This is a genomic window from Paraburkholderia podalyriae, assembly GCF_014397785.1.
Taxonomy (GTDB): domain Bacteria; phylum Pseudomonadota; class Gammaproteobacteria; order Burkholderiales; family Burkholderiaceae; genus Paraburkholderia; species Paraburkholderia podalyriae.
This window is the reverse complement of the sequence record NZ_VZQQ01000015.1, coordinates 1-56,705: the sequence shown is the minus strand read 5'-3', so window position 1 is coordinate 56,705 and position 56,705 is coordinate 1. Positions and strand designations below refer to the sequence as shown.

Genomic DNA, 56,705 nt, shown 5'->3' with positions numbered 1-56,705 from the left:
TCGTTCTGCGCGGTCGCGATCAGCGTGGCCGGCAAGCCGGCGAGCCGCGACGATTCGAGCGGCGCCGCGTACGGATGCATGCGCTGCGACGCTTGCGGCAGATACGCGCGATAACACGCGGCGCACTCGCGCGCGGTGATGTCCGAACCGAGCCGCCGCTCGTCGCCGAGCCGCGTCAGGCTCGGATCGAGCATCGGGCCGAACAGCGCCTGCGCGCTGATCTGCACGTCGCCACGATCCCGCGCGATGAACGCGAGACAATTGGCGAGTTGGCCGCCCGCGTCGTGGCCCGCCACGCCGATCTTTCTGCTATTCCCACCAAACGCGCGCGCCCGCGTTTGCACCCACAGCGCCGCGCGATGCGCGTCTTCCGGCGCGGCTGGAAACGGAAACCGCGGCGCGAGCGAATAGCCGACCGACACCACGAGCGCCGGTAAGTGTTCCGCGAAATATCGCGCGGCGAAGTCCGCGCACTCGATCGAACCCTTCGTAAAACCGCCGCCATGAAAATAAAGCAGCACCGGCAATGCGGTTTTTTTCGTCAGCCGATACAGGCGCAACGTAATGGGCTGAGCGTGCCCATCGATACCCACGTCGGTGACTTCAAGCGTTGCGTCATTGGCCTCAGCGCCTGTGTCTTCGGCGGCAACGCCGGTGGAAAAAGGCGGGTGCGGCGATTTAAATGCATCCATGTCGAGCCGCGCAAATGCGCATAGAACTTCAATGGTGCGAATTGTGGCTTCGGCAGACTCGCAAATAAATGCCTATAATCCGGCAACACAATTCGGTGCCTTTGAACAATCCCGTTGCGATTGTTTTCGCGGACTCCATTCCCGCCTGCGCACCTGCCCCTTCTGGAGGTTTGCAATGGACCGGCTTCAGGCCATGCAAGTGTTCACGCGTGTCGTCGACACCAACAGCTTTACCCGCGCAGCGGAAACGCTCGATCTGCCGCGTGCATCGGTTACTACGATCATTCAGAACCTCGAAGCGTTTCTCGGCACGCGGCTGATGCACCGGACCACCCGGCGTCTGTCGCTAACGCCCGATGGCGCCGCGTACTACGAGCGCTGCGTGCGCATCCTCGCGGACGTCGAAGAGACCGAGGCGAGTTTCCAGAGCGGCAACAAGAAGCCGCACGGCAAGCTACGCATCGACATGCCGGGTTCGATTGGCCGCCTGCTCGTGATTCCGTCGCTGTGCGAATTCCACACGCGCTATCCGGACATCGATCTGCAACTGGGCCTGACCGACCGGCCCGTCGATCTGTTGCAGGAGGGCGTCGATTGCGTGGTGCGGGTCGGCGCGCTGCAGGATTCGTCGCTGGTCGCGCGCCGCATCGGTCTGTTCGAGGGCGTGACCTGCGCGTCGCCCGACTACATCAAGCGTGCGGGCGTGCCCGCTTCGCTCGAAGATCTCGACAATCACAAAGCCGTCAACTACTTCTCGAGCCGCACGGGACGCACGCTCGATTGGGCGTTCCTGGTGAACGGCGACGAAGTGGAAGTGAAGATGAAGAGCATCGTGTCGGTCAACGACGCGGATGCCTACGTGACCTGCGGACTCGAAGGCTTCGGCCTGATTCAGCCGGCGCTCTTCATGGTGCTGCCGCATCTGCGCTCGGGTCAGCTCGTCGAAGTACTTCCGGAATGGAAACCCTTGCCGATGCCGATTTCGGCAGTCTATCCGCACAGTCGTCATCTGTCGCCAAAAGTCCGTGTTTTCGTAGACTGGATCGCGGAGCTGTTTGATCGTTGCCCATTGCTGAGCGGACGCGGCAGTCTCGACGCCACCTGCACCAAGCGCACGTTCGAGCAGCGCGAGTCCGCGCCGGCACTCGACACGCCGGTGATGACCGAATGGCTCGCATGAAGTCCGGTAAGTGAAACAGTGAATTCCAGCCGCGGCGCCAATGCCGCGGCAACTGTGCAATCGCACCTCTGCTGCAGCCCTTCCCGCGATTGTTCCTGAATCGCGACAATTCATTTCGCAAAACCGCGATTTATCCGCACTACGTCGACGTCTACATTTCATCCTGTCGCAGCGCCACCGCGCTGCCAATGAATCGACAGGAGTGAATCATGAAGCGCAATCTGTTGGCTGGCCTCGTTCTTTCACTGCTCGTCAGTGCCCCGGCATTGGCGCAAGGCGGCGGCGGTATCGGCCGCGCGGGAACGTATGACACGCAACCGGCGCCGACTGCAAGCGCGAAGACACGCGCCGAGGTCAAGGCGGAACTGGTCGCCGCGTATCGCGACGGCTCGCTACCCTCACTGAACCGCACCTCGTATCCGGACAAAGGCCTGATCGGCCAGACGCAAGCCGCGCGCATCGCGTTGCAGGAAGGGACGAACGGCGAAGTGACACGGGTTGCGAACGGCCGGTAACGAGTTGAGAGAAGGAGCACATCATGACACCATCGGAACTCGATCACTGGAGTACGGACACGCCCGTGTGGACACCGTATCGTCCGGTGCAGCATTGAGCGTTAGCAGTCGTTCACGGCATTCGCCGTCATGCGCCCGCGAAGTGGCTTCGCGGGCGCATTGTCATTGGAGCGATCGAAAGCGGGTGCGGCCCGTGACGACGCGCTTGGCGTCGTTTCCCTATAATCGAAAATCTTTTCCTCGCAGCGGGTTTGTGCGCTTCACTACCGGAGCACGACGATGGACTATGTGAAACTCGGCCGTACCGGCCTCGATGTATCGCGTCTTTGTCTTGGCTGTATGAGTTATGGCGTGCCGTCGCGCGGCACGCACCCGTGGTCGCTCGACGACGAAGCCGCACGGCCTTTCATCAAGCAGGCACTCGATCACGGCATCAACTTCTTCGACACCGCCAACGTCTATTCGGACGGCACCAGCGAGGAAATCGTCGGCCGTGCGCTGAAGGACTTTGCGAAGCGCGACGAGATCGTGCTCGCCACCAAGGTGAATAGCCGCATGCATGCGGGGCCGAACGGCGCAGGTCTGTCGCGCAAGGCGATCATGGCGGAGATCGATCATAGCCTGCGACGTCTCGGCACCGACTATGTCGACCTGTATCAGATCCACCGCTGGGACTACGGCACGCCGATCGAGGAAACGATGGAAGCGCTGCACGATGTCGTGAAAGCCGGCAAGGCGCGCTATCTCGGCGCGTCGTCGATGTACGCATGGCAGTTTGCCAAGGCGCTGCAAGTGGCCGAGCGCAATGGCTGGACGCGCTTCGTGACGATGCAGAACTACGTGAATCTGCTGTACCGCGAAGAAGAGCGCGAAATGCTGCCGCTGTGCGAAAGCGAGGGCATCGGCGTAATTCCGTGGAGTCCGCTTGCACGCGGACGTTTGACGCGCGACTGGGACACCGAGAGCGCGCGCTCGGAAACCGACGAATTCGGCCGCACGCTGTACGCGCACACGCAGGAAGCGGATCGGCGCGTCGTCGAGCGGGTCAGCGACATCGCGAAGGAGCGCGGCGTGCCGCGCGCGCAGGTCGCGCTGGCATGGGTGCTGCAGAAGAAGCCGATTACCGCGCCGATTGTCGGCGCTACCAAACTGCATCATCTCGACGACGCGGTCGCGGCGCTTTCCTTAAAGCTCAGTGATGAAGAAATTCACCGGCTCGAAGAACTGTATGTGCCGCATGCGGTGACGGGGTTCAAATAGGCAAATGACAGGCTTGTCGCGGAGCGCCAACAAGCTCCTTCGCAAACGAGATATCGTGGACGTGACCTTCCGTCACGATCAGTGATAACGGCCTGCGGACTGCATCCACTGCCAGATGCAGCCCGGTAAGCAGGCTAACACTTCAGCGAATGTGAACGAAGCCTAGCAATCGCCTGCCACACGCAGATACGAGCGCTGCCTCACCTGCACGACATGAATCAACACCGCGCTCACTGTCACGGCACCGCCCGCGACGACTTGAAGGGCGGGTCTTTCGTTGAATGCAATCCAGATCCATAGCGGCGCGAGTGCCGTTTCGAGGAGCAAGAACAGCTCCGTATTGGCTGGTGGAATGAAGCGCGCGCTGAGCGTGAGCAAGCCGAGCGATAACGGCATGACGAATGCGCCCTCGAACAACATCCAGATTGCGCGCTCGGAAATCAGCAAAACCGGAATTTTGCTTGCGAGCGCAGGCTGACTGACGATCACCAGCAACGATGCGACAAGCGCGCCAAGCGAAGGTAGACCAACACTACCGCCTTCCACACGAGATGAACACAGGAATGCTAGTGCCATTGACACCGCAGTGGCAAGAGCAAAGCAATTTGCAGCGAATGCGCCGCCTCTTGGCCCGACGTCGATCACCAACGCGACCCCGCTCATGGCAAGTGTCGCGGTGGCCAACATCGCACGATCGATAGGTTCCGAAAAGAAGGCGCGACCAAGAAGCGCGGAAAGGAACGGCGTCGATGAGATGATCACGAGTACGGACGCGACTTCCCCGTGCGCAATCGCATTGACGAATGTCGTTGACGCAATCGCAAAGAAGAAGGTCGGCCATACATTCTGGCGTGTCACCCACGGTTTGCCGATCCAAGGCCGCCAACGCGGCACCAGGTAGTAGATCATCACGAAGGCGGTCCACATCAGGAGGCCGCGCATGACAACGATCTCCCACGCGTCTTCGAGGTGCATGAGCCTGATGAGGAGCGCGTCGGTGCTAAGCAGCACGCCACCAGCGATTCCGAGGCTGGTTCCATATAGTTTGCTTGACTTCATTGTCGGGTGAGTCGAACGAGAGTGGCATGGATGTCGGCGGTAAACTCGACAGGATCGTCGTCAATGGTTCCGCGCGCCCATTTTGCGATCCTGAGTACATCGAATTCCGCGAAGTAAGTCGCCCCTGCTTCGTGCAGTGCGGCTTTGCTCAGACGCGAAAAGGCCCGATGGCGAAAACACGCGAACGGCAGCGGAAAGTCGAGGTCGGAAACACAGACAATTGAAACATCGACAAGCCTCGCTTGCACATTTCCAGGCGTCGCCTTATTGAACGAGCATGCGCCTGAGCGTTCCAGATTGTTCAGAGCTTCGATCAAGGGGGCTTGCGAAGCCGTGGCCCCCTCGAGTTCGTCCAGCAAGTCATGTTCCGGTATCATCGCGAGATCGCGGCGGACGGCGATCAAGGCGAGACCGACCGTGAGCCCCGCATGCTTGTGCAAGGGGGCGACAAACACATTGGCGGTTTCAAGCAAAACTGCGTGCAGGTTGGTCGCAAAGCTATGCGAGGCATCTACGATCTCCAGCGGCGACCCTGACCGATCCAATCGGGACACTGTGCCAACGTACGGTACTACGTGCGTTGTGATCCAGGCGTCGCACGCGTTATGCTTCCAGGATATCGGCTCGCGGAACAACTGTGCTATAGGCGCGTAGTGCGAGCCAGCTCGCAGACCGACTCGTCTCCCAGTCAACTCGATCCATTGCTTGAGTGCCAGTAGGCCGTAGCGGACGGAAGGCACAAGGTGTACGGAGAACGCCTGCAAGTGATAGATTTCCGCCAGGTGGACGCGCAATTCGTCTCGAAGCTGCTTTGTGTGACGGAACACATTTACGGTCGGATCAGGATGAAGAATTGGTGCGATTGAGGCGCTGTCCATATCTGAGTCCAGGAAGCGGGTGCTTTGCTTGTGGCAGTGCGTCTTTGACAGAGAGTCAGACGATCAGCCTTTTACTTGTCAGTAGAGGAATGATCGAATCGCGGAAGATAGAGCCAATCTTTAAATCCTGCCTTGCATTGTCGCTGCGATACCACATCAACTCATCGATTTCCATTCCGGCTCGCGGTTCCCCTTCGATCTCAACCAGATATACGTTCATTTCGATCGGCAAGTCTTCAAATGTCGAAGTGCCGCTGAATTGGCCGAGATAGCTTTGCTTGCTGACTTCGATATTGAGCTCTTCGCGAATTTCACGACAAAGGCAGTCCAAACAGGATTCGCCGGACAGTGGTTTTCCGCCAGGAGAGATGAAGGTATCCGTTCCCTGCTTTCGAGTCAGGAGCAGCGACTTCTCGCGAATGATAGCCGCGGCGCATTTGACGATTTTGGCGCTATTCATATTGGGCTTTCGAACGATAGGATAGCTTTGCCGACAATTGGCTACGCCGCCTTGATGCAGTCATTGCCGGCGAGCGACATGTTATGCCACTTGCTCAAGAAGTTCCGGCTGGAAAGACCGCAGTTCACCGCCTGACAAAAAGTCAACGATGTTCAGAGCCAGCGGCAACTTCTCCTGAAGATAGGCAAGAATGACTTCGTCCGACGGCGTAGTGAAGCTATCGCCGAAGATGCTGATGCCCTCAAGTGATTTGGTTGATATTCCCAGCTGCAGTAGCTTGTACTTTACGTCGTCCGCTGACTGGGCGAACTTATAAATCGGTGATCGGTATACGATGCCGAACTTCTTCATCATGTCGACGAAAAATTCCTTCGCAACGAGGCGCTGCTCAGGAAATTCGTTTTGATAGTTGGTGATCCCGTCATTGATGATCTCAACGCCGTTTCGGCGGCAAAAATCCGCAATATGGGCGTGAATAGCCAGCTTTTCACCGAGCAGAACAAGATTCTTTTGGTATTTGATAATGTCTGACTCGATGTTCTCGATGGCAATGGCGCGAAACGCTCCGCTGATGTCTTCCACAGTGTGATCAACCACCAGATCCCCAAAGCGACGCCGCAGTTCATCGACGCGGTGGGCAAGTATGCCGCGATGCAGTGAGCAGCCACTATTCGCGGAGTAGAGTCGCACGGGGATACCCTGCAACATCAGGTGACAAGCTGCGAGAGTGCTATCCCGTCCGCCTGTAAACATAACCAGTTGTGTTGAAAACGTATTACGCATCGCGTTCCTTCCTTTTAAAGTGCGGTGAGACGTTGATACGATTGCCCTCAGACTGTCGCGTGACCGGTCCGGACGAGACTGAGTGGTGTGATTGACGTATCCGGAATCGGGACACGTAGTTTCAAGTAATTGACGACGCTGTCCACATCGTCAAAAATCCTGATTTCATCGAGTTCCCCTGCGCTGATCAGGCCAGCCGATTCCAGATTTGTTCTCATCCAATCGATAAGTCCTCCCCAGAATTGCGAACCGACCAACACGACTGGCACGGGCTTAAGTTTCCTTGTTTGCTTTAGTGTCAAAATTTCAAATAGCTCATCGAGTGTGCCCATCCCACCCGGCATCGCAATAAATGCGCGAGAATGCTTGCAGAAGGCGATTTTTCGAGTGAAGAAATTTTCGAATACAAGGGAGATATCTTGAAACTGAAAATCGGCCGACTCGAAAGGAAGCACGACATTGAATCCGATAGTGCATGTTTTTCCCGTACGCGCACCTTCGTTGGCAGCCCGCATAATGCCGGGGCCTCCACCTGAAATTACGGTATAGCCCTCACTCGACAATCCGGAAGCAATTTGATGAGTGAGTCTGAATATTTCGTGGCCAGGTTTGATGCGCGCGCTGCCGAATATGCTTACCGCGGTGCCGACGCGATCCGAAAGCTGTTCGATACTCTCAAGCTCTCGCAAGATGATTGCATGCATGGACTTGCTTATTTGTGAGAAAGATAGGACTTCGTAACGACTCAGATCGACAGTCTATCGACTGGCAACTGGACGGAGTAGCGAAATAGTTGCACAATCGGTGTGAATTTATTTCTACCCTTAATCATGCGCATCTTGCCTCCTCTCAGGGCCCTTCAAAGCTTCGAAGCCGTAGCCAATTACGAGAGCTTCACTCAAGCGGCAAGTGATTTATGCATAACGCATAGTGCGATCAGTCATCAGATCCGTGCGCTCGAAACCTGGTTTGGAAAGGATATTTTCGTTCGCCATAGCGGTGGAGTTCGACTGACCAAAGACGGCGAGCGACTGAAGAGTGCATGCTCGGCCGCACTTGCGCTGCTCGAAGACGAATGCGTTGGTATTCGTGATCAGAGGCCAGAGCGCAAGCTCACGGTTGGCTGTTCCGTCAGCTTTCTCGCTCACTGGCTTCTTCCCAGAATTGAGGAGTTCTCAAGACGCGTGCCGGAGGTCATAGTGAATTTTCAGGCGCGAGGCGATGTTGCAGCATTGCTGAGGCGGGAAGTCGATGCCTTGATAGTCACCGATCGATTTCCGTCGTCGGCCATCACGGCGACCTGCCTGACGACCGATATGATAGGGCCGGTCTGCGCGCCCAACTGGCCGAACGTGCCCAGGTCGCCGCGCGACATCGGCGGGATGCGCCTGCTGCACGCAAGGTCACGCATGAATGCATGGAGCGAGTGGAGCCGAACTGTCGGAGTGGGGGTCGATTCGTGTTGCGCTCAGGTATTAGACAGCTTGTCACTGACCATCGAAGCGGCAAGAAGCGGGGTGGGACTCGCGATCGCTCCGGAGTTATTGGTCCGGCGCGATCTCGCCGATGGCCGGCTCATTGCACCCGTGGGGTTTGTGAGTGTGGAGCGGTCTACCTATCTTTACGTGCGCGCGTCCCACTCGCAGGAAGACGATATTGCGAGCTTTCGCAGTTGGTTACTCGAAGAATGCCGTAAGGATCTTCCGCCTGGAGTTTAGAGCAGGGACGCAACGGCTAACAAAGTCGAAACCCGGTATGCGCTTCGGCTCGAAGACCCGCTGAGGTGCGTGACCTTCACCCCCGCTCTTCTCGCATGTCGTTTCACCTCCTCCCGCCTGCTTTTACCCGCCACACTCACGGTCCCAGTTCATGCGCGCGCTGCTGTTCGCCTTGCGTCGGAAATAGCTTGACCCGCAACGCCTGAAGCTGCGCGTCGCGCTGCGCGGCGTCGAGACTCGCATCGTGAGTAATCTTTTGAGCGTCGTTCTGATAGCTCGAATACCGCTCGGCCCAATGCTGTCCTTCGTGGCTCCGTTCGCTGAAACTCGTCACCGCTTTTTGCAATAGCCCAAGCAGGTATTGGATGTGCAGTTCTTCGTCGCGGCTGTTTTGCCAATGTGGAACCGGATAACGCGGTTGCTGCGCGGACGCGGCTACCCCTTCCTGATCAGCCGCGCGTTGCCGCCATTCGTCGATTGCCTGCGTCAATTGCGAATCGTCGTTCTGATACCAGACCTGCTCGACCTGGCCGCCTAGCATCCGTTGCCGCAACTGGTCACGCTGCTGACGCCACGTCGAGATCCGGTTAATGTCGACGTTCGATGCATTCAGGCTCTGCGCATTCAGGTTCTGTGCGGCGAGCATTTCGTCGTGCGCTTTCATATAGGCCACGTAATGCTCGACTATCTGCACCGCTTCCTCCGAAGCCGGAGAACGGAGCCGGGTTCTCAGATACAGCTTCAGTTGATCCGCGCGGTCGTCGTCCGCCTGTTCGAGAAGAAAGAAGTCGATCAGCTCGCGCAACGTGTCGTTGATGATCAGATGATGACTGTCCGTCATCGCCAGTCCATTGGCGAGGCTCGAATCGCCGGGCCAGATGCGCAACGAGTCGTCGGTGTCGGCCGCGGGTCCGTGCACCGGGGCTGCCGCGGCCGCGTTGCTTTCGCTATCCGCGACGACGCTCGTCGCAGCCTGCGCTGCTGGCGCCGTGTGCCGCAAGTACAGCACGCCGGTCGACAGGCCCAGCGCCGCCGCGCAGATCACGCAAAGAGGTCCCAGCCATTTTCCCGGCATGCTGATCCTTGACGACGATCGCTTGATAGAACGATACGGAAAGGCCGATGATGATGCGCCTCTCCGCACCGCTAGCCGCTACACTGCGCCGCCGTCAGAACGAGCAGCTCGGTATGCTGCCGCTCAGCGTGAAATTCGACGTGGTGACGCCAGTGCCGGACGGCGTGATGTTGGAGTTATACAGACCAACGCTCGCGTACTGGTCGCCGCTTTGCGCGGTCGCATCGAGGCTGACATTGGCCAGATAAGCTCGCACCGGATAGCTCGAACTGCGCCCATCGATCTTCGTATCGGCACCGGACACAGACGCCGTCGAGTACGCACCATTAACGATGATGTTCGACAACGTCGGGCTGCCGCTGCCACTGCAACTGCTGTAGTTCGTATCCATCACGATCAGATGCTTCGCGTTAGTGATGCAGGTATTGACGTAGCTGACCTGCTGCACCGTCAGCGAACATGGATCGGCCTTCACGTTGATCGCGTTCGCGTCGGTCGAGGCCGTGCCGTTCAGATCGTTGCCGTACACATAGTTGTTCTCGAACAGGATGTTCGACACCGTGTTCTTCGCGATGCTGCCGACCGACAAACCATGCGTGCCATGCAGCCTGGTATTCGAAACGGTGACATTCGAGATGTTGCCCGAGTTCGTCTTGACCGCAACGCCATCGTCGCCGGCTTCGATATCCGAGTTGGTCACCGTCGCATTGGTCAGGCTGTCGATGTCGATACCGTCGGCGTTCTTACGCGTGGCCGGCGTGCGAATCGACACGTTCCATGCGGTGAAGCCGCTGCCGCCTTCGACGTAGAGGTTCGGATGAGCCGCCTGAGACAGCGTCACGTTATAGACGATGAAGTTCGTGATATTACTCGCCTGCACGAGCCGCGGTGTGCCGCTGATGATATCGCCACGGCCGTCGACGGTGCCCGGTCCCATCAGCGATGCATTCGTGCCCGAGAACGACAGCAGGTTCGCATTGCTCGAGTAGCTATCGTTGCCATACAACGTGACGCCCAAGTTGACCACGATGCCGGCGCCGCTGATCGTCAGACTGTCGGTATAGAACGCGTTGTTCGATCCGGAAGAGGCCAGCACAACGCTGCCGCCCGTGCCCGCGCAGCTGTTCAACGCCGCTTGCAGGCGGCTCGTGTCGTCGGCGGTCGGCGGCGCTGCGCGTTGCGAACTCGTGAACTGCGCGGTAAGCGTGGTGCAAACGGTGGGATAACCTGGCTGCGTCACCGTTCGGCTATCGCCGGTCGCCAACGTTTGCGCGTGAGCGGTAAAAGCAAACAGACAGGAACACGTAACGACAACGGAAGAAAAGGCGCGACTGATTTTTTTCATCGAAATCTCCGATGTGACGCACGATTTTTATGGGAGCTTGAGCGGGAATTTGGGTAAGTGGCCTGACTAATGTTAAGTCGTATGACCAATGCCCCGACGAATACTAGGTTCCGGGTTCGGGCCTGTCAAGCAAGGAGATGTCGATCAGGGCGACGTGAACGCGTGCCCGTTATGAATGGAAGACGTCTTTAATTGCGCGGCACATCCGGTTCGAAAAATACCCAGCGCACCTGAGGAAACGTGGCCTGCAGATCGGCCTCGATGACATTGATCGCATCGACCATCGCGCGGCCGCTCGCGTAGTCGATCATTTCCGCCTGCACCGCCACCACCACGTGGCGCCCCCACTGCAGCGTGATCATGTTGATGATGCCGCGAATCTCGGGACGCGCGCGCAGATGCGCGTCGATGGCGCTACGCACTTCCGGGCTCGCGGATTCGCCGACGATCATCGACTTCACTTCACGCGCGATTAGCCACGCGATCGTCATCAGCAGAAGACCGACCCCCACCGAGCCGAGCGCGTCATACACGGGGTCGCCGGTCACCATCGTCGATAGCACCGCTACGAAGGCGATAGCGAGACCGAATAGCGCCGCGACATCTTCACCGGCCACGACCAGCAGATCGGATTCGCGCGTCTCGCGAAACCAGCGCCATAGATTTTTATCCGGATGCGTCTTGCGAATCTCCTTGACCGCACCCCACAACGATAGCGATTCGAGCACCACCGACACGCCGAGCACCGCCAACGCGACGAACGCATACTGCAACGGCTCGCGCGCAATCAATCGATGCACGCCCTCATACACCGAAAACGCACCGCCGACGAAAAACAGCAGCAACGCAACAAGCAGCGAATAGAAGTTGATTTCGCGGCCACTGCCCATCGGGTGCAAAGGGCTCACCGGCTTGCGCGCTTCGCGCAGTCCGAAAAGCAGCAGCAGTTGATTGCCGCAGTCGGCGGTGGAGTGAATCGCCTCGGCGAACATCGAGCCGGAGCCGGTGAATGCCGCCGCGGCGAACTTGCAGACGGCGATGCCGAGGTTGGCGGCGAGTGCGTAGAAAATGGCTTTCGGTGATTCTTCTTTCATCGTCGCGCCGCCAATTTCCAGATCGTCTTTTACCGCATTCACGCGGCTCACGCCCTCTCGAGCGCCGCCATCTCCCGCACGACGACCAGCAGCACGGAAAGGCTCGCGCCGCCCGTCGCACGCAGATCGGTCAGCAAACGCGTATAGCGCTCGAGTTGCGCTGCGCGTTTCTCGCGCCAGGTTTGCACGAGCGAATCGGGCGTCGATGCATCGGTCGCGCCGGTCAATGCGCTCGTGGTCAGCGCGCGCTTGAGCCGGGCGAGTTCGGCGAGCGCCGATGCCCGCGCGAGCATGTCCCAATGCGTCGGCGCCGGCAATGAGGCCGCGCGCTCGCTGATCCAGCCGTAGTTCAGCAGCGTGCCGAGAGCGAAGTAGACGCCCGCGACCTGTTCGAGATTGCGCCCGCACGTCGACGCGACTTCGGCGATATCGAGTAGCGCGGCGGACACCTCGCCGCTCGCGATCCGCACTGCGAGATCGCTATCGACACCCGCATCGACGAACACTCTTTGCCGCTCCGACAACGCTTCGAGATCCGCGCCTGGCAACAGAGCCGGCCATTGCGGCGCGAGACGCTGCGCGGCATCGCGACAGCGCGCGAGCAGGCCGGTCACGTCGTCGCCGGCCGCGCCCGTTTGCAGATGCCGCAGGAACCACAGCGCCGAACGTTCGACGAGCCGTGCGACCTCCGCGAACATGCGCGCCTGCATGTCGTCGGCGACGCGGTTGTCGAGCGCGTCGATGCTGCGCCAGATCTGATCGAGATCAAACACGTCGCGCGCCATGATGCACGCGCGCACGATGTCGCCTGGCCGTGCATCGGTCTCCTCCATCAGCCGATGCACGAACTCGCAGCCGACGCGATTCACGAGCGCGTTGGTCAGATGCGTCGCGAGGATTTCGCGGCGTAGCGGATGGCGCTGCATCGGTTCGCGGAAACGCTGCCGCAGAGGTTTCGGAAAGTACTCGATCAACATGTCGCTGACGAGCGGGTCTTCCGGCATCGGCGATTCGAGCAGCGCGTCATAGAGCCACATCTTGCTGTACGCGAGCAGTACCGCGCGCTCCGGTGTCGTCAGGCCCTGCTTCGCGGCGGCGCGCTCGGCGAGGTCTTCGTCGGTGGGCAGAAATTCGATCACGCGATTGAGCCGCCCGGCCTTCTCCAGATAGCGCATCAGGCGTGCTTCGGCATCGAGCAGCTCCACGCCAAAACGGCCGGCGATCGACAAAGCCTGCGTCTGATAGTAGTTATCCGTCAGCACGAGCAGACCGACTTCATCGGTCATCTCGGCTAGCAACGCATTGCGCTGCTTCTCCGTCATCTCGCCGTCGGTGACGACGAGGCCCAGCAAAATCTTGATGTTGACCTCGTGATCCGAGCAATCGACACCGGCCGAATTATCGATCGCATCGGTATTGATGCGGCCGCCGCGCTGCGCGAACTCGATGCGCCCGAGTTGCGTCAAGCCGAGATTGCCGCCCTCGGCCACGACCTTGCAACGCAGATCCGCGCCGTTCACGCGGATCGCGTCGTTCGCGCGATCGCCCGCCTGCTGATTCGTTTCGCGGCTCGCCTTCACGTAGGTGCCGATGCCGCCGTTATAAAGCAGATCGACGGGTGCCTGCAAAATCACGCGCATCAGCTCGGCCGGCGAGAGCGCCGCGGCGCTGATGCCGAGCACCGCTTGCACCGCCGTCGACAGCGGAATCGTCTTCGCGCTGCGCGGGAACACGCCGCCGCCCGCCGAGATCAGCGACGGATCGTAATCGGCCCAGCTCGAGCGGTCGAGCATGAAGAGGCGCGCGCGCTCCGCCATGCTCGCGGCGGGATCGGGATTCGGATCGAGAAAGATATGCCGGTGATCGAACGCGGCGAGCAGCTTGATATGCGGCGACAACAGCATGCCGTTGCCGAACACGTCGCCCGACATGTCGCCGACACCGACCACCGTGAAGTCCTCGCTCTGCGTATCGACGCCCATTTCGCGGAAGTGCCGCTTGACCGACTCCCACGCGCCGCGCGCGGTGATGCCCATCTTCTTGTGGTCGTAGCCGACCGAGCCGCCCGACGCGAACGCGTCGTCGAGCCAGAAGCCGTATTCCTGCGAGATCGCGTTCGCGTAGTCGGAGAAGGTGGCCGTGCCCTTGTCGGCGGCCACGACCAGATACGGGTCGTCGGGATCTTGTCGCACCACGTCAGGTGGTGGCACGACGTCGGTGCCCGCAAGATTGTCGGTCACGTCGAGCAGTCCGCGCAGGAACGTCTGATAGCATGCGACGCCCTCGCGCATCCACGCATCGCGCTCGCTCTGCGGCGGCGGATTCTTGACGACGAAGCCGCCCTTCGAGCCGACGGGCACGATCACGACGTTCTTCACCATCTGCGCCTTCATCAGGCCGAGCACTTCCGTGCGGAAATCCTCGCGCCGATCCGACCAGCGCAAGCCGCCGCGCGCGACGCGCCCGCCACGCAGATGCACGCCCTCGACGCGTGGCGAGTAGACCCAGATCTCGAACATCGGTTTCGGCTCGGGCAAGCCGGGCACCTGGGCGGGATCGAACTTGAACGACAGGTAGGGTTTCGGCTGCCCCGTGGCGTCATAGCGGTAGTAATTGGTCCGCTTGGTCGCCTTGATCACGCCGAGGAACTGCCGCAGGATGCGGTCTTCGTCGAGATTCGGCACCTGGTCGAGCGCGCTGTCGATCGACTGGAGACAACTGTTCACGCGGGCCTCGCGCACGTCGCCGAGCGCCGGATCGAAGCGCGTAATGAACAGCGCGACGAGCATGCGCGCAATCGCCGGGTTGCCGGTCACCGCGCGTTCGATATACGCGTCGCTGAAGGTCGAACCGACCTGCCGCAAGTACTTCGCGTACGCACGCAGAATCGTCACCTCGCGCGCATTCAACTGTGCGCGCAGCACGAGGCGGTTGAAGTCGTCGCTTTCTATCGTGCCGGTCCACACCTGCTCGAACGCCTGTTCGAACAGATCTTTCACCCGCTCGATGTCGAACTCGGTATCGTCCGCGAGTTCGAGGCCGAAGTCGTGGATCCACGCGGGCGTCGCGCCCGGCGCTTCGATCAGATAGGGCCGCTCTTCGTCGACACGCACGCCGAGATGTTCGAGCATCGGCAAGCTGCGCGACAGCGCGATCGGCAAGCCCGCGCGATACACCTTGAAGCGGAACGCGCGCAGTCCCGATTCGATCGGCCGGTAAAGGTTCATCGCGAGCCGCTCGGTGCCCTGTACGCGCTCGATCAGTTCGATATCGCGCACCGCCGTGCGCGCCGGATAGTCGTCGCGATAGCCGGCCGGAAACGAATCGCTGTAATGCTGCAACAAACGGTTGCCTTGCTCTTCACCGTACGCGTCGAGCAACGCGTCGGCCAGATCGTCCTGCCAGCGTCGCGCGACCTGCACGAGGCGCGCTTCGAGCTCGCGCGTGTCGACATTCGGCATGCCGCCCGCTTTGGCATGGACGACGAAATGAATCCGCGCGAGCGTCGACTCCGACAGCAGCGGCGTGAATTCGACGTTCTCGCCGTTGAACGCATCGGCGAGCAGGTTCGCGATGCGTTGCCGCAGATCGGTGTTGTACTTGTCGCGCGACACGAATACGAGGCACGACACGAAGCGATCGAAACGATCGCGCCGCACGAACAGCCGAGTGCGTTGATGCTCCTGCAAGCGCAGCACGCCGAGCGTGGTGTCGTAGAGCTGGTCCTCGTCGGCCTGGAACAATTCGTCGCGCGGATAGGTTTCGAGCACCGTCACAAGCGATTTCGCCAGATGACCTTTTGGCAGGAATGCGGCGCGTCTCACGATATTCGCGCATTTACGCCGTACGATCGGAATCTCCGCGGCCGAGACGAAATAAGCAGTCGACGTATACAGGCCGATGAAGCGCCGTTCGCCCGTCACCTTGCCATCCGCCCCGGTCAGCTTGATACCGACATAGTCGAGATAGCCGGGCCGGTGCACGGTGGCACGCGAATTGGCCTTGGTCAGAAAGATCGGCGACGACCCGGAGACGATCTCCGCGGCCGCCGGCGGCAGCGTGGTGACTTCCGGCGCGCCGACGGGCCGCAGCGCATCGCGCAGAATACCGAGACCGGAGCCCGCGATCGCCCGCAAGCCGTAGCCGCCGTCCTGCTGCACCAGTTCGTAATCACGCTGGCCGAGGAACGTGAAATGATCGGCGACCATCCATTCGACGAACGCGCGGGCTTCGACGCCCTCGGGACCGGTATCGCGCACCTTCAGGTCCTGAATCGTCTGCTTCGCGCGTTCAACGATCTTCGGCCAGTCTTCGACCGCCGCGCGCACGTCGCCGAGCATGCGCGCGATGTCGTCGCGCAAGGCGTCGAGTTTTGCGGCATCGCCACAACGATCGACCTCGAAATGGATGCACGAGGTTAGATGCGAGCGCGTATCGCCGGCATCTTCCGCGCCCTGGCTGACGCGCGCGATGCTGCCGTCCGGCGCGCGCCAGATGCGAAACACCGGATGCACGACCGAATGCAGTGCGAGCCGATGCCGGTTGACCGTCATCGAGACCGAATCGACGAGGAACGGCATGTCGTCGTTGACGATCTCGATCACCGTGTGATCGGAATGCCAGCCGTGCTGTTCGAGGATCGGGTTATAGACCCGCAGCCGCTGTTCGCCCGGCACGAAGCGCTGCGCGGTCTGCCAGTGAGCGAGCGCCGCGCCGTACAGATCGGCGATCGAGCGGCTTTGCAGATCGCCCGCGTCGACGAAATCGTAGTAGTGACGCAGGAAGGGTTCGACGATATTGAAGGTCGGCTCGGGCAACCGCCCCCGCGCAAATTCGACGACATCGTTCAGCAGGTGCGTGACGGCTTCTTCGTTCTTTGCTTGCATGATCGACTCCCCTGGCTGGCGGCAATGGTGAGTATCGCGTGATTCGCAGGCAACGTCTGACTTGGAATTATGCGCCTGCTGTGCGCGATACGGCCGATTCGCGCAGTCAGGTAATACCCGCCTGACAGGTCGTCGAGTCGTTGCGGCGCGGCGATGCCGTGCGCGGCTCAATGCGCGGGCTTTGCGGGCGCCCGTGCTGGCGCGGGCGCGAGCACCGGCGCACCTCCATCTTCGGCGCGCCGCGTGAGCCACGCGCGAATCTGCGCAGCGGTCCACGCCGGATCGTCGTGCGGAAGATCGTGACCCGCCCAAGGATGCTCGCGATGCGGCGCACCCCACGCCGCCGCGAGCCTGGCCGAACAGACCGGGTTGACGAGCCCGTCGGCCCGCGAAGACAGAATCAGCAGCGCGCAGCGCGGCGCGGCAGCTATCGCGCTAAAGCGCGCGGCCGCCCACAATTGCCGCAGCGCATTCGCGCGGCTCACCGGCGCGCTGCGGCGGATCGCGGTCCACGCCGCGAGATCCGCGCCCAAAGTGTCAACGTTATTGCATGTGAGGCGATGGATACCGCTCTCTGCATCGGCCGCATCGCCCCAATGGGCGGCCACGTCGAACAGGCCAGGCCACGACGATGGACGCAGCCGTTCGTGCATTCGGCTGAATGGCCGCATGCTCGTATTGATCAACACGAGCCGTTCGATTTCGCCGGGATGACGCTGTGCCCAGTCGGTCGCGACCATGCCGCCGAGCGACATCGCGAGCACGTTGTACGGGCCCGGCACGCCGGTTTCGAGCGCCGCCTGCCGCACGAATGCAACCATGCCCGCGACGCTCGCGGGCGCGCGCCGCCGCGCGTATTCACCGTTGCCAGGCAGATCGAGCAGCAGCAAACGCACGCCGGTCGTGCTGGTTGCGGTTGAGGTCGAGGTTGACGTCGCATCGCGCAAGCTATCGCCCGGGATCGGCCCCAAGGTTTCGCGCAGCGCAGCCGGTAAGCGCCCCCAATGACGCGTTTCGCGCGTGAGTCCGCGCAACAGGATCCACGTGCTCATACGCTATCCGACCTGTACCAGTGATCGAGCGCGCTTTGCAGCAACTGCTCGCGACGGTTGCCTTGCGGCAGCCAGCGCTGCGCCGAAAACGCCGCGCGCGCGAGGAAGTCGAACAGGTTTGCATGGCGCCGCAGCACGCGCGCGGTGCGATGCTCCATGACTGGATTGAACATGCCCTGGCGCGAAAACAACTGGCGCGGGTTCTTCTTGATCCACAGCCACGAGCCGAGTTCGAGCGTCATCGGCAGGAAGATGTTCGGCACCGGCGTGCGGTCGTACGCGCAGTCCCACAGATCGCCGTGCAGCAGATACTGGTGGCTCTGCGGCTCGAACGTGTAGCCGTGATGCGGATGCGCGTGCTCGAACATGCTCTTCAACACGTACATTTCAGGCAGATGCGGCATGTGCCGGCGGGTTCGCGCGTACGGAAACCAGATGCTGTCGCTCCAGCCGTAGCCGGAATGGCAATCGAGCGCGATGCTCAGCGGCCGTGCGGCGAGTTGCGTTTCGACCACCTGCAGTAGCGCGGCCGCCTCCGGTTCCATCGGCTCGCCCGCGCGGCCGCGATACCAGGGCAGCCACGCGCCGACGCGCTGGCCGCCCGCCAGCAGCGGCACGCGTGCGTCGGCGTTCTGCGGCGCGTTGCGCATCAGATCGACGCCGTGCGGATTGGCGCGCGTCGATGCCCACATGCCGCCGGGATTGACAATGGGGCAGAAATATATCCTGATGGATTGCAATTGCCGCACCAGCAATTCGTCCCATTCGAGCCGCGCGAGCAGCGCGCGCATATAGTCGAGCACGAGTTGCGAGCCGATTCGCTCGAGCCCGTGAATGCCGCCGATAAAACCAATAGCGGGCGCGAGCGAATCGGATGAACCGATGCTCGCGGTGTAGACGGAAAAGCGCCGGCCGCGCACCTCGGTCTCGCAGATAGCGCGGATTTCGAAGCTCGCGCTGCCCTGGTCAAGTATCGACTTGAGATCTTCGTATTCTTCGAAGCTGTCGGGTAGGAAGCTTATAGCCGGCATGGAACGTCAATCGGAACGTTGGAGGGGGACGGAGTCCGGAACCGCGGCGCGCCGCACCGCCCCTAATATATCCGTCTGCTGTGACAGTTGCGCGGGTGCAGCGTTAGGTGATGCACATAGGGCGCGCCACAGCCATGCGCGAGTGCGCGAAAAAGCGCGGTAGTCGTGACGTAGAAAGTGCTAAGACCGTTACCGGTGCCCTGACCATTGATCACGGCCAACCGGAACAGGACGGGTGAATGACAAAGATTGCGGCTTTTCACCAGTCGGGCGCGGCGGACAGGCCGCCATTGCCGCCGCTGCACGATGTTGAATTGAGCTGGATGGGGCTTAGTGGCTTTGTGCTCACCGGCTGGCATCGAGTTCATCGGCGATGTCGCCTGTGCCCAGTCGTGGTGGTGCGGGCCACGTGCGTGACCTGCCTTTGGATGGCCCCGCCGCAGCGGGGCACTATTTATTGCCCGGTTGCCTTCCGTTTAATATTCCGCACTCTTCAGATCACTTATCCGTTCCTTCGTTATACGCGCCATACAATCCCAAAACGTCATATAACGCATCGACGCTTCGCCTAACGAATAGGTCTCAGCATAACATTGATTGTCACGATATTCGACCCACGCGCTCTGTCCTTTCTCAAAGTAAGGCAATGCGACAGGGTTGTTATCAGCCCTCAAATCAACATCGTCTTTCCTGAACTCGGCTTCCAGCGATTTAACCGTAGAATTCAATTGCGCGGAAATCCGTTCGAAATTCCTTTGGCTGCACGCAGCTATATCGGCAGTTGACGCGTGCTCACCCGTCCTGCAAAGGCGGTCAATCTCTTCGCGCGATTTACCAGTAAAATAAACAGATGACGGCGTTGCTTTTTTGTAGTCAAACTGCACCGAGTATATTGTCTTACCTAGCGCAACGGGATCAAGAAAAGGCAATGCCGAAATCATGACCAGTGGTACAGCAAGTTTTCTAATGGGATGCATCATATACACCTTCAAAAAATATTCTGGCTTCCGTCCTCCGGCGGTGGCGCAAGCTTGGTCCACAGCGAAAACTTTTGATGTAATCCGGGATATTTTCGTAATCTCCTTGATTTACGCGGCGCGTCAATTCATCCGCAGCATGACCTGCTCCGGCATTGAAAGAAATGCTCACCAAAGCGTCATATTCATATTCAAACAACGGCACATGCACCTTGGAATTTATGGCTCGTTCCGTTCGCTTCAAATCCTTCTTCAGAAACTCTCTGGCACGTTGAACCGATATTGTCTGCCCAAGGCGCAAATTATCTTCCGGCAGGACGAGATGGCCGCAACCTACCGTAGGATTTCCACGATCATCGGGATAGACCAACAGAATAAATCCCTCCGAAACGGGCGCGTCTATATGCGAGTGATCAGAATGAAAAATTCGTGTTACGCCATTCAATCTGCCGCTTTCCCATACGGCCATGAAGGTTGAAATCTGGCTTGACGCAACCCAAGGCTTACAAAGCCTACTCGATTGGACAACTACGCATGAATTGGGGGTCGTGTTTGTTACTGCCGATCCGAGTGCATCAGGCATTGCGCCTCCTCTCTGTGACCAAGATAAATATGTATGGATTGAGCGCCGTTTGTTTTGTAGCGTTGAGTGCGCCCCGAACCATCCGTTACGCCGTGGACGAGCGAACCGGACGGCAGACGAACCGTGTAATACGTATTGCACATAACGCGGCCGTCACCATCTTTGAGTGTGTATTGCTCGTCGTGAGTGCGATGCTTCGACGTTAGCGCCGGCGTTGCCTTGCGTCCGCGACAATCGCACGCCCATGCGTAACCCAGGGCTTCGGCCATGGCGTAACCGTTTGAATACGACTTCAGCCTATCGAACGGAAACCATTCGCCGGTTTCGGCGTTCAGCGCCATTGCGGACGGCATTGGTGGGAAATTTGAGTAGACTGAATAAGTGATACGGCAAAGCAGGCATTCTTCCTTACCCCCGGTTTCATCCTGTTTCGGTTGTCCCATTTTGGCCTCTGCTGATTTTCCAGAAAACAACCGACGAATTAACCATCTAAAACGCGACACGGTCAAGGACTTTAATTCGAGATAAAACCGTTTTGACAGATATTCACAATTGCTCTGCCTATCTCATTTTCAGGTGCATTTTTCCAATATCACCGTCCAAAAAAACGGCATTGAGCCGCGTTTGCCGACTGGGATCGACGCCGGTCAGTGCTTCGTTGAGGGAGCGTTCATGGGCCGTCAGTTTGTCGTTCGCGCCTTGCGCAGCGTCAGCGAGAAGCGCTGCCGCGTCCGTCCGTGTCAGCCGGCGGTTGGGAAGCACCTTGGCGTCAAGCGCAAACCCGGTGAACAGTTCCTGATCGCTGCGAGTGGTCGCGTCGTACGTTTGCACGCTAATCCTGTCATGCGTATGTCACTGTCCGTTCGCATCACTGACTTCGCGGTGACTCCCCAATGACTTTCTTTTGCCAAGTCGCAAATAAAGATGTAGTCGTCTAGACGTTGCGATGCCTTCACTCAACCGTCACAGTCACTTCCTAGAATGAGCCCACACCTGCCGGCAGTGACCGGATGCAAGAGGGAATACAGATGGAAGCGATCCGTGAAGCTATTCGAATCGAACGTTTGAGCAAGACGTTCGGTAACGGCCGCAAAGCGCTCGACGAAATCGATCTGCGCGTCGCGCCCGGTGAAATGGTCGCGCTGATCGGCGCGTCGGGCTCGGGAAAATCGACGTTGCTGCGGCATATCGCGGGCTTTATCGCGTCGGACGCGCAGCCGTCGCGAATCGAGATTCTCGGCCGGCCGATCCAGCAGAACGGCCGCATCGTGCGCGAGGTGCGCAGCATTCGCCGCGACATCGGCTTCGTGTTCCAGCAGTTCAATCTGGTGAACCGGCTGTCGGTCGAAACCAACGTGCTGATCGGCGCGCTCGCGCGCCTGCCGTGGTGGCGGCGTCTGAGCGGCCGGTTCCCGCACGCGGAACGCGCGCTGTCGCTGGCCGCGCTGCACGAGGTCGGTATCGGTGAACATGCGCGCGAGCGCGCCGCGAACCTGTCGGGCGGTCAGCAGCAACGCGCCGCGCTCGCACGGGCGCTCGTGCAGCGTGCGCAAATCGTGCTCGCCGACGAGCCGATCGCCTCGCTCGATCCCGAATCGTCGCGCCGCGTGATGGGCATGCTTCAGGCGCTGAACGTCGAGCACCGGATCACGGTGCTGGTGTCGCTGCACCAGGTCGACATCGCGATGCAGTACTGCCCGCGCACCGTCGCGCTACGTCGCGGCAAGGTGGTCTACGACGGCCCCTCCAATGCACTGACGTCGGCGCTGCTGAAAAAACTCTACGGCGACGATGCGCGCGAACTGCTCGACGACGCGACGCACGACGCCGACGAAACACCCGACGCGCCTGACGTCGCCGCTCTCGCCGCCGCGCCGGCGCGCACGGACCCAGGCCCCGCCGCCGCGCGCTACGCGTACGCGCTCAACGCCGCGCCGTCGAACTAAACCCGCCCGCGCTGTCGCGCGCTCCTGATTTCTTCCGTCCACCCAACCGGATCTCAACCGATGAAACTCTTGCGCTCCCTGATCACGCTCGCGGCCGGCGCTGCCGCTTTCGCCTGTGTCGCCGCGGCCCATGCCGAGGACATCAACCTCGGCATCATCTCGACCGATTCGTCGGCGGTGCTCAAGCAACGCTGGGAACCGCTGATCGACGACATGAAGAAACAGACCGGCCTGAACGTGAAGGCTTTCTTCGCGACCGATTACGCCGGCATCATCGAAGGCATGCGCTTCAACAAGGTGCAGGTCGGCTATTTCGGCAACGCGTCGGCGATCGAAGCCGTCGACCGTTCGGATGGCGAAGTGTTTGCGAAAGCGCAGCACGCGAACGGCGATAGCGGCTACTACTCGTTGCTGATCACCAATGTGAACAGCCGCTTCAAGACGCTCGACGACGTGTTCAGGAACACGAAGGACGTCACGCTCGGCTTTGGCGATCCGAACTCGACGTCGGGCACGCTGGTGCCGGGCTACTATCTGTTCGCGAAGCACAACGCGCCGGTCAATACGTCGTTCAAGAGCGTGCTGCCGTCGAGCCACGAAGCGAATCTGCTCGCGGTCGTCAACAACAAGATCGACATCGCAACCAACAACAGCATGATGATGCAAACGCTGAAGCGCGAGCACCCGGACAAGTTTGCGCAGGTGCGCGTGCTGTGGACCTCGCCGCTGATTCCGTCGGACCCGCTCGTCTGGCGCAAGGATCTGCCGCAAGCGACGAAGGACAAGCTGCGCAAGTTCTTCCTGAACTACGCGAAGACCGATCCGCACGAAAAAGCGGTGATGGCCGGCATCACCGAGTACATCGGCTTCGAGGCATCGTCGGATCAGCAGCTGCTGCCGATTCGCGAGATCGTGCTGTTCCAGCAGAAGCAGAAGATCGAGAGCGATACACATCTGTCCGATAGCGATCGCAAGACGCAGTTGGCCGCGCTCGACGCGAAGCTGAGCGCGCTCAGCAACGCACAATCGAAGCAATGAACACGGCCGATCCGATCGCGTCGCCGGCGCGCTCGAGCGAAGCGGCCGCCGCACAGGCGGCGCAAGCGAAAGACCGTGCCGGCAAGCGCGGCTGGTGGTCGCTGCTCGGCTGGATCGCGGTACTCGCCGTGCTCGGCGGCGCGTGGCACGGCGCCGACATGCGTCCGCTCGACCTGCTCAGCGACTCGGCCAACATGGGCCAGTTCGCGGCGGACTTCTTCCCGCCCGACTTCACCGAGTGGCGCAGCTACGCGCACGAAATGTACGTGACCTTGGCGGTCGCAATCTGGGGCACCGCGCTGTCGCTCGTCTGCGCGGTGCCGTTCGGCCTGATGTCCGCGCACAATCTCGCGCCGCGGTGGGTCGTGCAACCGGTGCGCCGCCTGATGGACGCGTGCCGCGCGATCAATGAAATGGTCTTCGCGATGCTGTTCATCGTCGCGGTCGGGCTCGGTCCGTTCGCCGGCGTGCTCGCGTTGTGGGTGCATACGACGGGCGTGCTCGCGAAGCTGTTCGCCGAAGCGGTTGAGGCGATCGATCCGCGCCCGGCCGAAGGCGTGCGCGCGACCGGCGCGACACGCCTCGATGAAATCGTCTATGCGGTGCTGCCGCAAGTGCTGCCGCTGTGGATCTCCTACGCGTTGTATCGCTTCGAATCGAACGTGCGCTCGGCGATGGTGGTCGGCATGGTCGGCGCGGGCGGGATCGGCGTGGTGCTGTACGAGGCGATCCGCTCGTTCAACTATGCGCAGACGGCCGCGGTGATGATCATGGTGATCGTCGTCGTAACGATGATCGATCTCGGCTCCGCATGGTTGCGTGAGCGGGTGATCTGAGGACGGCGCGCGCGCCCCACAACGCCGCTTTCCTCCACATAAAACCCCTTCGCTTTAGTCATCCTCTCCGCCATTCCGGCGTTCTGCTGGAATAATCACGGGCTTGCGACCGCCTTGCGGTCTTCCCCTGCCCTGTTCGTCCGATCCGGTTGTCGATGGAAACCTTTGTCGTCCTGCTGGTGCTGTTCTCCGCGCTGCTTCACGCGACCTGGAACGCGTTCTTGCATCTGTCCGAAGACCGGGTCTGGCTGCTCGGCATGATGGCGATGCCGTACCTCGTGGTCAGCGCGATCGGCGTGCTGGTGCTGCCGCTACCGGCGCCGGCCGCGTGGCCGTATATCGTCGCGTCGGCGGTGCTCGAATGGGGCTATCTGCTCGCGCTGATTCGCGCGTACAGAAGCGGCGATTTCAGCCAGATCTATCCGATCGCGCGCGGTCTTTCGCCGATGCTCGTGTTCGTCGGCGCGCTCGTGTTCGCAGCAGAGGTGCTTGAACCGCTCGCCGCGCTGGGCGTCGCGCTCGTGTCGTGCGGCATCGTCTCACTCGCCTTTCGACGCGGCATGCGCTTTTCCGGCGAGAGCGTGCCGTTCGCGTTGCTGACGGGTCTTTTCATCGCGACCTACTCGGTCGTCGACGGCGTCGGCGCGCGCGTCGCGGGCAATGGCCTTAGCTACATCATGTGGGTCTATCTGATCTGGAACATCCCGCAGTTCATGCTTGCGTGGCACTGGCGCGGCGGCGCAAAGGGGCTCTTCATCGGCCGCGCGCTGGTGGTGAAGGGCATCGCGTCGGGCGTGCTCGCGCTCGGCGCGTATTGCCTGATCATCGAGGCGTATCGCTATCTGCCGATCGCGATGGTCTCCGCGTTGCGCGAGTTGAGTTCGATCTTCGCGGTGTTGATCGGCTGGATCTTCATGGGCGAGAAGCTCACCACGCGACGCATCGTGGCGTGCGCACTGGTGACGCTGGGGGCGGTGCTGATACGGATTTGATGGCGCGCAGCGACGAGCGCTGAAGCATGCGGCGGCGACACGCTGTGCGGCATCATTTCGATCGGCATCGAATACGTGAGCAATAGTCAACGCGTGTAATTCACCACCGGCACAGAATACGAACTCGGCGCGGAATCGGTGTGACCACTGCGCTGCGACGATCCATTCGCGGGCATCCCGTAGCCGCTATTCCGCGCGACCTGGTTTCGCGCCGCGGCCTTTGCTTCGGCCGCCTGGATATTGGCCGGATAATCGCTCGCGTTCGCGTTGGACGGATCGTAACCGGCCTTTTCGAGCTGGCTCAGTTCGGCGCGCACCTGCGCGCGCGAGATCGGCTCATTGGCCTGATTCGACTGCGCAAACGCCACGAGCGGCGCGGCAATGACAGCGGCGATAACCCCTGCCTCGATCAGCGACCTGATGGACTTCATGATTTCCAATCTCCAGAGATAGCTTCATGCGATTGCCGCGAAGCCTCGTGTGAGCGTCGGCCATACGCAGCGGTTAGGGCAGTTTAGAAGTCGTTCAGGCCGCGTAGTAAGCCCTGAACCATGAATTCACTGTTCCTATAACGACCACAATTCGAGGCCCACCGGGTTCCGGCGCAGGCTCATCGCGATGCACTACACTGATAACCCCAAACGATGCGCCGCAGCCATCGCATTCGATCGAGGAGATTGACGCCCATGTCGCATCCCGTTGTTCTGCCGTCTTACCGCGACAGCGTGCGCGCCGAATGGGTCGATTACAACGGCCACTTGCGCGACGCGTTCTATATGCTGATCTTCAGTCTCGCGACCGACGCGCTGATCGATCTGATCGGCCTGCCCGATGCGGTGCGCAAAGAGCGGCATCGGTCGATCTACACGCTCGAAGCGCATCTCAACTATCTGCATGAAATCAAACAGGGCACGCAGGTGCGTGTCGACATGCGCGTGCTCGGCTACGACGCGAAACGTATTCATGTGTACCTCGAAATGTTTTCGCTGGACACGACGCAAAACCAACGCACCGGCCCCGTCGCCGCGGGCGAGCAGATGCTGCTACACGTCGATACCAGCGGACCGCGCGGCGTCGCTTTCGATCCGGACGTCAATGCGCGCGTGCACGAACTCGCGCAAGCCCATGCGGCATGGCCGCCGGCGCGTTTCGCGGGACGTGTGATCGCTTTGCCGCGCACAGCGCAACTGGAAACACGACCCGAACGAAGTGGCCATGCTTGAGCCGGAAATCGCCGCTTTTATCGAACGAGCCAGTGCGCTCTATCCGTCGCATCACGCGGCGGCGACGCCGCGCGATCAGCGCGAGCTATACGACCGCTACGCCGCAATGCTGACACCGCCGCTGCCCAGCGACCTCGTCGCCCAGGACGCGAGCTTTCGCACCGGCGCGGGCCACCCGGTCCCGCTGCGGCTCTACCGGCATCCAGTGAAGGCACGCGAAAATGGCACGATCCGCGGCACGGTGCTGTATTTTCATGGCGGCGGCTTCGTGCTCGGCTCGCTGAACAGTCATCAGATGGTGACCGCGCGTCTCGCCGCCGACACTGGCCTCGACGTGATCGCGGTCGACTACCGGCTCGCGCCTGAGCATCGCGCGCCGGCCGCGCACGAGGACTGTCTCGAGATCACACGGGCCGCATTGAACCACCGCCTGCCGTTCGACCTGCCCGAGCACGCTGCATTGCAACTCGCGGGCGATAGCGCCGGCGGCACCCTGGCGGCAAGCGTCGCGCTGCGCTTGCGCGACGATGGCGAGAGCGCGGTGCGCGGCATCGTGCTCGTCTATCCGATGCTCGGCACCGAGCCGCAGTTGCCCGCGCGCGACACCGAGTCCGATGCGCCGATGCTGACGCTCGCGGACGTGCATAAGTTTCGCGACGCTTACTGGGGAAAAGGTGAAGAAGGCAACCCAACGCCTGGCCCCGCGTGGACGATCCCGCTCGCCGCAACCCGCTTCGACGGGCTGCCGCCGATGCTTGCCATCGGCGCCGAGCACGACCCGCTACGCGACGACGCGCGCGCGTTCGTCGAACAGATTCGCGCGGCCGGTGGAGACGCCCGGCTACTGATCGGCACGGGGCTCGTGCATGGATGCTGGCGCGCGCTTGAAACGAGCCCCGGCGTGCAGGCCATGCACCGGGCTGTATGCGAGTTTCTCCGCGAACACGCACGCCATTAGCGCGGCGACACGAACCGCCGCGCCCGGTCCGTTATCGCCGCTCAGCGATTACGGTCGACGCGCCAGTGCGCAAACGTGACGAGATCGAGACCGACCTCGACCGGCTCGATGCGGGTCCAGCCGAAGAACGCGTCGTCCCAGCCGGGGATGCTTTGCGGCGTCAGCGACTGGAACTTCATGCCGGAGCGATACGCGAGGTCCGGCCAGAACAGCGGCATCACCTCGCGCGTGGCGAGCTGGCGCAGCAGGTCGGACGGGCCAGCCTCGTCGGCGACGATTTCGCCCTGCGAGATCCAGTCGTTCTCGGCCCACGCGACGAACACGCTCGGATTGCCCGCGGCGTCGAACATCAGGATCACGTTCTGCTCGGGCCGCCAGTAATACTCGACGATGTCCTGTGCAGCCACCACTTCGTCAATCACCTTGCGCGTGCGCGGATCGCAGTAGGTCATGCCGTTTTCGCCGAGCGCGAGCCAGCCCGACTCCGCGCAATGGCGAATCTTCGCGTCCTTCAGGAAATGTGTGAGGCGATTGGCCGAATCCGGGTCGGTCTTGCGCAAGTACAGATCGACGATGCCGGCGTTGAACGCCTTCACCGCGACGGTTTCGTCGGCGACGCCGGTGAGCAACACCTTCGCGCAACGCAGATGCGAGATCGACGACAGGAATTCGACGCCACCGATGCCCGGCATGTCGTAGTCGACGACGACCGCCGCCACTTCCTCGAAGCGCGACGGCCGCGCGACGATGTCGCGCTCCGCCGACGTCTCGACGAAGCGCTCGACGCCCGGCTCGCTCAGACACGCCGAGGCCGCCGCGAACTCGAGCGAATTCTCGCGGGCATGCTGGCGGATATAGTTGAGCGCTGCTTGCGGACGCGTGAAAAACAGGTTCGTGTAGGTGCCCGGAAAGAACCGGCGCAGCGCGTCGAGGTAGCTGTCGTTGTCGTCGACGAAAACCACGGTGGACGGATAAAAAACGGGAGGTCGAATAAAGTTGTTCATATCTTCACGTGTTTCCCACGCCGCCGCTGCGAACGCCCCGGACCGACCAGTCGGTCTTGGCGTCTCGCAACGCGACTGCCCAAGGAATGCCGGGCGAGGTCCCGCCCGCGGTCCGCATGATCAATGGGTTCTTGTCGCTACTTCCGGTCACCGCCCGCCGTCGACGCTATCGACGCTGCTCGCGCGTCTCGTTGGCGCCGTTTGGCGGGCCGCCGGCATGTGCGTTGTGAGCCAGTCGCTGCAAGTCACTTATTCACGCCGGATAATCGAACCGTGGCTGCCGGTCGTCCGCAATGGTCGTATAGTACAGGCTCCGCGCATTGGCGGCACCACTTAAATCGCATTGCCGCAGGCACCCGTCGCGTGAATGCGGCGAACATCATTGAGTCAAAAAGAGAATCGCGGCGCCTGGAAAAACGTCGTTTTCCATCGTGAAGGCGAGTCGCGATAACCGCAGGCGTATGCTGTCATGGTGCCAGGTTCATTCGGACATCACCCATCGCGAAGCGTCGCGCAATGCCGGCGAGAAGCGTCGATGGGAGACGTCGTTTATCATCAGGCAATCGCAGTTGCTATTGGTAGTTGCTTAGATATGACGAATACCGGCAAGATGATGATAGTCGGGCTGCTCGTGGTCGATGCGGGCGTCGCCGGTTATCTGCTTTACCCCAGGGACGATCAGGCGCCGGCCGTGACCGGCGCGGTGACCCGCAGCGTCACCGGCGCGGTCGAATCGCAACCGCAGACCGGCACGTCGCGTGCCGCTGGCGCCAGTGTGATGCCGGCGCAACCGGTCAGCCCACCCGCGCCGCGCTCGGACATCGCGAACAACGCTGTGATCGCGCCGCAATCGGCGCTTCCGCAGACGGAGTCGGCCGCTCCGGCGCCCGTGCCCGCTCAGGCGCCCGCTCAGGCAGCCACTCAGGCACCCGCTCCCGCGCCGAGCGTCACGCCCGATTCGACCCAGACCTCCAGCGGCCGCATCGATAACGCGGCGCCGTCGGCGGTCAATCCGGCCACAGCCGCGCGTGCGCGCTCGAAACCGCAGTCGTACGCAGAGCAAAAAGCCCAACCGAGGCCGCAGTACGGACCGCGCCTCGACCAGACCCAGGCCCGCCGGCGCGACGACACGCACCCGAATGGCGCCAACCCCGTCGCCGCAATGCTGACGGACCAACTGGTCAAGGAATCGGCAAAACCGGACCCGTCGCTGCCGATGCCTTCGGGCATCACCGTGCCGATGTCATCGGGAAATGACACTGGCGCCGGCGCTGGGCCCAGGCCTGGCACCGGACGCGGCACGAATCCGGTCGGGTCCGCGATGACCGATGAACTCGTCCGTGAATCGTCGAAAGTGACGCCGACGCAGCCCGCGGCGGAGCCGCCGATAATCAAGCACTGATCGGCGCCCTGCTTCACGGCCGCGACGCCACTTCGTCGAGATGCCCGAGCAGATCGGCCGGATCGTCGTAGACACGCAACGCTCCCGCGCGCTCCAGTTCCTCGGTGCCATAGCCACCCGACAGCAGGCCGACGCCGAGCGCGCGGCAGCGGCGCGCGGCGAGCATGTCCCAGATGCTGTCGCCCACCACGACCGTGTGCTCGATCGGCACGCCGAGCCGCGCGGCCGCGGCGAGGAAGAGGTCGGGATCGGGCTTCGCATATTTGACGTCGTCGCGCGTGACGACAACCGACTTCGCCGGATCGACGCCGAGCGCCGCCAGATTCAGCGCGGCGGTTTCCATCCGCCCGCTCGTCGCGACGGCCCACGGCGTACCGGCCTGCGTCAGCGCGCCGAGCAGTTCGCGCGCGCCCGGCAGCGGACACACCTGCGCGCGCATGCGCTGATAGGCGGCCGCATGCGCGTGCCGCAGTCGTTCGGCGCGTTCGACGCTGATCTCGCCGTGGGTCTCACGCAGCAACTGGTCGGTGAACAGCCCACCGCTCATGCCGATCTTGCGATGGATTCGCCAGACGGACAGCGCAATCCCCTCGCTGTCGAGCGCCTCTTTCCATGCCAGCACGTGCTGATAGACGCTGTCGACGAGCGTGCCGTCGAGATCGAAAAGAAAGGATGTCTGAATACGCATGCCGGCCTCCAGTGATGATGGGTTCAGTCACTATGCCATGGGTCGATGAATCATCGCGGGTTAGCGGGCCTTCCTGCGAGCGCCCTTGCCTGCCGTCGCCGCGCGCGGCGCCTCCTTGTCGAGCGGCGCGCCGCCGTTCATCTGCTCGAGCCACGACAGCGTATCGACATACGACAGAAACTGCTTCAGATACCCCGGTGACAGCTCGCGCATCAACGACAACGCGCGATGCACGAGGCTGCTCGAATTGAGCGGCCCCGCGTTGCCGGGCACCTGCGCGAGCGACTGGCGCAGCTGCTTTTCGCTGCGGACTTTCGACCAGACTTCGCGGAAGTAGTCGACCCCGGGAAGTTCGGGATAGGTCGCGGCGTGCGGTGCATCCGCGAGCGCGTGGTGGCGGCCGAGGTGTTCGATCAGCGCCGCGAGCGTGGCGTCGTCGGCTTCGTTGGCTTCACCGGAGGTGGCTTGCGACGCGCTCTCGTCCGCAGCCGCACGCTCGACCTCGGCCGCATATTCGGCCAGCAGTTCTGACAATCGTTGCTCGAGCGCTCGCCGCGACTCGCCGCTGTGCCGCGTCGCGCGCTGTGCAAACGCGTCGAGCAGATGAAAGCGCAGCGGATCGAGCCGATCCGCGCCGTTCGCGCGCCATGCATCGAGCGTCGCGCGAGTCGCGTGGATCGCGTCGTCGGTGATCAAGCTGCCGTCGAGCGCGTCATCAGGCACCGGACTTCTCCGCTACCGCCGCGCTCGACGGCCGCGGCACCGGCGCGATTTCGACGCGGCGGTTTTTCGCGCGACCCGGTTCGTCGGCATTCGAACTGACCGGCTGCCCGGAGCCGAACGCCGCCGCGAACACCGACGACGCTGGCACGCCCTCGTCGATCAGCGTGCGCGTGACCGTCAATGCGCGTTGCGCCGACAGCTCCCAGTTATCGGCGAAGCGTCGGTTGCCTTCGCGCAGGCGTTGATCGTCGGTGAAGCCGCTGACCATCAGGATCTGGTCGCTCGCGCGCAGATACGCGGACAGCGGCCCGGCGAGACTCTTCAGCAGCGCGCGGCCGTCGGGCTGCAGCTGCGCGGAATTCAGCGCGAACAGCACATTGCCGCTAATGCCGATGCGGCCATTGACGAGCGTCACGCGCCCCGCCGCGAGCGGTCCTGCGAGCGCCTGTTCGAGCGTCTTGCGGCGCTGCGTTTCGGCCTGGCGCTGCTTGACCTCCTGTTCGAGCTTGCTCGACAGTTCGAGCTGCACGCCGATCACGCTCACCAGAATCAGCACGAAAGCGCCGAGCAGCACCGACATCAGATCGCCGAACGCGGCCCAGATCGGCGCAGCCGTTTCCACACCGCCGTCGATGTCCTCGCTCATACCGCGTCGGCTCCGGCGGTCGCGCGCTGCGCGGCCAGCAACTGCAGATTTTCGACGATCTGCTTCTGCGACATCACGCTGAGGTCAACCACGTCACGCGCCTGCGCGACGTAGTAGGCGAGCTGTTCGTCGCTGCGCGCAAGCGATTTATCGAGCGCCGCTTCGATGCGTTCGAGATGCGCGACGAGCTTGTCGTTCGCTTCGCCGAACATGCCAACGGCCGCGCCGAACGCTTCGCCGAGGCTCGCGATCTCGACCGCGCTGCCGGTGACCTGCGCGGCGACCGTGCCGAGCTTGCCGGTCTCATGCTCGAGGTGCTCGGTGAAGCGATTGCCGACGCGTTCGAGCAGATCCGCCGACGTCCAGACCAGCGCATCGACAGCCGTGCGCTGTTCGGTCGACGCATGATTGACCGCGTCGAGCAGCGTCTCCAGCGTGGAGAGCAGACGGCTGCGCTCCTCCAGCATCGCGGTGTCGCGGACCATGCTATCGGAGAGCTTTTGGCGCAGCTCCGCGACGACTTCGGCAGCGGCCTTCGGCGCTTCCGACGCCGCCAGCACGAGGCGCTCGATCTCGGCGATCGTCGCACTGGCATGCGTTTGCGTCTGCGCGGAGATATCGCACGCGGTTTGCGCCAGCGCGTCGCAGATTTGCTGCTGTCGGGTCGCGGTTTGCGAGCCTGTTTGCTGCCATTGTTCGCTGAGCTTCGCGGTCATCGCACCGAGCGCGTCGGTCCACGCGGCGAAGCGCTGTTCGTCGCGCGCGGCGAGTTCGGCTTGCAGATTTGCCGCCGCCTTCGGTGCTTCAGCCGCTGCATGCACCAGTCGATCGATTTCGGCGATCGTCGCGCTGGCATGCGTGTGCGTCTGCTCAGAAATATCGCGTGCGGTTTGCGCCAGCGCGTCGCAGATTTGCTGCTGATGGCCGGCGGCTCGCGCACCCGTCTGCTGCCATTGTTCGCTCAGCTTCGCGCCTATCGCGTCGAGCGCCTCGGCCCATGCGGCCAAACGCTGCTCATCGCGCGCGGTCAGTTCCGTCTGCAAGTTCGCATGCGAGCTACCGACCGCGCTCAGCAACGCCGCGGCATGCTGCTCTAACGTCGCGGCGGCGCGCGCCAACGCCTGTTCGTTGTTGGCGGCGAGCTTGTCGCCCGCGCTTTGCTGCTGTGCCAACGCGTCGCCCCAGGCCTGCGACATGCCGCTCGCGGTCGCCTGGAGCCGCGCGGACACGGCGTCGAGCAACGCGGCCGAGCGCTGTTCGAACGCTTCGGCGACGCGTTCGACCGAAGCGCGCTGCTGCGCGGCCAACTCGTCGCTCGCGTGCCGATGTCCGGCGAGCGCGTGGCTGCAAATCTCGGCGACGTTCGCACTGGTCGCCGCGAAGCCGCTCGACATGCCGTCGAGCTGGCGCTGCACGGCTTGCGTCACCGCGTCGTGCAACGCGGCGGCTTCGCGCGAGAGGCCGGCCATCGTTGCTTCGACGACCGGCTGTAGAGCGTTGCCCGCGGCCTGCGCGCTGCCGGCCACGCTGTCCTTCAGCGACTGCTCGATTACACCGGCCAGGCGCAGATAAGCGGCTTCGGTGCGGCCGTAAAACGCGTCGAGGCTCGCGATCTGCCGCTGGTTCGACACGGCGCTCTGCTGTTCGAGCGCGCTCATCATCGTCTGCAGACGTTCGACCAGCAGCGGCGTCGCTTCGGCCTGCCGCTGCAGCAGCCGGAGGCTTTCCTCGCGCTGATGGCTCTGCGAATAGACGCGCAACGTCGTCGCGATCTTCACGTCGAGCTGTTGCGCCGCTTCGAGTCGCTCGCGGCGGCACAGCGCGGACAGCAACCCGAGCATCGCCGACGTCGCGACACCCGCGATCGACGTACCGAATGCGAATCCCAGCCCCTTGACCGGCGCGGCCAGCGACGCGCGGATCGCTTGCAGATCGCTCGCGCTTTCCAACGCAAGGCCGGTGCCGCGCAGCGTCATCACCATGCCGAGCAGCGTGCCGAGCATGCCGAGCAGCACCAGCAGGCCGACCAGATACGGCGCCAGCGCGGGGCCTGGCAACGCGACGCGCTCGCCTTCGACGCGCAGCCGCACGCTATTGCGCAGGCTCGGATGCACGGGTTCGAGAAACGCGGCGAGGCTTGGCGGCGGTCCGGACAGCGCGGCGAGCGCGCCTGTCAGCGTGGCGCTCGCCTGGCTATAGCGGCGCAATTCGAGCGCGCCCAGCACGTAGAAGACGCCGATCAGCAGCGTGACGGCGAACGCGAGCGGGTTGGACACGGCGTAACCGACGGCGATCCAGCACGCCGCGGCGAGCCCCGCGAGAAATACGACGAGATCGATACGATATCTGGACATGGGGTCCCAGTTAGCAGGCGCGAAGAGCCGCGAGCAGCCCTTCGACCGGTTGAAAACGAACCTCCAGCTCGGCCAGCAGAACGCTCTGCATGTCCTTGCGGAAGGTGTCGAGCCACGCGTCGGACGCGAGCGGCGCGGCATGGCCGGCGGGCGCGGCGGCGTTGGCGTGAGCCGAGGCTGGCGGTGGTTGAATGGCGCGAGCGCCGGCTTCGACTTCGGCCGACTGCTGCCGCGTGGCACCGGCGTCGGCGGCAACTTCAGCCTGCGCGTCCGCCACCCGCCGTTGGTCACCCTCTCGCAAGCGCTCGAAATGCCCGCCGAGCAACCCGGGCACCGCGCCGAGCAAAGTCCGCTCGCGCTCGCCTAGCGCACGCTCCATCACCGCATCGACGACCGCGAGCCGCGCGAGCGCCGGCGCTTGCGTCGCCAGCAATGCGCGCAGGCGGCCGCGCAACGCGCCGATCGCCGTTTCCATCGACTGCTGAAGCGTGAGATAGCGGTGCCGAAATACCGCGTAGTCGGCCTGCGTGTCCACGGCCGCGCGCGGAGCGGACATGCGGGCGGACGACGGCGCCAGTCCACGTCGGCGGGAGCCGGCGAGCAGGCCATCGCTGGCGATGGCGCTCACCAGCGAGCGGCGCACGCGCGTGCACTCGTCCTCTTCCGTGCGGCCGAACGCGCGCGCGCCACCGGCGACGACCGGCGGCTTGCCGTCCAGCGCCGACGACAACGCGATCGCGTCGGTCCAACCGAGCCACTGGCTCAGCCGATCCGCCAGCGATTGCTGCGATTCGGCGACGTCGGCCTCGGCGAGACGGGCCAGTAAGCGAACGAGCGCGGGCCCGCTGAGGGCGCTGCGTTGAGGGGCTTGCAACATACCACCGGACGCAAAAAAGTCAGCAGTTTACACGCTGACGCCAGCGAGTCCGAAGTCCCCCGCTCGATCGAGCGTCGAAAGACAGGGTTTCGCCGGATCGAAGCTGGCATTCGCGCGTTTTCCCGAGCGTGGTTTTTTGCCAATAGCGAAGCGGGCCAATCCCTGTATATGATGAAAACGGGCGCCTCGCCGCCCACTGGAAAACGGCGCGGCGTCGACACCGCATAGAACACACGCAAGGCGGGCAGGCAGCATGAAATTCGATACCGTGGTGCTCGGCGCCGGCATTGTCGGGGTGTGCGTCGCCGTCCATCTGCAGAAACGCGGGCGCGCCGTTGCGCTGATCGACCGCAAGCAGCCGGGCAACGAGACGTCGTTCGGCAACGCCGGGTTGATCCAGCGCGAAGGCGTCTATCCGTACGCGTTTCCGCGCGGGCTCGGCACCCTGCTGCGCTACGCTCGCAACCAGTCGCCCGACGTGCGCTATCACGCCGACGCGATACTCCAGGTCGCGCCGTTTTTGTGGCGCTACTGGCGCAATTCGCATCCGGCGAAGCACGCGGAAATCGCGAAATCGTACGCGACGCTGATCGAGCATTGCGTCAGCGAACATCGCGCGCTTGCCGCGGACGCCGGTGCTAGCGCGCTGCTGCGGCCGATCGGCTGGATCAAGGTGTTTCGCCACGCCGCCGCGCGCGACGCCGAAACCCTGCTCGCCGAGCAATGGCATCGCGAGTACGGTGTCGAGTTCGAAACGCTCGACCCACCGCGGCTGCAACAGCTCGAACCCGATCTCGACAAGCGCCTGCAAGGTGGGCTGCACTATCCGCAATCCGATTCGGTCAGCGATCCCAACGCGCTCGTCACCGCCTACGCGCGGTACTTCGAAGCGCTCGGCGGACGGTTCTTCATCGGCGATGCCGATACGCTGCGCGAAGGCTGGCAAGTCGAGACGCGGGACGGGGCGATCACGGCCGCGTCGGCGGTGATCGCGCTCGGACCGTGGTCGGATCGCGCGAGCACGCGGCTCGGGTATCGGCTGCCGCTCGCGGTCAAGCGCGGCTATCACATGCACTACGCGCCGCGCCGCAGCGCACGGCTCAATCATCCGATTCTCGACGTCGAGCACGGCTATGTGCTCGCGCCGATGGCGCGTGGCATCCGTTTGACCACGGGCGCCGAAATCGCGCGAGCCGAGGCGGCCAGGACGCCGGTACAGCTCGATGCGGTCGAGCCGATCGCGCGCACCCTGTTTCCACTCGGCGAACGTCTGGACGCCGAACCGTGGATGGGACGCCGTCCGTGCACGCCGGACATGATGCCGATCATCGGGCCCGCGCATAAACATCAGGGACTGTGGTTCGCATTCGGCCATGCGCATCATGGTTTGACGCTCGGACCGGTGACGGGACGGCTGATCGCCGAAATGATGACCGGCGAGCAAACGCTGGTCGATCCGCGGCCGTTTCGGGTCGAGCGGTTCTAGTTCTTCTGGACCCAGACCGCAATAAAAAACGCCGCGGGCCGACAGCCCCGCGGCGTTCCTCATCGAGCCGGACGAAGGTCGATCAGGCCGTAACGGCAGCCCGTCGCGGCGACACTGACGACACCGCGAAGCTCACGACGATATTCGCGACCAGCGCGATCAGGCCGATATACAGCGGGTAGTTCTCGTGGCCGAAATGCAGCCCATACACCGGCTTGAGCCCTTGCGAAATCGCGAGGCCCGTGCCGAGCACGATACCGACGAGCCAGCCGAGGAACAGACCCGGCGTGTTCAGACGGCGCGTGTACAGCGTGAACACGATGGCAGGGAAAATCTGCAGAATCCACACGCCGCCGAGTAACTGCAGATCGATCGCGTACTGCGTCGGCAGGAACACGATGAACAGCAGCGCACCGAACTTGACGACCAGCGAGACGATCTTGGCATTGGCCGCCTCGGCTGCGGGTGAGATGTTCGGCGACACCAGCGGACGCCACAGATTACGCGTGAACAGATTCGCCGCGCCGATCGACATGATCGCGGCCGGCACGAGCGCGCTGATCGCAATCGCGGCGGCCGCGAAGCCGACGAACCACGACGGGAACAGCGTGCCGAACAGGGTCGGCACCACGTCGCTTGCCGATTTCACGTTCACGCCCGCGGCGATCGCCATATAGCCGAGCAACGCGATCAGGCCGAGCAGCACCGTGTAGGCGGGCAGGAAGATCGCGTTCTTGCGCACCGTCTTTGCCGACGCCGACGACAGCACCGCCGTCATCGTATGCGGATACATGAACGCGGCGAGCGCCGAGCCCAGCGCGAGCGATGCGAACGCGGTGTACTGATTCGGCTTCAGCAGGATGCCGGTCGCGCCGCCCTTCGCCTGGAAGTGCGCATCGGCCAGGGCGAACACGTGCCCATAGCCGCCGAGCTTCACCGGAATCAGCCATATCGCCGCGATCACGACGATATAGATCATGATGTCCTTGACGAACGCGATCATCGCCGGCGCGCGCAGGCCGCTCGCATACGTATAGAGCGCGAGGATCACGAATGCGACGATCAACGGCAATTCGCCACTGACGCCGAGCCCCTTGATCACGACCTGCATGCCGACGAGTTGCAGCGCGATATACGGCATCGTCGCGACGATGCCGGTCAGCGCGATGGCCGCCGGGAACCACTTGCCGCCGTACTCGCCGTGCACGTAGTCGGCCGCGGTGATGTGGTTCTTGGCGTGCGCGACCTTCCACAGCTTCGGCATCACCGCGAACACGAACGGATAAACGATGATCGTGTACGGCAACGCGAAGAAGCCATACGCGCCCACCGAATAGACGAGCGCGGGCACCGCGATCACCGTATAGGCGGTGTAGAAATCGCCGCCGACGAGGAACCACGAAATGACCGTGCCGAACTGCCGGCCGCCGAGACCCCACTCGTGCAACTGCGTCAGGTCGCCGCGTTTCCAGCGCGCGGCAAAAAAACCGATCACCGTGACGAGCACGAAGAACGCGATGAAGACCGTCATCGCAACCGGGTTCACAGGATTAAGATCGCTCATTTGAGACCTCGATACACGATGTAAATCAGCAGCGAGGTCAACGGCACCCACAGAAACTGATACCAGTAGAAGAACGGAAAGCCCGCGAGCGGCGGATGCGTGTCGTTATAGAACGGCAGCCACAGCAGCGCGACATAAGGGATCAGCAAAATGAGCCAGAGCCATGAACGGCCGGCCGAGGGGGAGGTCTCCACGAACGTCTCCTGAGTATTATCGACAGCACGCGCGATGGCTCGTGGCCCGGCGCGCGGATGCCCGGTTGCCTGAGGTCAGGCGGGAAATCGGGGAACGCCGCACACGCGCCGGCCAGGCCTCGCGCAGCGCGGGATGCGACGGGCATGTAGTATTCGCCTTCGCGCGCTTCCTCACAAGCGCGCAACTACGTAAGCCGTCTACGTGATAATACGTAGCCCGTTGACCGGGTTTTTTCAACGATGAAGCTCAAAGCGAAGATTGTGCTGCTTGCGATCGTGCCCTTTCTGGTGGCAATTGCGAGCATCGAGACCGGCGTGCGCCGCGAAGCGACGGCGCTCGCCGAGCGACAGCACGCGAGCACCCAGGCCGCGTACATGGCGAGCAAGGAGATCGAGCTCAAGCACTACGTCGAACTCGCGACCACTGCGATCGCGCCGCTCTACGAAGCCGGCGGCGACAACGCGCGCGACGACGCGCTGCTGCGCACGCGCGCGCTCGCGGTGCTCGAAAAAATGGATTTCGGCGAGGACGGCTACTTCTTCGTCTACGACATGCACGGCCGCTCGCTGATGCATCCGCGCGAGCCCGATCTGGTCGGCCGCGATCTGTGGTCGTTGCGCGATAGCCAGGGCGCGCCGACGATCCAGCAACTGCTCGCCGCGGCCGCTCGCGGCGGCGGCTACGTGCGCTATCTGTGGCATCGGCCGTCGACCGGCAAGGTCGAGTCGAAACTCGGCTACGTGGTGCCGCTCGAGCGCTGGGGCTGGATGCTCGGCACCGGGATCTATCTCGACGACGTCGACGCGGCCCTCGCGCATATCGACGCCGAGGCCGCGGCCAATATCGATCGCACGATGAAGTGGATCGACGCAATCGCCGTGGCCGGCCTCGCGGTCATTGCGCTATGCGCGCTCGTGCTGAACGTGACCGAATATCGCAGCGCCGACGCGAAGCTGAAGCGGCTCGCGCAGCAGGTCGTCGAGTCGCAGGAAAACGAGCGCGCGCGCCTGTCGCGGGAATTGCACGACGGCATCAGCCAGATGATGGTGTCCGTGAAGCTGCTGCTCGAATCGGCGCTCGCGCGGCTCGAACGTGGCGACGCGCGCGTACCCGCCGCCGAGGCCGCGTTGTCCACCGGACTCACGCGGCTCGGCGATACGCTGCGCGAAGTCCGGCGGATTTCTCATGCGCTGCGTCCGTCGATGCTCGACGATCTCGGCGTCGCGGCCGCGCTCGAACAGTTGACGCGCGAACTCGGCGACGAGTCCGGCATCGCGATCGGCTTTACGCAGATTTCGCACACGCATGCGGCCACCTTGCCCGACGTGGTCAACACCGTGCTGTTTCGCATCGCCCAGGAAGCGCTGACGAACATCGTGCGGCATGCGCAGGCGTCGAGCGCCGCGCTCGCGCTCGAGGTTTCGCGCGACGCGGTCACGCTGACGATCGCCGACAACGGCCGCGGCTTCGACGTAACCGGCGCATTCGTCGGCGGACGCGGAGGTGTCGGTCTGCGCAACATGCGCGAACGGCTCGAAGCACTCGGCGGCACGCTGTCGTTGAACTCGCAGCCTGGCCATACCGTCGTCGCCGCGCGCGTGCCGCTGCCGACGATTCACGCGACGGTGCCGCCCCTGCAGGAACTCTCTTCATGAACGACACGCCCTCTTCTCCCATCGCGCGTCTGCTGCTCGTCGACGATCATCCGCTCGTGCGCGATGGTCTGCGTGCACGCCTCGAAGCGGTCCGCCATTTCGAAGTGGTCGGCGAAGCGGGCGACGCGCAGCAAGCGCTCGCACTGGCCGAACGACAGTCGCCGCATCTGGCGCTGATGGATGTCGGCATGAAAAGCGGCATCAACGGCATTGCGTTGGCCGGCCTTTTTCACGAGCGTTTTCCGGCGATTCGCGTGCTGATGCTGTCGATGCACGACAACCTCGAATACGTGACACAGGCCGTGCGCGCCGGCGCGAGCGGCTACGTGCTGAAGGATTCGCCGGCGCTTGAAATCATTCAGGCCATCGGCGCGGTGCTCGACGGCAAGACGTTCTTCAGCGCGGAGCTGAGCGCGCGGCTGATCCAGGCGTCGGCGACGCAATCGCCGGTCGAACGTTTGACGCCGCGCGAGCGCGACATTCTCGACGCGCTCGCCGAAGGTCTGTCGAGCAAGCAGATCGCGCAGCGCAACGATCTGTCGGTGCGGACCGTCGAGACGCATCGGCTGAATCTGAAGCGCAAACTCGATATCGAAGGACAGGCCGAGTTGATCAAGTTCGCGGTCGAGAATCGACGCACCAAGCGTTGAGGTTCGCGTCCGCGCGATAATGGGCGGTCCACACCTGGAGCGACTACAGCATGAAACGCGGGTTCGAACTGAGTCTCGCCAGCCTGATACTTTGCGTGGCCACGGCTCGCGTTTATAGCGAACCCGCGCGCGTCAATCGCGGCCACGATCCATTCCTGCAGATCTCCAAAGCCATCGCCGACTGCCCGACGCCGCTCGGCCCATTCGAAACCGAAAAGGAATGGCTCGACGATAGCCATTACCGGATCGAACGCGGCAATAGCTGTTGGATCGAAGGCCGCTGCCGTTTGCCGAACGCGTATCTGTACGACGCGGAAATCGCGGACAGTGTGCAACGGCGTCTTGCGAATCTGAACGTCGCGACGCACTGGCGCGAGCAGTCGACACTATGGCTCACGCTGCAACGCCGCTTTATTTATGTCGAAGGTTGCGTCGCGCCCGGCTTCGACAAGAAGACCTTCCTCACCGAACTCGCGAAAACAGCGGACGTCGAGCGCGTGATCGACAACACGATCACCGATCCGCATGCCGCGCGACTGCCGTACCGCACGCAAGCGGACCCGGACAAGCCGGTGCTCGATCCGGGCAATTAGCGCGGCAAATGGCGATGTTTGCGCCACTGCCGTCTACTGCCGGCTATATCGACAAACGTCGATAGCAACCCAGAAATCGTTCTTTTGGCCTTTGCGGCGTCATTGCTAACATCAGCGGCCCCACCTTACGGTCCGCAATAACAATGACAACCGTTCGATTTCGCCTTACCCAACATCGCCCTTCATTTCGTCTCCGCCTGATCGGCGCCGCGGTCGCGAGCCTCGTCACGCTCGCCTCGTGCGGCGACGGCAATCTGCCGGCCGCGTCCGCCGCGTCGAGCGCCGTGCCCGCGTCCACGCCAGTCATCGCGCAGAAGCGGCCTAACATCCTTTACATCATGGCCGACGACCTCGGCTACTCCGACATTCACGCGTTCGGCGGCGAAATCAACACGCCCAACCTCGATGCGCTCGTGCAAAGCGGCCGCATCCTGACCAATCACCACACCGGCACCGTCTGCGCGATCACGCGTTCGATGCTGATCTCGGGCACCGATCATCATCTGGTCGGCGAGGGCACGATGGGCGTGCCGACGGACGAACGCAAGGGATTGCCAGGTTACGAAGGCTATCTGAACGATCGCGCGCTATCGATTGCGCAATTGCTGAAGGACGGCGGCTATCACACGTACATGGCCGGCAAGTGGCACATCGGCTCGGGCATCGTCGGCAGCGCGACGGGCAGCGGGCAGACGCCGGACCAATGGGGCTTCGAGCACAGCTACGCGTTGCTCGGCGGCGCCGCGACCAATCACTTCGCGCACGAACTGGCCGGCTCGCAGAACTACACCGAAGACGGCAAGTACGTGCAGCCGGGCCAGCCGGGACAACCCGGCGGCGTGGGCGGCAGCCCCGCCGTGTTCTATTCGACCGACTTCTACACGCAGCGCCTGATCTCATACATCGATTCGAACAAGGGCGACGGCAAGCCGTTCTTCGCGTACGCGGCCTATACGTCACCGCACTGGCCGCTGCAGGTGCCCGATCCTTATTTGCACAACTACGTCGGCAAATACGATGCTGGCTACGATGCGATCCGCGATGCGCGTATCGCCCGACAGAAAGCGCTCGGCATCATTGCGCAGGACTTCGTGCCGTACGGTGGCGCATCGGAGACGCTGGCCGCGAGCCCGGCCACGGCGAACAACGGCACCGCGAGCGCGAAATCCGTGAGCGCCGTGCACAACGCCGTACAGGGCTACACCGATTACGGCCCCGGCCATGTGAACAAGAAGTGGGACAGCCTGTCGCCGGCCGAGAAGAAGGCGCAGGCGCGTTACATGGAAATCTACGCGGGCATGGTCGAGAACCTCGATCGCAACATCGGCCTGCTGATCCAGCATCTGAAGGACATCGGCGAATACGACAACACGTTCATCATGTTCCAGTCGGATAACGGCGCCGAAGGCTGGCCGATCGATTCCGGTGCGGACCCGACCGCCACCGACACCGCGAACGCGACCGATCCTGCCTACTCGAAACTCGGCACCGACAACGGTCAGCAAAACGCGCAACGTCTGCAATACGGTTTGCGTTGGGCCGAAGTCAGCGCGACGCCGTTCCGCTTGACCAAGGGTTATTCGGGCGAAGGCGGTGTATCGACACCGTTGATCGTGCATCTGCCGGGTCAGACTTCGCAGAAGCCGACGCTGCGCGAATTCACGCACGTGACGGACAACACCGCGACGTTCCTCGCGGTCGCGCAAATTGCGGTGCCGACCACGCCCGCGCCCGCGTTGATCAACACGCTGACCGGCGTCGATCAGAACAAGGGCAAGGTGGTCTACAACAACCGCTATGTGTATCCGGTCACCGGACAATCGCTGTTGCCGCTGCTCGAAGATCAGAGCACGACGCCGGTACACAGCGCGTCGTTCGGCGACGAAGCCTACGGCCGCGGCTATCTGCGCAGCGCCGACGGCCGCTGGAAAGCCCTGTGGACCGAACCGCCGCTCGGCCCCGTCGACGGTCATTGGCAGCTGTACGACATCAGCGCCGATCGCGGCGAAACGCAGGACGTGTCGGCGCAGAACCCGTCGATCATCGATGGGCTCGTGCAGCAATGGAACGACTATATGACGAGCGTCGGCGGCGTCGAACCGTTGCGTCCGCGCGGTTACTACTGAGCACACGATGGCGTTTTCATTCAAGCTCAAAGGCGGCGTCGCGCTGTACGGCGCATACGCCGCGATCGCGGCGGTGGCGTTTGCCGCCGCATTTGCCGCCGTGTTTGCCGCGCCATCCATCGGCGCGGCCAGCGCGGCGGTATTCGGCGGTGGTCCGTCCAATGCGTTCGACAACCTGAACCGCTCGCGGGCACTCGCCGCGCTCGGCTCCGAACAGCAATGCGGGCGTTACTCGGGCTTGCCCGCGCGTTGGCGCGACGACCCGCGGGCCGGCATGGTGCATCTGCATGGCGGCGACTTCGTGTTCGGCAGCAAGCTCGGCTACGAAGACGAGCGCCCGGCCGGCGACGGCAACACGCACGTTGCCGGTTTCTGGATCGACCAGACCGACGTCACGAATGCGCAGTTCGCCGCGTTCGTGCGCGCGACCGGCTACGTCAGCGATGCGGAGCGCCAGGGCGGCGCGGTCGTTTTTCACACGCCGACGCGCGAAGAGATGAACGCGCGCGATCTCGCGTGGTGGAACTGGGTCAAAGGCGCCGCGTGGAATCATCCGAGCGGCCCCGGCAGCAATCTCGACGGCCGGATGAATCAACCGGTGACGATGGTCACGCAGGCCGATGCGCTCGCGTACGCACACTGGCTCGGCCGCGACCTGCCCACCGAAGCCGAATGGGAATACGCGGGCAAAGCCGGCCATCAAGGCGCGGATCTCGACACCGCGCCGCGCGACGCGCACGGCAAACCGGGCGCGAACTACTGGCAGGGCGTGTTTCCGGTGCTCGACACCGGCGAAGATGGTCACGTCGGCCTGTCGCCGGTCGGCTGCTATCCGGCGAACGACTTCAGGCTTTACGACATGATCGGCAATGCGTGGGAGTGGACCAAGGACGTGTACACCGGACCGCACCAGTCGCATACGAACGGCGATACCGCGGCCGTGGCGCCGCTCAACCGACGCCACGATACGCCGATGGTCATCAAGGGCGGCTCGTTCCTGTGCTCGCGCGACTACTGCGTCAGGTATCGCGCGGCGTCGCGCGAGCAGCAGGAAGCCGATTTGCCGGCTTCACATATCGGCTTTCGCACGGTGTGGAGGGATGCATCATGAAGCGATATGCCATCGCCGCGCTTGCGGTCGCGATATTGCCCGCTTTGCTGCCTGAACCTTCGCACGCCGCCTCGCAGACGATCAGAGTCGGCGTGAGTTCGGGCGCTCAAGCGGAGATCATGACCGAAGTGCGCCGCGTCGCCGCGAGCGAGGGCCTCGCGCTCGATGTCGTGGTGTTCGATCAACCGTCGCGGATCGATGCCGCGCTCGTCGCGAAGCAGATCGACGTCGCGAGCGTCGAAGACGAAGCGGCCCTCGACGCGCAGCGCAAACTGCACGGCTATGCACTGACGAGCGTGGCCACGACAGTCACATTTCCGGTCGCTCTGTATTCGCGCAAGCTGACGAACCTCGTGCAATTGCAACGTGGCGCGACGATCGCGATTCCCGACGACCCCGCCGGAACCGCACGCGCGCTGATCCTGCTGCAAAACGAAACGCTGCTGACGTTCCGCGACAGCGCAGGCCTGCACGCGACGCTCGCCGACATCACGAGCAACCGCCTGCATCTGAAGATTCGCCAGGTGCCGCGCGCGCGTCTGTACGACACGTTGAACAGCGTCGCGTTCGCGGTGATCGACAGCGACACGGCGGCGCGCTCGGGTCTCCGCCCCGCTCGCGATGGTCTCAGTCTCGAAGACGCACGCTCGCCGTACGCAAACGTACTGAGCGTGCGCGACAGCGATCGCCAGCGCGCATGGGTCGCGCAACTGGTCGCCGCCTATCATTCGGACGCCGTCGCTCATTTCATTCTGATGCGTTATCAGGATTCGGTGCGCCGGCCGTGGTGAACAACTGCGCGTTTTTGCCGATGCGTACCAGCACCCGAAAGCGCGCCTCATCGATGCGGCTGCCGTTGGACACGACACCGGCAAGCGGGCCACGCGCCCCGACATCGAAGCGTTTTCAAAGCTGGGGGTCCAGCAGCCGCACAACCGTTTCAATGAGCTTCTCGCTGAGTGAACGCCCCGTCCATGCGTCGAGCGTGATGCGCTTCGATTTCGCGATGTCGTCGGCGAACGCGGCGGTCTGCTGCCTGGCGAAATCGCGGTCGTAAATGTTCAGGTTCGCTTCGTCGTTCAGCTTGAACGAGCGGCTATCGAAATTCGTCGAGCCGACCGACACCAAGTATTCGTCGACTACCAGCATTTTGCAATGGAACATGGTCGGCTGGTACTCGTAGATCTCGACGCCCGCTTTCAATAGATCGCCCCAGCACGCACGCGAGGCTTCGCGCACCGTGTGCGTGTCGATGCGTTTGCCAGGCGTGACGATCCGTACTTTGACGCCGCGTTTCGCGGCTTCGACGATCGCATTGATGGTGAGCTTGTCGGGCACGAAGTACGCGCTCGCCAGCTGCAAAGTGCGCGTGGCGGCGGTGATGGCCATCAGATACATCAACTGCATGTCGTCGCTGCCGCCCGACGGCGAACTGCTGAACATATGCGCGAGACCCTCGCCTGCTCCTTTCGGCTCGACGTCGACGTGCGGAAAATACCTGGGGCCGTGCAATACGCTGCCGGTCGTCTTGATCCAGTTGTCCATGAACACGGCCTGCATATGGCCGACCACGGGACCCGTCACGCGAAAATGCGTATCGCGCCAATGCTTTTCGTCCTGTGCATTGCCCGTCCACTCCGGCGCAATGCCGACGCCGCCCGTAAAGCCGATCCGGCCGTCGATCACCAATAGCTTGCGGTGCGTACGATCGTTCATACGACCCAGTCCGGTCCAGTGCGGCTTGTGATACTTGACCACTTCGGCGCCGGCCTCGCGCAGCAGTTGCAGATAGCGTCGATCCATTTTCGATGAACCGACCCAGTCGAGCAGTACATGCACGGCGACCCCTTCACGCGCCTTATCGGCCAGCGCGCGCGCAATCTGTTCGCCGATCTCGCCAGACCAGTAAATGAAGGTTTCAAATGTGATCGTTTCGCGCGCCGAGCGAATGCCTTCGAGCATCGACGGGAAGATCTGGTCGCCGTTGAGCAGCATCTCAAAGCGATTACCCGGCACCACGGGCGGCCCGAGCAATAGACCCATCGAGCGAAGGAATTGCGGATCTTCGCTCTTATAGAGCCGCTCGATCCTGTGTGCTATTTTCTTCTCGCCGCTCGACAGATTGGCGATCGCGAGAACGATCACGAGCGTGACGAACGCGGTAACAGCAATAGTCAGCATGCGTGGCCTCGATGGCAAGCGGCGGAACACGGCGTGCGCGTTCCGCGTTCGACGGGAGAGTGCCGGACTCGTGCCTGGCTTTCACTATCGCAACGTCATGCACGGCGCGTGCCCGGATCGGGACCGCGCCTTGCTTCCCGCTTCAAACGCGTTATCTGACCAATGCAAATGCCTCGCGACTTGCTATTTCGGCCGCGCCGAATACGCCGATGATCGTATAGTCCGACGCCACGCATTCGAACATCGAGGCCTGAAACGTAATGACGAAATGCCGCCGCGCCGGTGCTTCAGGACCAACGGCGAGGGAGTCTGTCGTCACGGTGGCAATCTCCGCGCACAGCGACGAATTGACGACTTCATGCACCGCGTAGCCGCTCAGACCTTGCGCCGCGAGCGGATGAATGGCCAGATCGGCATCGCCCGGCGGCCCGAGACGATGAAAGACGGCGTCGGCAAACAACACCGCGCAAAAAGGATCGTCGTCGGGATCGAATGGCCCGAACCGTTCAAAGTCCGACTCCGCGATCGGATAAGTGAGGATCACGCGGCGATCGCTCGCGACGATGAATGGTTCGGCGGCATCGGCTGCCGGATGAGGAGCGGAGTCCAGCAGGAAGACCTTGTCTTCCTGCTGGGATGCATCGTAGGTGATAACCATCTACTCACGACTCCGCGGCAATTACGCGCTTTGTTGCGCCTCTGACGTTTGGAGAGTTCCAGCGACGGGCGCGGCCGTGCTCTTTGAAGCAGCTTTGCGCATCGGTGCTTTTCTTGCCGTCTTCACAGCGCTTTTGCGGCCGGTGGTTTTCTTCACCGCGGCTTTCCGGCTTGCCGGGGTCGCGCTTCTGGCTGCGGTCTTTTTCGCGGCCGTCTTGCGAGTCGCTTTTTTCGCCACGGCTTTTTTCGCCGCGCTCTTCTTGCCTACCGCACTCGCGGTCGCTTTCGCCTGACCGCTCTTTGCCGCCGCTTTCGCCGCTTTCGGAGCGGCGGCCGCCGTCGCGCCATCGATCAGGAATTTGCTGCGGTCCTTGACGGACGCGAGCCATGCCGGCGCCGGACCGCGGCCGCTCCATGTCGCGCCGCTTTTCGGATCCAGGTACTTCGGCGGCTGTGCGCCTTTCGGCTGACCTTTCCCGAGCTTCGCGGCGGGCGCAGCCGCGGATTTGCTTTCGCTCGCAGCGTCGATCAGGAACACCGTGCGGTCCTTCGCACCGGCGATCCAGCCAGGCGCGCGGCCGTGACCTGTCCAGGTTGCGCCGGTTTTATCGTCGCGGTACTTCGGCGGCGTTGCCGACCCGGCGGCTTTGCTCGCGCCTGCGGGCCTTCCCCGACCCGTACCGGCATTGCCATTCAGCGTGGCGCGTCGTGCCTTTGCCTGTGCTTCGATATCGGCAGTCGTGAGACCGTGCTTGAGCATCAACTGGCGAATCTGGTCGACCGCGGCTTGTGCTTTTTTGGCAATGAGAACGTCGGCTTGCGCCTGGAGCTTCTTAAGCTTTGCTTGGATTTGCTCTAACGAAGGCATTTGACTGCTCCTTATGTGGTAATCGTCGAACTATGCCATGAATAGCGGAAGAAAGGCAGTCTATTGACCTATCCTGAGCTTCAATACATCGATAGGACCGCTGATCCGGCGTTCAAATGACAAAGCTGTCAGGTTTTCTACCGGGTCGTCGAAGCTTTCTTCCTTTCCCTTCCTTCGTGATTCTTCTTTTTCATTTCGGTTCCACCACTCAGATAGGTGTAAAAACGACGACCTGGCGATCGGCAATGTACCTCACACTCCGCATAAAGCGGTAGTGTTGTCCGTCCGCCGTTATCCGGTTCAGGCCCAGACGGGTCAGTACCAGCATTTCATCTGCCTGGAAAGCTTCGACGACACCGGAATCCGTTAAATCCTCCAATGCACCGGACGGATTCCCGACATAAACGCTGCGCGCCTGCTTGCCGATCCGCATGACGACCACGCTTTTTCCCTCGTCGAGCGCCAATTCGAGAAAGCTCGCGAGCGTGCGCAACGACTCCGGCGTGCACGTCCTGGTCTGATAGATCGCTGCATTCGATCGTGTCATTTGTGTTTCCCCGTCATCCGCATCGGCGGCACAAGGGCGCAGCCGCTTTCTGGCATTAGTCGCTTCTACTATAGGCAAGCATTTGAATATTCAAAGGAGCGTGGTCCATTTTTTATTTCAAAAACGGTCATTTTTCGCGGTCGGCTATAGCGAACGGATTCAAGCGTGTGCGAAACACCACTGACGATGCTTGGCAACACACCGCCGCCGCTTCCGTAACGTGCCGTTACCGATCTTGCAACGCCTGTTGCGCCTGCACCAGCCCCGTCCATTTACACTTCCTGTTCGTGCCGGCGGTGGAGGTATAGCCAATAGAGAATCGTTTGTCAGCCGCCATGCACGCGGCGGCTATTGAAAAAGACGCCAGGCCACCCTATTTTGGATCCACTCAAACACGATGGTACTTACAATGAAAGCTGGCTTTATCAGGACCGCCCTCGGGGCAATGGCAGTCTCTTTGGCAATGGCCGGCACCGCCAACGCGGCCGGTTGCATGAAAGGAGCCGTAGTGGGCGGCGTCGCCGGGCACTATGCGGGACATCATGCGGTGGTCGGCGCGGTCGGCGGCTGTATCGTCGGACGGCATATGGCCAAAAAGCACGCCGAAGAACAGCAGGCGGCGGCTCAGGCTGCGCCGCATCAGCAAGCCAGAATGCAGTAACTGGGCAAAGGCGGGCGTCGCCGCAAACGTTCGCACGGGGGTTTTGAAACCGTGTTCGCGGCACTCAGGCAATCCGCAATCCGCGCGCGGGCAAGATCTCCTGAGTGGTCACGAAACGGTGCTGTTTGACCGCGTCGTGAAAGAGGCGGTAGTCGCTCTTCTCGAAGGCGGTCGTCCACTCCGGTCTGTCCCCGGTGTCGTCATCGCACAACAAACCGGTGGCCTGGTACTTCCACGAACCGTGTCCTTTGGCGATATAGCCGGGCACGGGTTCTTTCAAGCCCGGAATACGGCCGGCATTCACCCATTCGCAAACGGTTCTCAGACGCAGGTTGTCGTCGAGTTCGCGGTTCGTATCGAGCAGTCGGGTCAGCGCGTCTTTTGCGTCGTCCGGCATGCCGGGCTGGCTTTCGAAATCTTCACGTCCGGCCAGATAAGCTCGCACGACACGACAACTCATATCCGCCGCCTGCACGAAATCCGGCAAATTATGTCGCGAGATGAAGTGATTGTGGCCGTCGATGTAATGCCACCGTGCCCACGCCTGGTCGGGATAATGGAGTGCGGCGCCGTGGCCGACCGGCAACGCGATCGTCAGAACGTCCTGCTCGACATGCTCGATCAGATGCGCGACCGCCAGTTCGAGGCTCGCGAGCCAGCCCTTGCGCGTGCAATCCTGCGCTTCGAGAAGATGCACGCGATTCCACGGGCTTTCGATGCCCGCGAATCCCTGGTGCGCCCAGGTATCGACATACGTATGAAGCGTCACGCCGAGCCGGTGCAACGCGGTTCCCGAGTCGCGCTGTCGGATCGCGCGCCGCACGACTTCACGCGCGACTTCGCTATCGGGCCGGCAAATCGCCTTTTCCTCCAGACTTTCTCCAACGCCAGCCGGCAGAAAATGGAACGGCGTCCACACGAGCCGATTCAGGTCGTTTTCGGCATTGGCGTAATCGAATAACTTGTGCGCGGTCGCGAATCGCTCGAAAGTCTCGCCGCCTTTGAACCGCAGTATTCCGCTCGTCGTAGCGTCGTCGACGTATTGGCAGGCATGCGCGACGGTTTGCGCATCGCCGGCCGTCATGCCGCCGACGCGCGCGGCAATGTAGACCACGCCGTAATGAAAGTCGATGTTCATGGCAAGTGCTCCTGGCGCGCATAATCACGGCCGGTTCGTGGCCGGCGATAGGGCGAGACGGATACAGGGAGCTGCGCGTGAGTAGATAGTAGACGAGCGAGCGTCTCGCGCCTTGAAAAAACCTGCGTTCCGGGCGCGCTTTTGCACGTTTCGCGCCACGCGACTATTCGGGCTACTGAAGGAAACCCAGCCGGCGCCGGTGAGATGCGACCCGTCGGCACGGCAAGCCGCCGGTCAATCAGGCGCAAAAAACTTAACCCGGCCTGATCGGCGCCGCTCAGGTCAAATGGGTAACGGACAGACGACTATTCCAGTGCTGGTTCAGATACTCGAGCGCGAACAGCCGGTGACAATGATGTGGTAAATGTTCACTGCACAGCAGGCACCCCGATTCGAATAGCGCGATATCCAGATTGCTTTCCACGCGGCGGCGCGCGATGAGGTCGAAATATTCCTCGCGAAAGTTCTCCCAGCTCAATTGCTTGCCCTGGTAGCGTTTGAGCAGTTCCGGCTCGGGAGCCAGCTCCGGTATTTCCACGTACGCCGCATTGCACAACTGGTCGAGAAAGTAAGGCAGATCCTGTTTTTTCGCAAAGCCAGCGAGTTGCGACGTGTTGTTGAGGCGGACGTCGAGCACCGTGCGCACATGGGCGTCCTTCAACAAACCGAAGAACTTCTGGGCGCTCTTGCCGGTAAAGCCAATGCTCGCGACCGGCACCTCACTTTTGTCACGTTTCATGGTGAATCCCCTCGCGGGCCATTCGGCGCCCATAAAAAGAGCCTCGCTGCGATTGGCGCAGCGAGGCTCGGGTCTCAGAGCATCTTTAACGCAGCTCGCACGCTTTTACTTGACGATGTCGACCAGTTCGACTTCGAAGGTCAGATCGGTATTCGGCGGAATCGGGCCGACGCCGCGATCGCCGTATGCGGTCGCCGCCGGGCACGTGAGTCGCGCCTTGCCCCCAACTTTCATCTTCTGCACGCCTTGCGTCCAGCACGGAATCACGCGATTGAGCGGGAACGTGGCCGGGCCGCCGTGCTTGGCCGAACTATCGAATTCGGTGCCGTTGGGCAGCGTGCCGCGATAGTTGACCTTTACCACGTCCGTCGCGGACGGTTGCGGGCCCGTGCCTTGCGTCAGATGTTGGACGATGACGCCGGACGGCAGCGTCTCCGTGGTCGGCGCGGCAGCCATCGCCGTCGAGGACAGAACGGCTGCGGCCAGCAAAGCAACGAGTGATTTCAAAGCCAATCTCCAGTGGTGTGGTCCGATCGATTGTAACGGATCGGATGTCGGCCGAGGCTCCGAGGCATTGCCGATCCAGGGCGTTGCGCGCATATCGGGAACGTCGCTGAACCGCCGCGCGACCGCGCGGTCCACATCAACATCCGGCGCAAGTCGCCGGCACGCGAATCCGCCACACCCGTTGACGAAAGCGCTTTCGATGACCGAGCCGGCCCACTCCGACGACCCCGCCCACGACTCCACCGTCGCGCCAGCGGCCGACGACGAGCGCGTTCGCGCGCCGAGGCCGCGCCGGATTCCGCGCAGCCGGGCGCAACGGGCGCGGCTCGATGCGCGCGAACCCGCTTTCGAGCCGCTACCGTTTCCCTCGTACTCACCCGACGACGCGCGCCGCCCGTTCGCGGACAAACTCGACGCATGGTTCGCCGCGCGCCGTTGGCAACCGTTCGAGTTTCAACGCGAAGTGTGGCGCAACATCGCCGCCGGCGCGAGTGGCGTGCTGCACGCAAGCACCGGCGCCGGCAAAACCTGGGCCGTGTGGTTCGGCGCGCTCGCCGCGTTCGCGAGTGCATCGTCAACGCCGCGCCAGCATCCCGAACCGCTGACCGTACTTTGGATCACGCCGATGCGCGCGCTCGCGGCCGACACCGCGCGCGCGTTGCAAAGCTCCGCAGCCGAACTCCCCGTACCCTGGAGCGTCGGTCTGCGGACCGGCGATACGTCGGCCGCCGAACGCGAGCGACAGAACCGGCGCATGCCATCCGCACTCGTCACGACGCCCGAGAGTCTGACGCTGATCCTGACGCGCGCCGATGCGCGCGAAGTACTGGCTCAGGTGCGGCTCGTGATCGTCGACGAATGGCATGAACTGCTCGGCAACAAACGCGGCACGCAGACGCAACTCGCGCTCGCGCGTCTCACGCATTGGCGGCCCGGCTTGCAAGTGTGGGGGCTGTCGGCAACGCTCGGCAATCTGTCGTTCGCGACCGAGGTAGGTACGCGAGTGGGTCGAACGGGGGTTGAAGAACGGCTTGCTAAAGGTTGTCGTGTGTACGTCGAGTCTCGATCTCGGCGTCGATTTTCTGCCGGTGGAACGCGTGTTCCAGATCGGCTCGCCGAAAGGCGTCGCGCGTTTGATCCAACGCGCGGGTCGCTCGGGACATGCGCCTGGTTTGCCGTCGCGCGTGACGATCGTGCCGACGCATGCGCTCGAATTGATCGAAGCGGCGGCCGCGCGTGATGCCGTCGACAAACGGCAGATCGAGAGCCGCGATACGCCGCAAAAGCCGCTCGACGTGCTGGTGCAGCATCTGGTCACCGTGGCGATCGGCGGTGGCTTCGACGCGCGCGAGCTGCACGATGAAACTCTGCAGACCTATGCATATCGCGATCTGACGCAGCAGGAGTTCGACTGGGCGCTGGGATTCGTCGAAGGCGGGGGCGCGACGCTGCGCGCGTATCCCGACTACCATCGCGTCGCGCGCGACAGCGACGGACTGTACCGCGTCCCGCGCAACGATCTGGCGCGCCGGCATCGCAACAACATCGGCACGATCGTCGCGAACGGCACGTTGAACGTTGCGTATCTATCGGGCGGACGCATTGGTGCGATCGAGGAATCGTTCATTTCGCGGCTCAAGCCCGGCGAGGTGTTTACGTTCGGCGGCCGCGCGCTCGAACTGATTCGCGTGCAGGACATGACGGCGTGGGTGCGGCGTGCGCGCTCATCGCGAGGCGCAATGCCGCAATGGGCTGGCAGCCGCATGCCGCTGTCCTCCAAACTGGCCGACGCGCCATTCGATTGGGATGCGCAATTACAGAATGGCCTGCTTTCACCTGAAGAGCTCGATCACGACATTCTCGCGAGCCTCAATTCGTCCGAGCTCTCTTTGCGACGTTTTCGCGAGATTGCGCGGGTGTCGGGACTCGTCTTCCTGGCGCATCTGGGCAGCAGAAATGCGCGCGGCAATTGCAGGCGTCGAGCGGGCTTTTCTACGAGATCTTTCGTCAGCACGATCGCGGCAATCTTCTGCTCGGTCAGGCCGATACCGAAGTACTGCTGCAGGAACTCGACGTACGGCGCATTCGTATTGCGCTCGAACGAATGAACGCGAGCCGCGTCGTGCTCACGCAGCCGAAGAAGCCGACGCCGTTCGCGTTTCCGTTGATCGTCGGACGCCTGCGCGAAAAAGTCAGCACCGAGAAGCTCGCGGATCGCGTCGAGCGACTGCTCGCCGAACTCGAAAAGGCGGCGCGACGATGAAGCCGACTTCGCTTGCGATCGACGTCGGCGGGCAAGCTCTCGTGCTGTCGAGCTTGCACGCGTGTTTCGATCCGGTGTTGCGTGCTCTTTTTATCGCCGATGCGCATTTCGGCAAGGACGCGGTGTTTCGCGCGCGCGGCATCCCGGTGCCGGTTGGTTCGACCGCGGAGAATCTGCTTCGGATCGATCGTCTGATCGACGAGTTCCAGCCGGCGACGTTGGTGTTTCTCGGCGATCTGCTGCACGCGCGCGAGTCGCTGTCGACGCTCACGCTCGATGCGTTGCATGCGTGGCGCGTGCGGCATGCGTCGATGCGCGTGGTGCTCGTCGAAGGCAATCACGATCGGCATGCGGGTGCGTTGCCGCACACGTTGGAAGTCGAGTCGGTGCGCGAGCCGTGGCATATCGGGGCGTGGGCGCTGTGCCATCACCCGCATTCGGTCGATCACGCTTATGTGCTCGCGGGGCATGTGCATCCGGTCTACCGGATCGCGACGCGGACGGATTCGGCGCGCGTGCCGTGTTTTCGCTTTGGGATCGATCGTGGGGTGCTGCCGGCGTTCGGGAGTTTTACCGGAGGGGCGCGTGAGACGGGGCGCGTTCTGGGGAGAGGATTTTTCTGGTGGTGCAGGAGCAGGTGATCGAGTTGAGGAGTTGAGTGGACGGTGGGGGCCGTCCACTTTGTTGTCTGGTTGGGTGTGCTTGTTTTGCTACCGATCGTCTGCGGCGCTTGATCAGGTTCGGTGTGGAGGCCGGACGATACCGCGGCCCCCCGCGTCCGGAGGGAGCCCCGCGGATCGCGCGGGACTCCTGCCAACAGTTAGTGGTTGCCACCGCCGTGGCCGCCGTTGCCGGAGCCACCGCCACCGTAGCCGCCACCGTGGCCGCCGAAGCCTCCGTGGCCGCCGAAGCCTCCGCGGCCTCCGTTGCCCGGGCCGCCGCTGCCTTGGCCGCCGTCGCTGCCTCGACCGCCATCGCCATGAGCGCCGTCACCGTGGCCGCCATCGCCATGACCGCTGGCGCCATGACCGCCATCGCCATGGCCACCGTCGCCATGACCGCCGTCACCGTGGCCGCCGTCGCCATGACCGCTGGCGCCATGACCGCCATCGCCATGGCCGCCGTCACCGTGGCCACCGTCGCCATGACCGCTGGCGCCGTGACCGCCATCGCCATGGCTGCCGTCACCGTGACCACCCTCACCATGGCCGCCATCGCCATGACCGTTGGCGCCGTGACTGCCATCGCCATGGCCGCCGTCACCGCGGCCACCGTCACCGCGGCCACCGTCACCATGACCGCCGTCACCATGACCACCGTCACCGTGGCCGCCATCGCCGTGACCGCCGGCGCCGTGACCGCCATCGCCATGGCCGCCGTCACCGTGACCACCGTCACCATGACCGCCGTCACCGTGGCCGCCATCGCCATGACCGCTGGCGCCGTGACCGCCATCGCCATGGCCGCCGTCACCGTGACCGCCATCGCCGTGGCCGCTGCCATCACCGTGACCACCGTCCCCATGACCGCCATCGCCGTGGCCACCGTCCCCATGACCGCTGGCGCCGTGACCGCCATCGCCATGGCCGCCGTCCCCATGACCGCCGTCCCCATGACCGCTATCGCCGTGGCCGCCATCGCCATGACCGCTGGCGCCGTGACCGCCATCGCCATGGCCGCCGTCACCGTGACCGCCATCGCCGTGGCCGCTGCCATCACTGTGACCACCGTCCCCATGACCGCCATCACCGTGACCACCGTCCCCATGACCGCTGGCGCCGTGACCGCCATCGCCATGGCCGCCGTCACCGCGACCACCGTCACCATGACCGCCGTCACCGTGGCCGCCATCGCCATGGCTGCCGTCACCGTGACCACCGTCACCATGACCGCCGTCACCGTGGCCGCCATCGCCATGACCGCTGGCGCCGTGGCCGCCATCGCCGTGGCCGCCGTCACCGTGACCGCCATCGCCGTGGCCGCTGCCATCACCGTGACCACCGTCCCCATGACTGCCATCGCCGTGACCGCTGGCGCCGTGACCATGACCGCCATCGCCGTCACCATCACCACCGTGGCCATGACCATGACCGCCATCGCCGTGACCGCTGGCGCCGTGACCATGACCGCCATCGCCGTCACCATCACCACCGTGGCCATGACCATGACCGCCATCGCCGTCACCATCACCACCGTGGCCATGACCATGACCGCCATCGCCGTCACCATCACCACCGTGGCCATGACCATGACCGCCGTCGCCGTCACCATCACCGCCGTGGCCATGACCATGACCGCCATCGCCGTCACCATCACCCCCGTGGCCATGACCATGACCGCCGTCACCATTATCGCCGTGCCCATGGCCATGACCATGACCATGCCCACCGTCCCCACCATCCCCGCCGCTATCACCGCCAGTACCGCCGTCACCACCAGTACCACCATTCCCCGATCCGTCACCGCCACCACCGCTACCACCGCTACCA

The 56,705-nt window shown here is 62.8% G+C and carries 54 protein-coding genes and 2 pseudogenes (1 of these 56 running past the window's edge); 24 read left to right on the top strand and 32 right to left on the bottom strand.

Annotated elements, in window-relative coordinates:
• On the bottom strand, positions 1–692 hold the 5' portion of the coding sequence (locus F6X42_RS19195) for an alpha/beta hydrolase (RefSeq protein ID WP_187635733.1). The gene continues 175 nt to the left of window position 1, outside the view; the window shows 692 of its 867 coding nt (coding positions 1–692); it begins with the start codon at positions 690–692; its stop codon lies beyond the left edge, outside the window.
• Positions 693–867: 175 nt separating this feature from the next.
• On the opposite strand from F6X42_RS19195, the gene F6X42_RS19190 reads away from it, so the two are divergent.
• The 3 genes from F6X42_RS19190 (at position 868) to F6X42_RS19180 (ending at position 3,647) form a co-directional block, all read left to right on the top strand.
• A complete protein-coding gene (locus F6X42_RS19190; RefSeq protein WP_187635732.1) occupies positions 868–1,872 on the top strand; it encodes a LysR family transcriptional regulator in 1,005 nt (334 codons plus the stop codon).
• A 209-nt stretch (positions 1,873–2,081) separates the two neighbouring features.
• Positions 2,082–2,387, top strand: coding sequence for a DUF4148 domain-containing protein (locus F6X42_RS19185; RefSeq protein WP_187635731.1), 306 nt, complete (start codon positions 2,082–2,084; stop codon positions 2,385–2,387).
• Positions 2,388–2,666: 279 nt separating this feature from the next.
• The gene (locus F6X42_RS19180) at positions 2,667–3,647 is read left to right on the top strand and encodes an aldo/keto reductase (RefSeq protein WP_187635730.1); all 981 of its coding nucleotides are present in this window, start codon (positions 2,667–2,669) and stop codon (positions 3,645–3,647) included.
• A 162-nt stretch (positions 3,648–3,809) separates the two neighbouring features.
• Here F6X42_RS19180 and F6X42_RS19170 read toward each other — a convergent pair whose 3' ends face one another.
• The 5 genes from F6X42_RS19170 to F6X42_RS19150 all read right to left on the bottom strand — a co-directional run bounded on the left by F6X42_RS19170 (position 3,810) and on the right by F6X42_RS19150 (position 7,531).
• The gene (locus F6X42_RS19170) at positions 3,810–4,409 is read right to left on the bottom strand and encodes a DMT family transporter (protein ID WP_222945642.1); all 600 of its coding nucleotides are present in this window, start codon (positions 4,407–4,409) and stop codon (positions 3,810–3,812) included.
• Between the two features lie 293 nt (positions 4,410–4,702).
• On the bottom strand, positions 4,703–5,584 hold the full coding sequence (locus F6X42_RS19165) for a DUF6024 family protein (protein WP_187635728.1): 882 nt from the start codon (positions 5,582–5,584) through the stop codon (positions 4,703–4,705).
• A gap of 55 nt (positions 5,585–5,639) precedes the next feature.
• The gene (locus F6X42_RS19160) at positions 5,640–6,044 is read right to left on the bottom strand and encodes an NUDIX hydrolase (RefSeq protein ID WP_187635727.1); all 405 of its coding nucleotides are present in this window, start codon (positions 6,042–6,044) and stop codon (positions 5,640–5,642) included.
• Positions 6,045–6,125: 81 nt separating this feature from the next.
• On the bottom strand, positions 6,126–6,827 hold the full coding sequence (locus tag F6X42_RS19155) for a hypothetical protein (RefSeq protein ID WP_187635726.1): 702 nt from the start codon (positions 6,825–6,827) through the stop codon (positions 6,126–6,128).
• Between the two features lie 47 nt (positions 6,828–6,874).
• On the bottom strand, positions 6,875–7,531 hold the full coding sequence (locus F6X42_RS19150; protein WP_187635725.1) for an LOG family protein: 657 nt from the start codon (positions 7,529–7,531) through the stop codon (positions 6,875–6,877).
• A gap of 102 nt (positions 7,532–7,633) precedes the next feature.
• On the opposite strand from F6X42_RS19150, the gene F6X42_RS19145 reads away from it, so the two are divergent.
• Positions 7,634–8,545 (top strand): LysR substrate-binding domain-containing protein, encoded by a 912-nt coding sequence (locus F6X42_RS19145; protein ID WP_187635724.1) that lies wholly within the window; start codon positions 7,634–7,636, stop codon positions 8,543–8,545.
• A 136-nt stretch (positions 8,546–8,681) separates the two neighbouring features.
• On the opposite strand, the gene F6X42_RS19140 is transcribed toward F6X42_RS19145, so the two are convergent.
• From F6X42_RS19140 to F6X42_RS19095, 10 genes are all read right to left on the bottom strand, one after another.
• Positions 8,682–9,620 carry a hypothetical protein gene (locus tag F6X42_RS19140; protein ID WP_187635723.1) on the bottom strand — a complete coding sequence of 313 codons (939 nt, stop codon included), beginning with the start codon at positions 9,618–9,620 and terminating at the stop codon, positions 8,682–8,684.
• Between the two features lie 94 nt (positions 9,621–9,714).
• Positions 9,715–10,965, bottom strand: a complete 1,251-nt coding sequence (locus F6X42_RS19135; RefSeq protein ID WP_187635722.1) for a glycosyl hydrolase family 28 protein — start codon at positions 10,963–10,965, stop codon at positions 9,715–9,717.
• Positions 10,966–11,153: 188 nt separating this feature from the next.
• Entirely contained in the window at positions 11,154–12,059 is a 906-nt protein-coding gene (locus F6X42_RS19130; protein ID WP_187635842.1) for a cation diffusion facilitator family transporter, read from the bottom strand.
• Positions 12,060–12,106: 47 nt separating this feature from the next.
• The gene (locus tag F6X42_RS19125; RefSeq protein WP_187635721.1) at positions 12,107–16,945 is read right to left on the bottom strand and encodes an NAD-glutamate dehydrogenase; all 4,839 of its coding nucleotides are present in this window, start codon (positions 16,943–16,945) and stop codon (positions 12,107–12,109) included.
• Between the two features lie 167 nt (positions 16,946–17,112).
• Complete coding sequence (locus F6X42_RS19120) at positions 17,113–17,997, bottom strand: alpha/beta fold hydrolase (protein ID WP_187635720.1); 885 nt, start codon at positions 17,995–17,997, stop codon at positions 17,113–17,115.
• Complete coding sequence (locus tag F6X42_RS19115) at positions 17,994–19,028, bottom strand: M14 family zinc carboxypeptidase (protein ID WP_187635719.1); 1,035 nt, start codon at positions 19,026–19,028, stop codon at positions 17,994–17,996. The genes F6X42_RS19120 and F6X42_RS19115 overlap by 4 nt, the downstream gene beginning before the upstream one ends.
• Positions 19,029–19,504: 476 nt before the next feature.
• The gene (locus F6X42_RS19110) at positions 19,505–20,008 is read right to left on the bottom strand and encodes a lysozyme inhibitor LprI family protein (protein WP_187635718.1); all 504 of its coding nucleotides are present in this window, start codon (positions 20,006–20,008) and stop codon (positions 19,505–19,507) included.
• Entirely contained in the window at positions 19,992–20,588 is a 597-nt protein-coding gene (locus tag F6X42_RS19105; RefSeq protein WP_187635717.1) for a lysozyme, read from the bottom strand. Before F6X42_RS19105 ends, F6X42_RS19110 begins: the two co-directional genes overlap by 17 nt.
• Positions 20,561–21,031, bottom strand: coding sequence for a hypothetical protein (locus tag F6X42_RS19100; RefSeq protein ID WP_187635841.1), 471 nt, complete (start codon positions 21,029–21,031; stop codon positions 20,561–20,563). The genes F6X42_RS19105 and F6X42_RS19100 overlap by 28 nt, the downstream gene beginning before the upstream one ends.
• Before the next feature lie 118 nt (positions 21,032–21,149).
• A complete protein-coding gene (locus tag F6X42_RS19095; RefSeq protein WP_187635716.1) occupies positions 21,150–21,419 on the bottom strand; it encodes a hypothetical protein in 270 nt (89 codons plus the stop codon).
• Positions 21,420–21,616: 197 nt separating this feature from the next.
• On the opposite strand from F6X42_RS19095, the gene phnC reads away from it, so the two are divergent.
• The 4 genes from phnC (at position 21,617) to F6X42_RS19075 (ending at position 25,400) form a co-directional block, all read left to right on the top strand.
• Positions 21,617–22,534: a phosphonate ABC transporter ATP-binding protein gene (phnC, locus tag F6X42_RS19090; RefSeq protein WP_187635715.1), complete on the top strand. Its 918-nt coding sequence runs from the start codon at positions 21,617–21,619 to the stop codon at positions 22,532–22,534.
• Positions 22,535–22,594: 60 nt separating this feature from the next.
• A complete protein-coding gene (phnD, locus tag F6X42_RS19085; protein ID WP_187635714.1) occupies positions 22,595–23,572 on the top strand; it encodes a phosphonate ABC transporter substrate-binding protein in 978 nt (325 codons plus the stop codon).
• The gene (gene phnE, locus F6X42_RS19080; protein WP_187635713.1) at positions 23,569–24,408 is read left to right on the top strand and encodes a phosphonate ABC transporter, permease protein PhnE; all 840 of its coding nucleotides are present in this window, start codon (positions 23,569–23,571) and stop codon (positions 24,406–24,408) included. The genes phnD and phnE overlap by 4 nt, the downstream gene beginning before the upstream one ends.
• 155 nt (positions 24,409–24,563) lie before the next feature.
• Positions 24,564–25,400, top strand: a complete 837-nt coding sequence (locus F6X42_RS19075) for an EamA family transporter (RefSeq protein WP_187635712.1) — start codon at positions 24,564–24,566, stop codon at positions 25,398–25,400.
• 86 nt (positions 25,401–25,486) lie between these two features.
• Here the strand turns inward: F6X42_RS19075 and F6X42_RS19070 are convergent, their stop codons facing one another.
• Positions 25,487–25,831 (bottom strand): DUF4148 domain-containing protein, encoded by a 345-nt coding sequence (locus F6X42_RS19070; protein ID WP_187635711.1) that lies wholly within the window; start codon positions 25,829–25,831, stop codon positions 25,487–25,489.
• Between the two features lie 255 nt (positions 25,832–26,086).
• On the opposite strand from F6X42_RS19070, the gene F6X42_RS19065 reads away from it, so the two are divergent.
• Both F6X42_RS19065 and F6X42_RS19060 read left to right on the top strand, forming a co-directional pair.
• Positions 26,087–26,623, top strand: coding sequence for a thioesterase family protein (locus F6X42_RS19065; protein ID WP_187635710.1), 537 nt, complete (start codon positions 26,087–26,089; stop codon positions 26,621–26,623).
• Positions 26,616–27,581: an alpha/beta hydrolase gene (locus F6X42_RS19060; RefSeq protein WP_187635709.1), complete on the top strand. Its 966-nt coding sequence runs from the start codon at positions 26,616–26,618 to the stop codon at positions 27,579–27,581. Before F6X42_RS19065 ends, F6X42_RS19060 begins: the two co-directional genes overlap by 8 nt.
• A gap of 41 nt (positions 27,582–27,622) precedes the next feature.
• Here the strand turns inward: F6X42_RS19060 and F6X42_RS19055 are convergent, their stop codons facing one another.
• The gene (locus F6X42_RS19055) at positions 27,623–28,585 is read right to left on the bottom strand and encodes a response regulator (protein ID WP_187635708.1); all 963 of its coding nucleotides are present in this window, start codon (positions 28,583–28,585) and stop codon (positions 27,623–27,625) included.
• A gap of 592 nt (positions 28,586–29,177) precedes the next feature.
• On the opposite strand from F6X42_RS19055, the gene F6X42_RS19050 reads away from it, so the two are divergent.
• Positions 29,178–29,987, top strand: coding sequence for a hypothetical protein (locus F6X42_RS19050; RefSeq protein WP_187635707.1), 810 nt, complete (start codon positions 29,178–29,180; stop codon positions 29,985–29,987).
• 13 nt (positions 29,988–30,000) lie between these two features.
• Here F6X42_RS19050 and F6X42_RS19045 read toward each other — a convergent pair whose 3' ends face one another.
• Genes F6X42_RS19045 through F6X42_RS19025 form a run of 5 tightly spaced genes read right to left on the bottom strand, consistent with a single transcriptional unit; the run spans position 30,001 to position 35,275 of the window.
• Positions 30,001–30,675 carry an HAD family hydrolase gene (locus F6X42_RS19045; protein ID WP_187635706.1) on the bottom strand — a complete coding sequence of 225 codons (675 nt, stop codon included), beginning with the start codon at positions 30,673–30,675 and terminating at the stop codon, positions 30,001–30,003.
• 60 nt (positions 30,676–30,735) lie between these two features.
• Complete coding sequence (locus F6X42_RS19040) at positions 30,736–31,368, bottom strand: DUF2894 domain-containing protein (RefSeq protein WP_187635840.1); 633 nt, start codon at positions 31,366–31,368, stop codon at positions 30,736–30,738.
• A gap of 22 nt (positions 31,369–31,390) precedes the next feature.
• A complete protein-coding gene (locus F6X42_RS19035) occupies positions 31,391–32,044 on the bottom strand; it encodes an OmpA family protein (protein ID WP_187635705.1) in 654 nt (217 codons plus the stop codon).
• On the bottom strand, positions 32,041–34,398 hold the full coding sequence (locus tag F6X42_RS19030) for a DUF802 domain-containing protein (RefSeq protein WP_187635704.1): 2,358 nt from the start codon (positions 34,396–34,398) through the stop codon (positions 32,041–32,043). Before F6X42_RS19030 ends, F6X42_RS19035 begins: the two co-directional genes overlap by 4 nt.
• 10 nt (positions 34,399–34,408) lie before the next feature.
• Entirely contained in the window at positions 34,409–35,275 is an 867-nt protein-coding gene (locus tag F6X42_RS19025) for a DUF3348 domain-containing protein (RefSeq protein WP_187635703.1), read from the bottom strand.
• 253 nt (positions 35,276–35,528) lie between these two features.
• Between F6X42_RS19025 and F6X42_RS19020 the strand changes: the two genes are divergently transcribed.
• A complete protein-coding gene (locus F6X42_RS19020) occupies positions 35,529–36,761 on the top strand; it encodes an NAD(P)/FAD-dependent oxidoreductase (protein ID WP_187635702.1) in 1,233 nt (410 codons plus the stop codon).
• Positions 36,762–36,843: 82 nt separating this feature from the next.
• Here F6X42_RS19020 and mctP read toward each other — a convergent pair whose 3' ends face one another.
• Positions 36,844–38,325: a monocarboxylate uptake permease MctP gene (mctP, locus tag F6X42_RS19015; RefSeq protein WP_187635701.1), complete on the bottom strand. Its 1,482-nt coding sequence runs from the start codon at positions 38,323–38,325 to the stop codon at positions 36,844–36,846.
• Entirely contained in the window at positions 38,322–38,519 is a 198-nt protein-coding gene (locus tag F6X42_RS19010; protein ID WP_027195870.1) for a DUF3311 domain-containing protein, read from the bottom strand. The genes mctP and F6X42_RS19010 overlap by 4 nt, the downstream gene beginning before the upstream one ends.
• Before the next feature lie 240 nt (positions 38,520–38,759).
• On the opposite strand from F6X42_RS19010, the gene F6X42_RS19005 reads away from it, so the two are divergent.
• From F6X42_RS19005 to F6X42_RS18980, 6 genes are all read left to right on the top strand, one after another.
• On the top strand, positions 38,760–40,175 hold the full coding sequence (locus F6X42_RS19005; RefSeq protein ID WP_187635700.1) for a cache domain-containing protein: 1,416 nt from the start codon (positions 38,760–38,762) through the stop codon (positions 40,173–40,175).
• Positions 40,172–40,825, top strand: coding sequence for a response regulator (locus F6X42_RS19000; RefSeq protein ID WP_187635699.1), 654 nt, complete (start codon positions 40,172–40,174; stop codon positions 40,823–40,825). The genes F6X42_RS19005 and F6X42_RS19000 overlap by 4 nt, the downstream gene beginning before the upstream one ends.
• 50 nt (positions 40,826–40,875) lie before the next feature.
• Complete coding sequence (locus tag F6X42_RS18995; RefSeq protein WP_187635698.1) at positions 40,876–41,418, top strand: hypothetical protein; 543 nt, start codon at positions 40,876–40,878, stop codon at positions 41,416–41,418.
• A 143-nt stretch (positions 41,419–41,561) separates the two neighbouring features.
• Positions 41,562–43,544, top strand: a complete 1,983-nt coding sequence (locus F6X42_RS18990; RefSeq protein WP_187635697.1) for an arylsulfatase — start codon at positions 41,562–41,564, stop codon at positions 43,542–43,544.
• 7 nt (positions 43,545–43,551) lie between these two features.
• Positions 43,552–44,655: a formylglycine-generating enzyme family protein gene (locus F6X42_RS18985; RefSeq protein ID WP_187635696.1), complete on the top strand. Its 1,104-nt coding sequence runs from the start codon at positions 43,552–43,554 to the stop codon at positions 44,653–44,655.
• Positions 44,652–45,446, top strand: coding sequence for a MetQ/NlpA family lipoprotein (locus F6X42_RS18980; RefSeq protein ID WP_187635695.1), 795 nt, complete (start codon positions 44,652–44,654; stop codon positions 45,444–45,446). The genes F6X42_RS18985 and F6X42_RS18980 overlap by 4 nt, the downstream gene beginning before the upstream one ends.
• Positions 45,447–45,561: 115 nt before the next feature.
• Here the strand turns inward: F6X42_RS18980 and cls are convergent, their stop codons facing one another.
• From cls to F6X42_RS18960, 4 genes are all read right to left on the bottom strand, one after another.
• Complete coding sequence (cls, locus tag F6X42_RS18975; RefSeq protein WP_187635694.1) at positions 45,562–46,836, bottom strand: cardiolipin synthase; 1,275 nt, start codon at positions 46,834–46,836, stop codon at positions 45,562–45,564.
• Positions 46,837–46,987: 151 nt separating this feature from the next.
• A complete protein-coding gene (locus tag F6X42_RS18970; RefSeq protein WP_187635693.1) occupies positions 46,988–47,494 on the bottom strand; it encodes a hypothetical protein in 507 nt (168 codons plus the stop codon).
• A 21-nt stretch (positions 47,495–47,515) separates the two neighbouring features.
• Positions 47,516–48,361 carry an H-NS histone family protein gene (locus F6X42_RS18965; RefSeq protein ID WP_187635692.1) on the bottom strand — a complete coding sequence of 282 codons (846 nt, stop codon included), beginning with the start codon at positions 48,359–48,361 and terminating at the stop codon, positions 47,516–47,518.
• A gap of 208 nt (positions 48,362–48,569) precedes the next feature.
• The gene (locus tag F6X42_RS18960) at positions 48,570–48,854 is read right to left on the bottom strand and encodes a hypothetical protein (RefSeq protein WP_246530140.1); all 285 of its coding nucleotides are present in this window, start codon (positions 48,852–48,854) and stop codon (positions 48,570–48,572) included.
• Positions 48,855–49,317: 463 nt separating this feature from the next.
• Between F6X42_RS18960 and F6X42_RS18955 the strand changes: the two genes are divergently transcribed.
• Entirely contained in the window at positions 49,318–49,569 is a 252-nt protein-coding gene (locus tag F6X42_RS18955; protein ID WP_187635691.1) for a hypothetical protein, read from the top strand.
• 64 nt (positions 49,570–49,633) lie between these two features.
• On the opposite strand, the gene F6X42_RS18950 is transcribed toward F6X42_RS18955, so the two are convergent.
• The 3 genes from F6X42_RS18950 to F6X42_RS18940 form a co-directional block, all read right to left on the bottom strand.
• Positions 49,634–50,707 (bottom strand): DUF6765 family protein, encoded by a 1,074-nt coding sequence (locus tag F6X42_RS18950; RefSeq protein WP_187635690.1) that lies wholly within the window; start codon positions 50,705–50,707, stop codon positions 49,634–49,636.
• Positions 50,708–50,984: 277 nt separating this feature from the next.
• Positions 50,985–51,446, bottom strand: coding sequence for a DUF488 domain-containing protein (locus tag F6X42_RS18945; RefSeq protein WP_187635838.1), 462 nt, complete (start codon positions 51,444–51,446; stop codon positions 50,985–50,987).
• A 105-nt stretch (positions 51,447–51,551) separates the two neighbouring features.
• The gene (locus tag F6X42_RS18940; protein ID WP_246530149.1) at positions 51,552–51,902 is read right to left on the bottom strand and encodes an FKBP-type peptidyl-prolyl cis-trans isomerase; all 351 of its coding nucleotides are present in this window, start codon (positions 51,900–51,902) and stop codon (positions 51,552–51,554) included.
• On the opposite strand from F6X42_RS18940, the pseudogene F6X42_RS46620 reads away from it, so the two are divergent.
• The 5 genes and pseudogenes from F6X42_RS46620 to F6X42_RS45310 all read left to right on the top strand — a co-directional run.
• Positions 51,859–52,863: pseudogene (locus tag F6X42_RS46620) on the top strand (DEAD/DEAH box helicase); the annotation flags it as partial. The gene F6X42_RS18940 and the pseudogene F6X42_RS46620 sit on opposite strands and share 44 nt — an antisense overlap.
• A gap of 136 nt (positions 52,864–52,999) precedes the next feature.
• Positions 53,000–54,061 carry a DEAD/DEAH box helicase family protein gene (locus F6X42_RS46615; protein ID WP_512699626.1) on the top strand — a complete coding sequence of 354 codons (1,062 nt, stop codon included), beginning with the start codon at positions 53,000–53,002 and terminating at the stop codon, positions 54,059–54,061.
• Positions 53,953–54,216, top strand: coding sequence for a hypothetical protein (locus tag F6X42_RS46610; RefSeq protein WP_512699625.1), 264 nt, complete (start codon positions 53,953–53,955; stop codon positions 54,214–54,216). The genes F6X42_RS46615 and F6X42_RS46610 overlap by 109 nt, the downstream gene beginning before the upstream one ends.
• A pseudogene (gene pdeM / locus F6X42_RS18930) lies at positions 54,213–54,874 on the top strand (ligase-associated DNA damage response endonuclease PdeM). The gene F6X42_RS46610 and the pseudogene pdeM overlap by 4 nt, the downstream one beginning before the upstream one ends.
• Before the next feature lie 180 nt (positions 54,875–55,054).
• On the top strand, positions 55,055–56,705 hold a 1,651-nt coding region (locus F6X42_RS45310), incomplete at its 3' end, for a hypothetical protein (protein WP_187635688.1).

Coding starts and splice junctions, on each gene's coding strand:
- F6X42_RS19190 (WP_187635732.1), top strand. CDS start 868: ATGGACCGGCTTCAGGCCATGCAAGTGTTCACGCGTGTCGTCGACACC.
- F6X42_RS19185 (WP_187635731.1), top strand. CDS start 2,082: ATGAAGCGCAATCTGTTGGCTGGCCTCGTTCTTTCACTGCTCGTCAGT.
- F6X42_RS19180 (WP_187635730.1), top strand. CDS start 2,667: ATGGACTATGTGAAACTCGGCCGTACCGGCCTCGATGTATCGCGTCTT.
- F6X42_RS19165 (WP_187635728.1), bottom strand. CDS start 5,584: ATGGACAGCGCCTCAATCGCACCAATTCTTCATCCTGATCCGACCGTA.
- F6X42_RS19160 (WP_187635727.1), bottom strand. CDS start 6,044: ATGAATAGCGCCAAAATCGTCAAATGCGCCGCGGCTATCATTCGCGAG.
- F6X42_RS19155 (WP_187635726.1), bottom strand. CDS start 6,827: ATGCGTAATACGTTTTCAACACAACTGGTTATGTTTACAGGCGGACGG.
- F6X42_RS19150 (WP_187635725.1), bottom strand. CDS start 7,531: ATGCATGCAATCATCTTGCGAGAGCTTGAGAGTATCGAACAGCTTTCG.
- F6X42_RS19140 (WP_187635723.1), bottom strand. CDS start 9,620: ATGCCGGGAAAATGGCTGGGACCTCTTTGCGTGATCTGCGCGGCGGCG.
- F6X42_RS19135 (WP_187635722.1), bottom strand. CDS start 10,965: ATGAAAAAAATCAGTCGCGCCTTTTCTTCCGTTGTCGTTACGTGTTCC.
- F6X42_RS19130 (WP_187635842.1), bottom strand. CDS start 12,059: ATGAAAGAAGAATCACCGAAAGCCATTTTCTACGCACTCGCCGCCAAC.
- F6X42_RS19125 (WP_187635721.1), bottom strand. CDS start 16,945: ATGCAAGCAAAGAACGAAGAAGCCGTCACGCACCTGCTGAACGATGTC.
- F6X42_RS19120 (WP_187635720.1), bottom strand. CDS start 17,997: ATGAGCACGTGGATCCTGTTGCGCGGACTCACGCGCGAAACGCGTCAT.
- F6X42_RS19115 (WP_187635719.1), bottom strand. CDS start 19,028: ATGCCGGCTATAAGCTTCCTACCCGACAGCTTCGAAGAATACGAAGAT.
- F6X42_RS19110 (WP_187635718.1), bottom strand. CDS start 20,008: ATGATGCATCCCATTAGAAAACTTGCTGTACCACTGGTCATGATTTCG.
- F6X42_RS19105 (WP_187635717.1), bottom strand. CDS start 20,588: ATGCCTGATGCACTCGGATCGGCAGTAACAAACACGACCCCCAATTCA.
- F6X42_RS19100 (WP_187635841.1), bottom strand. CDS start 21,031: ATGGGACAACCGAAACAGGATGAAACCGGGGGTAAGGAAGAATGCCTG.
- phnC (WP_187635715.1), top strand. CDS start 21,617: ATGGAAGCGATCCGTGAAGCTATTCGAATCGAACGTTTGAGCAAGACG.
- phnD (WP_187635714.1), top strand. CDS start 22,595: ATGAAACTCTTGCGCTCCCTGATCACGCTCGCGGCCGGCGCTGCCGCT.
- phnE (WP_187635713.1), top strand. CDS start 23,569: ATGAACACGGCCGATCCGATCGCGTCGCCGGCGCGCTCGAGCGAAGCG.
- F6X42_RS19075 (WP_187635712.1), top strand. CDS start 24,564: ATGGAAACCTTTGTCGTCCTGCTGGTGCTGTTCTCCGCGCTGCTTCAC.
- F6X42_RS19070 (WP_187635711.1), bottom strand. CDS start 25,831: ATGAAGTCCATCAGGTCGCTGATCGAGGCAGGGGTTATCGCCGCTGTC.
- F6X42_RS19065 (WP_187635710.1), top strand. CDS start 26,087: ATGTCGCATCCCGTTGTTCTGCCGTCTTACCGCGACAGCGTGCGCGCC.
- F6X42_RS19060 (WP_187635709.1), top strand. CDS start 26,616: ATGCTTGAGCCGGAAATCGCCGCTTTTATCGAACGAGCCAGTGCGCTC.
- F6X42_RS19055 (WP_187635708.1), bottom strand. CDS start 28,585: ATGAACAACTTTATTCGACCTCCCGTTTTTTATCCGTCCACCGTGGTT.
- F6X42_RS19050 (WP_187635707.1), top strand. CDS start 29,178: ATGACGAATACCGGCAAGATGATGATAGTCGGGCTGCTCGTGGTCGAT.
- F6X42_RS19045 (WP_187635706.1), bottom strand. CDS start 30,675: ATGCGTATTCAGACATCCTTTCTTTTCGATCTCGACGGCACGCTCGTC.
- F6X42_RS19035 (WP_187635705.1), bottom strand. CDS start 32,044: ATGAGCGAGGACATCGACGGCGGTGTGGAAACGGCTGCGCCGATCTGG.
- F6X42_RS19030 (WP_187635704.1), bottom strand. CDS start 34,398: ATGTCCAGATATCGTATCGATCTCGTCGTATTTCTCGCGGGGCTCGCC.
- F6X42_RS19025 (WP_187635703.1), bottom strand. CDS start 35,275: ATGTTGCAAGCCCCTCAACGCAGCGCCCTCAGCGGGCCCGCGCTCGTT.
- F6X42_RS19020 (WP_187635702.1), top strand. CDS start 35,529: ATGAAATTCGATACCGTGGTGCTCGGCGCCGGCATTGTCGGGGTGTGC.
- mctP (WP_187635701.1), bottom strand. CDS start 38,325: ATGAGCGATCTTAATCCTGTGAACCCGGTTGCGATGACGGTCTTCATC.
- F6X42_RS19005 (WP_187635700.1), top strand. CDS start 38,760: ATGAAGCTCAAAGCGAAGATTGTGCTGCTTGCGATCGTGCCCTTTCTG.
- F6X42_RS19000 (WP_187635699.1), top strand. CDS start 40,172: ATGAACGACACGCCCTCTTCTCCCATCGCGCGTCTGCTGCTCGTCGAC.
- F6X42_RS18995 (WP_187635698.1), top strand. CDS start 40,876: ATGAAACGCGGGTTCGAACTGAGTCTCGCCAGCCTGATACTTTGCGTG.
- F6X42_RS18990 (WP_187635697.1), top strand. CDS start 41,562: ATGACAACCGTTCGATTTCGCCTTACCCAACATCGCCCTTCATTTCGT.
- F6X42_RS18985 (WP_187635696.1), top strand. CDS start 43,552: ATGGCGTTTTCATTCAAGCTCAAAGGCGGCGTCGCGCTGTACGGCGCA.
- F6X42_RS18980 (WP_187635695.1), top strand. CDS start 44,652: ATGAAGCGATATGCCATCGCCGCGCTTGCGGTCGCGATATTGCCCGCT.
- cls (WP_187635694.1), bottom strand. CDS start 46,836: ATGCTGACTATTGCTGTTACCGCGTTCGTCACGCTCGTGATCGTTCTC.
- F6X42_RS18970 (WP_187635693.1), bottom strand. CDS start 47,494: ATGGTTATCACCTACGATGCATCCCAGCAGGAAGACAAGGTCTTCCTG.
- F6X42_RS18965 (WP_187635692.1), bottom strand. CDS start 48,361: ATGCCTTCGTTAGAGCAAATCCAAGCAAAGCTTAAGAAGCTCCAGGCG.
- F6X42_RS18955 (WP_187635691.1), top strand. CDS start 49,318: ATGAAAGCTGGCTTTATCAGGACCGCCCTCGGGGCAATGGCAGTCTCT.
- F6X42_RS18950 (WP_187635690.1), bottom strand. CDS start 50,707: ATGAACATCGACTTTCATTACGGCGTGGTCTACATTGCCGCGCGCGTC.
- F6X42_RS18945 (WP_187635838.1), bottom strand. CDS start 51,446: ATGAAACGTGACAAAAGTGAGGTGCCGGTCGCGAGCATTGGCTTTACC.
- F6X42_RS18940 (WP_246530149.1), bottom strand. CDS start 51,902: ATGGCTGCCGCGCCGACCACGGAGACGCTGCCGTCCGGCGTCATCGTC.